This window comes from Micromonospora zingiberis (assembly GCF_004331455.1).
Taxonomy (GTDB): domain Bacteria; phylum Actinomycetota; class Actinomycetes; order Mycobacteriales; family Micromonosporaceae; genus Micromonospora; species Micromonospora zingiberis.
Genome location: NZ_SJJR01000010.1, coordinates 115343 through 172763, shown reverse-complemented (window position 1 = coordinate 172763; position 57421 = coordinate 115343). Strand labels below are relative to the sequence as shown.

General features: G+C 72.8%; 50 protein-coding genes and 1 riboswitch (2 of these 51 cut by a window edge). Of the genes, 13 read left to right on the top strand and 37 right to left on the bottom strand.

Features of this window, described 5'->3' with window-relative positions; genetic code table 11:
• The 4 genes from E0H26_RS16775 to E0H26_RS16760 all read right to left on the bottom strand — a co-directional run.
• Window positions 1–723 carry the 5' portion of an MFS transporter gene (locus tag E0H26_RS16775; RefSeq protein ID WP_131304577.1) on the bottom strand. It extends 690 nt beyond the left edge of the window, so the window shows 723 of its 1413 coding nt (coding positions 1–723); it begins with the start codon at window positions 721–723; the stop codon falls past the left edge of the window.
• Between the two features lie 69 nt (window positions 724–792).
• On the bottom strand, window positions 793–1047 hold the full coding sequence (locus E0H26_RS16770; RefSeq protein ID WP_240742217.1) for a hypothetical protein: 255 nt from the start codon (window positions 1045–1047) through the stop codon (window positions 793–795).
• Window positions 1048–1087: 40 nt separating this feature from the next.
• Window positions 1088–1780: a UdgX family uracil-DNA binding protein gene (locus tag E0H26_RS16765; RefSeq protein ID WP_131304576.1), complete on the bottom strand. Its 693-nt coding sequence runs from the start codon at window positions 1778–1780 to the stop codon at window positions 1088–1090.
• A gap of 183 nt (window positions 1781–1963) precedes the next feature.
• Complete coding sequence (locus E0H26_RS16760) at window positions 1964–3298, bottom strand: aminotransferase class I/II-fold pyridoxal phosphate-dependent enzyme (RefSeq protein WP_131304575.1); 1335 nt, start codon at window positions 3296–3298, stop codon at window positions 1964–1966.
• Window positions 3299–3332: 34 nt separating this feature from the next.
• Here E0H26_RS16760 and E0H26_RS16755 point away from each other — a divergent pair, with 34 nt between their 5' ends.
• Window positions 3333–4577, top strand: a complete 1245-nt coding sequence (locus tag E0H26_RS16755; RefSeq protein WP_131304574.1) for a bifunctional pyridoxamine 5'-phosphate oxidase family protein/GNAT family N-acetyltransferase — start codon at window positions 3333–3335, stop codon at window positions 4575–4577.
• Entirely contained in the window at window positions 4574–5236 is a 663-nt protein-coding gene (leuE, locus tag E0H26_RS16750) for a leucine efflux protein LeuE (protein WP_131304573.1), read from the top strand. The genes E0H26_RS16755 and leuE overlap by 4 nt, the downstream gene beginning before the upstream one ends.
• A gap of 70 nt (window positions 5237–5306) precedes the next feature.
• On the opposite strand, the gene E0H26_RS16745 is transcribed toward leuE, so the two are convergent.
• The 11 genes from E0H26_RS16745 to E0H26_RS16695 form a co-directional block, all read right to left on the bottom strand.
• Entirely contained in the window at window positions 5307–6227 is a 921-nt protein-coding gene (locus E0H26_RS16745; protein ID WP_131304572.1) for a sporulation protein, read from the bottom strand.
• An 11-nt stretch (window positions 6228–6238) separates the two neighbouring features.
• Complete coding sequence (locus tag E0H26_RS16740) at window positions 6239–7306, bottom strand: hemolysin family protein (RefSeq protein ID WP_131304571.1); 1068 nt, start codon at window positions 7304–7306, stop codon at window positions 6239–6241.
• On the bottom strand, window positions 7303–8655 hold the full coding sequence (locus tag E0H26_RS16735; RefSeq protein ID WP_131304570.1) for a hemolysin family protein: 1353 nt from the start codon (window positions 8653–8655) through the stop codon (window positions 7303–7305). Before E0H26_RS16735 ends, E0H26_RS16740 begins: the two co-directional genes overlap by 4 nt.
• A gap of 256 nt (window positions 8656–8911) precedes the next feature.
• Window positions 8912–10483 (bottom strand): M20/M25/M40 family metallo-hydrolase, encoded by a 1572-nt coding sequence (locus E0H26_RS16730; protein WP_420812855.1) that lies wholly within the window; start codon window positions 10481–10483, stop codon window positions 8912–8914.
• A 186-nt stretch (window positions 10484–10669) separates the two neighbouring features.
• Complete coding sequence (mnhG, locus tag E0H26_RS16725) at window positions 10670–11083, bottom strand: monovalent cation/H(+) antiporter subunit G (protein WP_240742216.1); 414 nt, start codon at window positions 11081–11083, stop codon at window positions 10670–10672.
• Window positions 11080–11343, bottom strand: coding sequence for an MrpF/PhaF family protein (locus E0H26_RS16720; RefSeq protein ID WP_131304569.1), 264 nt, complete (start codon window positions 11341–11343; stop codon window positions 11080–11082). Before E0H26_RS16720 ends, mnhG begins: the two co-directional genes overlap by 4 nt.
• Complete coding sequence (locus tag E0H26_RS16715; RefSeq protein WP_131304568.1) at window positions 11340–11936, bottom strand: Na+/H+ antiporter subunit E; 597 nt, start codon at window positions 11934–11936, stop codon at window positions 11340–11342. Before E0H26_RS16715 ends, E0H26_RS16720 begins: the two co-directional genes overlap by 4 nt.
• On the bottom strand, window positions 11933–13435 hold the full coding sequence (locus E0H26_RS16710) for a Na+/H+ antiporter subunit D (RefSeq protein WP_131304567.1): 1503 nt from the start codon (window positions 13433–13435) through the stop codon (window positions 11933–11935). The genes E0H26_RS16715 and E0H26_RS16710 overlap by 4 nt, the downstream gene beginning before the upstream one ends.
• 31 nt (window positions 13436–13466) lie before the next feature.
• The gene (locus E0H26_RS16705) at window positions 13467–13910 is read right to left on the bottom strand and encodes a Na(+)/H(+) antiporter subunit C (protein WP_131304683.1); all 444 of its coding nucleotides are present in this window, start codon (window positions 13908–13910) and stop codon (window positions 13467–13469) included.
• A gap of 20 nt (window positions 13911–13930) precedes the next feature.
• On the bottom strand, window positions 13931–16768 hold the full coding sequence (locus E0H26_RS16700; protein ID WP_131304566.1) for a Na+/H+ antiporter subunit A: 2838 nt from the start codon (window positions 16766–16768) through the stop codon (window positions 13931–13933).
• A 229-nt stretch (window positions 16769–16997) separates the two neighbouring features.
• Window positions 16998–17372, bottom strand: a complete 375-nt coding sequence (locus E0H26_RS16695; protein WP_131304565.1) for a hypothetical protein — start codon at window positions 17370–17372, stop codon at window positions 16998–17000.
• Window positions 17373–17562: 190 nt separating this feature from the next.
• Here E0H26_RS16695 and E0H26_RS16690 point away from each other — a divergent pair, with 190 nt between their 5' ends.
• Entirely contained in the window at window positions 17563–22119 is a 4557-nt protein-coding gene (locus tag E0H26_RS16690; protein WP_131304564.1) for an ATP-dependent helicase, read from the top strand.
• Window positions 22120–22132: 13 nt separating this feature from the next.
• Here the strand turns inward: E0H26_RS16690 and E0H26_RS16685 are convergent, their stop codons facing one another.
• Window positions 22133–22726 (bottom strand): hypothetical protein, encoded by a 594-nt coding sequence (locus E0H26_RS16685; RefSeq protein ID WP_131304563.1) that lies wholly within the window; start codon window positions 22724–22726, stop codon window positions 22133–22135.
• Window positions 22727–22883: 157 nt separating this feature from the next.
• Between E0H26_RS16685 and E0H26_RS16680 the strand changes: the two genes are divergently transcribed.
• Together E0H26_RS16680 and E0H26_RS30445 are read left to right on the top strand one after the other, a co-directional pair.
• Window positions 22884–23705: an SAM hydrolase/SAM-dependent halogenase family protein gene (locus E0H26_RS16680; RefSeq protein WP_240742231.1), complete on the top strand. Its 822-nt coding sequence runs from the start codon at window positions 22884–22886 to the stop codon at window positions 23703–23705.
• Window positions 23632–23997 carry a CPCC family cysteine-rich protein gene (locus E0H26_RS30445; RefSeq protein WP_338106218.1) on the top strand — a complete coding sequence of 122 codons (366 nt, stop codon included), beginning with the start codon at window positions 23632–23634 and terminating at the stop codon, window positions 23995–23997. The genes E0H26_RS16680 and E0H26_RS30445 overlap by 74 nt, the downstream gene beginning before the upstream one ends.
• Here E0H26_RS30445 and E0H26_RS29590 read toward each other — a convergent pair.
• Complete coding sequence (locus tag E0H26_RS29590) at window positions 23931–24398, bottom strand: hypothetical protein (RefSeq protein WP_206025178.1); 468 nt, start codon at window positions 24396–24398, stop codon at window positions 23931–23933. The genes E0H26_RS30445 and E0H26_RS29590 overlap by 67 nt on opposite strands.
• Window positions 24399–24509: 111 nt before the next feature.
• On the opposite strand from E0H26_RS29590, the gene E0H26_RS16665 reads away from it, so the two are divergent.
• Entirely contained in the window at window positions 24510–25304 is a 795-nt protein-coding gene (locus E0H26_RS16665) for a DNA-formamidopyrimidine glycosylase family protein (RefSeq protein ID WP_131304560.1), read from the top strand.
• Window positions 25305–25505: 201 nt separating this feature from the next.
• Entirely contained in the window at window positions 25506–29165 is a 3660-nt protein-coding gene (locus E0H26_RS16660; RefSeq protein ID WP_131304559.1) for a hypothetical protein, read from the top strand.
• 107 nt (window positions 29166–29272) lie between these two features.
• Here E0H26_RS16660 and pspM read toward each other — a convergent pair whose 3' ends face one another.
• The 7 genes from pspM to E0H26_RS16625 form a co-directional block, all read right to left on the bottom strand.
• A complete protein-coding gene (gene pspM, locus E0H26_RS16655) occupies window positions 29273–30046 on the bottom strand; it encodes a phage shock envelope stress response protein PspM (RefSeq protein ID WP_131304558.1) in 774 nt (257 codons plus the stop codon).
• A gap of 22 nt (window positions 30047–30068) precedes the next feature.
• The gene (locus tag E0H26_RS16650) at window positions 30069–30932 is read right to left on the bottom strand and encodes a PspA/IM30 family protein (protein WP_131304557.1); all 864 of its coding nucleotides are present in this window, start codon (window positions 30930–30932) and stop codon (window positions 30069–30071) included.
• Between the two features lie 196 nt (window positions 30933–31128).
• Window positions 31129–31587, bottom strand: a complete 459-nt coding sequence (locus tag E0H26_RS16645; protein WP_131304556.1) for a helix-turn-helix domain-containing protein — start codon at window positions 31585–31587, stop codon at window positions 31129–31131.
• 125 nt (window positions 31588–31712) lie between these two features.
• Window positions 31713–32240, bottom strand: a complete 528-nt coding sequence (locus tag E0H26_RS16640; protein WP_131304681.1) for a CinA family protein — start codon at window positions 32238–32240, stop codon at window positions 31713–31715.
• Between the two features lie 75 nt (window positions 32241–32315).
• Window positions 32316–32909, bottom strand: coding sequence for a CDP-diacylglycerol--glycerol-3-phosphate 3-phosphatidyltransferase (gene pgsA, locus E0H26_RS16635; RefSeq protein ID WP_131304555.1), 594 nt, complete (start codon window positions 32907–32909; stop codon window positions 32316–32318).
• Window positions 32910–32965: 56 nt separating this feature from the next.
• Window positions 32966–34504, bottom strand: coding sequence for a 30S ribosomal protein S12 methylthiotransferase RimO (gene rimO / locus E0H26_RS16630; RefSeq protein WP_240742215.1), 1539 nt, complete (start codon window positions 34502–34504; stop codon window positions 32966–32968).
• 69 nt (window positions 34505–34573) lie between these two features.
• On the bottom strand, window positions 34574–35503 hold the full coding sequence (locus E0H26_RS16625) for an ornithine cyclodeaminase family protein (protein WP_131304554.1): 930 nt from the start codon (window positions 35501–35503) through the stop codon (window positions 34574–34576).
• A 93-nt stretch (window positions 35504–35596) separates the two neighbouring features.
• A riboswitch (guanidine-III (ykkC-III) riboswitch) is annotated at window positions 35597–35661 on the top strand.
• Between the two features lie 58 nt (window positions 35662–35719).
• Here E0H26_RS16625 and E0H26_RS16620 point away from each other — a divergent pair.
• Both E0H26_RS16620 and E0H26_RS16615 read left to right on the top strand, forming a co-directional pair.
• Window positions 35720–36034 (top strand): DMT family transporter, encoded by a 315-nt coding sequence (locus E0H26_RS16620; protein WP_131304553.1) that lies wholly within the window; start codon window positions 35720–35722, stop codon window positions 36032–36034.
• Between the two features lie 84 nt (window positions 36035–36118).
• Window positions 36119–36346, top strand: a complete 228-nt coding sequence (locus tag E0H26_RS16615) for a hypothetical protein (RefSeq protein ID WP_102659646.1) — start codon at window positions 36119–36121, stop codon at window positions 36344–36346.
• Window positions 36347–36409: 63 nt separating this feature from the next.
• Here the strand turns inward: E0H26_RS16615 and E0H26_RS16610 are convergent, their stop codons facing one another.
• Entirely contained in the window at window positions 36410–38854 is a 2445-nt protein-coding gene (locus tag E0H26_RS16610; RefSeq protein ID WP_131304552.1) for an FtsK/SpoIIIE family DNA translocase, read from the bottom strand.
• A gap of 112 nt (window positions 38855–38966) precedes the next feature.
• Between E0H26_RS16610 and E0H26_RS16605 the strand changes: the two genes are divergently transcribed.
• A complete protein-coding gene (locus E0H26_RS16605; RefSeq protein WP_131304551.1) occupies window positions 38967–39443 on the top strand; it encodes a YbjN domain-containing protein in 477 nt (158 codons plus the stop codon).
• Window positions 39444–39478: 35 nt separating this feature from the next.
• Complete coding sequence (locus E0H26_RS16600) at window positions 39479–41191, top strand: type III secretion system chaperone family protein (protein WP_240742214.1); 1713 nt, start codon at window positions 39479–39481, stop codon at window positions 41189–41191.
• 108 nt (window positions 41192–41299) lie between these two features.
• Here E0H26_RS16600 and E0H26_RS16595 read toward each other — a convergent pair whose 3' ends face one another.
• From E0H26_RS16595 to E0H26_RS16570, 6 genes are all read right to left on the bottom strand, one after another.
• Window positions 41300–42484 (bottom strand): S1 family peptidase, encoded by a 1185-nt coding sequence (locus E0H26_RS16595; protein ID WP_131304549.1) that lies wholly within the window; start codon window positions 42482–42484, stop codon window positions 41300–41302.
• Between the two features lie 70 nt (window positions 42485–42554).
• The gene (locus E0H26_RS16590) at window positions 42555–44246 is read right to left on the bottom strand and encodes a ribonuclease J (RefSeq protein WP_131304548.1); all 1692 of its coding nucleotides are present in this window, start codon (window positions 44244–44246) and stop codon (window positions 42555–42557) included.
• 52 nt (window positions 44247–44298) lie between these two features.
• Complete coding sequence (gene dapA, locus E0H26_RS16585) at window positions 44299–45225, bottom strand: 4-hydroxy-tetrahydrodipicolinate synthase (protein WP_131304547.1); 927 nt, start codon at window positions 45223–45225, stop codon at window positions 44299–44301.
• A gap of 80 nt (window positions 45226–45305) precedes the next feature.
• The gene (gene thyX, locus E0H26_RS16580; protein WP_131304677.1) at window positions 45306–46049 is read right to left on the bottom strand and encodes an FAD-dependent thymidylate synthase; all 744 of its coding nucleotides are present in this window, start codon (window positions 46047–46049) and stop codon (window positions 45306–45308) included.
• 943 nt (window positions 46050–46992) lie between these two features.
• A complete protein-coding gene (locus tag E0H26_RS16575; RefSeq protein WP_240742229.1) occupies window positions 46993–47541 on the bottom strand; it encodes a DUF2752 domain-containing protein in 549 nt (182 codons plus the stop codon).
• A gap of 457 nt (window positions 47542–47998) precedes the next feature.
• Window positions 47999–49228 carry a winged helix-turn-helix domain-containing protein gene (locus tag E0H26_RS16570; RefSeq protein WP_131304546.1) on the bottom strand — a complete coding sequence of 410 codons (1230 nt, stop codon included), beginning with the start codon at window positions 49226–49228 and terminating at the stop codon, window positions 47999–48001.
• 79 nt (window positions 49229–49307) lie between these two features.
• Between E0H26_RS16570 and E0H26_RS16565 the strand changes: the two genes are divergently transcribed.
• The gene (locus tag E0H26_RS16565; RefSeq protein WP_131304545.1) at window positions 49308–49859 is read left to right on the top strand and encodes a GNAT family N-acetyltransferase; all 552 of its coding nucleotides are present in this window, start codon (window positions 49308–49310) and stop codon (window positions 49857–49859) included.
• On the opposite strand, the gene E0H26_RS16560 is transcribed toward E0H26_RS16565, so the two are convergent.
• Window positions 49758–51044 (bottom strand): glycosyltransferase family 87 protein, encoded by a 1287-nt coding sequence (locus E0H26_RS16560; RefSeq protein ID WP_131304544.1) that lies wholly within the window; start codon window positions 51042–51044, stop codon window positions 49758–49760. The genes E0H26_RS16565 and E0H26_RS16560 overlap by 102 nt on opposite strands.
• A 35-nt stretch (window positions 51045–51079) precedes the next feature.
• On the opposite strand from E0H26_RS16560, the gene E0H26_RS16555 reads away from it, so the two are divergent.
• On the top strand, window positions 51080–51661 hold the full coding sequence (locus E0H26_RS16555; RefSeq protein WP_131304543.1) for a GNAT family N-acetyltransferase: 582 nt from the start codon (window positions 51080–51082) through the stop codon (window positions 51659–51661).
• A gap of 141 nt (window positions 51662–51802) precedes the next feature.
• Here the strand turns inward: E0H26_RS16555 and dapB are convergent, their stop codons facing one another.
• The 5 genes from dapB to E0H26_RS16530 form a co-directional block, all read right to left on the bottom strand.
• Window positions 51803–52576, bottom strand: a complete 774-nt coding sequence (gene dapB / locus E0H26_RS16550; protein ID WP_131304542.1) for a 4-hydroxy-tetrahydrodipicolinate reductase — start codon at window positions 52574–52576, stop codon at window positions 51803–51805.
• Window positions 52577–52698: 122 nt separating this feature from the next.
• Window positions 52699–54033, bottom strand: a complete 1335-nt coding sequence (locus tag E0H26_RS16545) for a M16 family metallopeptidase (RefSeq protein ID WP_131304673.1) — start codon at window positions 54031–54033, stop codon at window positions 52699–52701.
• Window positions 54034–54211: 178 nt separating this feature from the next.
• Window positions 54212–56578, bottom strand: a complete 2367-nt coding sequence (locus E0H26_RS16540; RefSeq protein ID WP_131304541.1) for a polyribonucleotide nucleotidyltransferase — start codon at window positions 56576–56578, stop codon at window positions 54212–54214.
• Between the two features lie 224 nt (window positions 56579–56802).
• The gene (gene rpsO / locus E0H26_RS16535; RefSeq protein ID WP_111243763.1) at window positions 56803–57072 is read right to left on the bottom strand and encodes a 30S ribosomal protein S15; all 270 of its coding nucleotides are present in this window, start codon (window positions 57070–57072) and stop codon (window positions 56803–56805) included.
• 174 nt (window positions 57073–57246) lie between these two features.
• Window positions 57247–57421, bottom strand: the final stretch of a protein-coding gene (locus E0H26_RS16530; RefSeq protein ID WP_131304540.1) for a bifunctional riboflavin kinase/FAD synthetase. The gene runs 755 nt beyond the window's last position; 175 of the gene's 930 nt are visible here — the last part of the coding sequence; its start codon lies beyond the right edge, outside the window — the gene reads right to left on this strand; the stop codon is at window positions 57247–57249.

Genomic DNA, 57421 nt, shown 5'->3' with positions numbered 1-57421 from the left:
CGGGCTGGCAGCGGGTGCCGCCGGGTCGGCGGCGGCGATCGAGGGGGCCGGGTGCGCGGCGCCGCTGGCGCGGGTTGCCGCGAGGCGGCGGGCGGTGAGCAGCGGGTCGGGCCGCAACCGCAGCAGGAGTACGCCGGCGGCGAGCAGGAACGCGGCGGTGCTGAAGACGAACGGGCCGGACAGCGGCGGCAGTCCCCAGCCGCCGCCGGCACGGCCGGCGAGTGCGGCGAAGTTCGGTGCGGCGACCGCGCCGACGGTGGTGGCCCAGACGATCAGTGACAGCTGCCGGGCGCGACGGTCCGGTGCGGCGAGGTCGACCGCCGCGTAGCGGGCCTGGAGGTTGGCTGCCGAGCCACCGCCGAAGAGCAGCATGCCGGCGAAGAGCAGCGGGACCGACCGGGTCGCGGCGGCGAGCACGACCAGGGCGCCGCCCACGGCGCCGACGCCGTACGCGAAGGCCAGGCCGGAGCGGCGGCCGTGCCCGGTGACGATCCGGGTGACCGGTACGGCGAGCAGCGCGGCGCCGACCACGGCGGCGCTCAGCACCAGGCCGGACACTGCGGTGCCGGCGATCTCGGCGGCGAGCAGTCCGCCGACGGCGATGCCGATGGTCACCCCGATGCCGCCGATGATCTGGGTGCTGAAGAGCAGGCGCAGGGTTCGCCGCTGGATCGGCGCGACGCCCGCAGGCGCCGACGCCGGGGTGGTCAGGTCGGTGGCCAAGGGTTGCTCCTCGGTACGGGATGACCATCCTGTCGCACCCGGGCACGGGCCTGCAGCCCGGTTACCGGCTCACAGTCCCAGGCCGCGCCCGATGATCTCCTTCATGATCTCCGTGCGGATGCCGGCCAGGTCGGACCCGGCGCCCGGCTCGCTCATCGCGATGGCGGTGACCAGGTCGCCGGAGCAGAATCCGGGCAGCCAGCGCTGGCGTTGCGCGTCGGTGGTCAGTTCGGTGAGGTACTGCGGCACCGCCTCGCGGGCGAGGAACTGTCGACACAGGTCACGAAAGTCGTCGTGGTCCGACTCGTACAGATGCTGCTGCATGGCGGCATGTGTGGCACCGCCCCGGTGGGGTCCGCCGCAGTCAGGTGAGGACGCGTGCGACGACGGTCAGGTCGGTGACCAGTCCTTCGTACGCCTTGTCCTGGTCGTCGGCGCGGAGCACGGCGGACGGGTGGATGGTGGCCAGTAGTCGGGCCGGCGGCGCGTCGGCGGTGCCGCCGGCGTTGTCCACCGGCACCCGGTGGAAGTCCTCCGGGTGCTGGGCGGCGGCCGGCCAGGGCAGCAGTTCGCCACGCTGGCGGGTGACCCGGAAGGTGGGCCCGAGCAGCGCCTTGGCGGCGGTCGCCCCGAGTACCACGACGACCTCCGGCTTCAGTTGGGCGAACTCGGCGACCAGCCAGGGTCGGCAGGCGGTGATGTGCACCCGGTCCGGGGTCTGGTGGATGCGCCGCTTGCCGCGCAGTTCGAAGCGAAAGTGTTTTACGGCATTTGTGAGGTAAATGTGGCTCGGGTCGAGTCCGGCGTCGTCGACCGCCCGGCGCAGCAGTCGGCCTGCGGGGCCGACGAACGGGAGGCCCTTCTGGTCTTCCATGTCGCCGGGTTGTTCACCGACGAAGACCAACCGGGCGGTGGCGTCGCCGCGACCGAAGACGGTCTGCGAGGCGTCCCGGTACAGCTCGCAGCCCCGGCAACCGGCAGCCGCGGCGCGCAGGTCGTCGAGCGTGTCGGCCTGCGGCGGAATGAACTGCTGCGCCCCTGGCGCGCTCTCGACCATGCCCTCCGTTCTACCCCCTCTCCCCCACCCCAACCGACCCCCCTCCCCACCCCCCTCCCTGTCGATCTTGCACTTCTGGTCGCCCTTCCGTACCTAATGACCCGGTATGTCCAGGCAAGAAGTGCAAGATCGCGGGGGCGAGGGGGGTGGGGGTGAGGGGGGTGGGGTTAGGGGGTTAGGGGGTTATGAGGGTGGGGGTGGGGGGGGGTGGGTGGCGTGGGTGAGGGTTTGGGTGAGGGGTGGGAGGTCGGCTTCGGTCAGGGGGCTGATGGTGAGTCTCAGGGCGGGTGGGGCGGCGATGCGGAAGAGGGCGCCGGGGGCGGCCAGCCAGCCGGCGTCGCGGAGCACGGTGGAGGCGAACGTCTCGTCGGTCACCGGCAGCCACACGTTGAGCCCACTGCGGCCGTGTGCGGACAGGCCCTGGTCGGCGAGGGCCGCGACGAGGCCACGTCGGCGTCGTTCGTAGCTGTCGGCCGCCCGTTCGACCAGGGCGGTCACCGCCGGGTCGTGCCAGAGCGACAACACCAGGCGTTGCAGCAGGGTGGAGACCCAGCCGGCGCCGACCCGGGTCCGCCCGGCCACCCGGGCCACCGTCGTCTCGTCGCCGGCCAGCACGGCCAGGCGCAGGTCGGGGCCGAAGGGCTTGCTCACCGAGCGGAGGAAGGCCCAGTGGGCGGTCGCCCCGGCGAGCGGGTGCAGCGGTACGCGGGCGAGTTCGGCGGCGTGGTCGTCCTCGATCAGCAACAGGTCGGTACGGCCGGCGAGCAGGTCACGCAGCGCGGCGGCACGGTCGGCGGAGACGGCGGCGCCGGTGGGATTCTGGGCCCGACTGGTCACGATCAGCGCTCGGGCCCCGGCGGCGATCGCGGCGGCGACGCCCGCCACCAGTGGTCCGTCGTCGTCGACCGGTACGCCGATCGGTCGTAGGCCGAGCGCGGCGATGAGATCGAGTTGGTTGGCCCAGCCGGGGTCCTCCACCGCGACCACGTCGCCGGGGCGTAGCTGGGCGGTCAGGAGTCGTTCGATGCCGTCGAGCGCGCCGCTGCTGAGGGTCAGGTCGGTGGCGGGCACGCCGTCGGCGGCGAGCCGTTGGCGCGCCGCCTCGGCGAACTCGGGGAGCATTCCGGCGTCGGAGTAGCTGATCGGCGGCCCGATGTGCTCGGCGAGCGCGGCCAGGTGGGGACCGAGTGGCGGGAGTAGCCGCGCGTCGGGTTCGCCTCGGGACAGGTCGCGCAGCCCGGCGGCGGGTGGCGGACGCAGCGCGGCCCGACGGGCGGCGACCGGCGGGCGGGGGCGTACCCGGGTGCCGTGCCGGCCGGCGGTGACGATGAGTCCGCGTCGGCGCAGTTCGGCGTAGGCGCGGGAGACGGTGGCCGGACTGACGGCCAGTTCGGCGGCGAGCACCCGCACCGGCGGCAGGGAGTCGCCGGGGGCGAGGGCGGCGTGCCGGATGCCGGACTCGATGCTGGCCGAAATCTCGGCGGCCGCCGCGCCGGTGACCTGATAACGTGCTGACACAAACAAGAGATTGTACTAGAACAAAGGTGGGAGCATGTACGCGCAGACCGCCCGCACCACCCCCAGCCGCTCCTCGGACCGGATGAGCTACGACCGGGCCACCGCCCACGCCGTGCTCGACGAGGCGTACCACTGCGCGCTCGGGTTCACCGTGGACGGCGAACCGCGCGTCCTGCCCACCCTGCACGTACGCGTCGGCGACACGCTCTACCTGCACGGCTCCACCGGCAGCCGACCACTGTTGGCCGCCCGGGGCGACGGGTTGCCGGTCTGCGTGGCGGTCACCCTGCTCGACGCGCTGGTCTACGCCCGCTCGCAGTTCCACCACAGCGCCAACTACCGGTCGGTGATCGCGCACGGCACCGCCCGGCTGGTCACCGACCCCGGCGAGCGGGCCGGGGGGCTGACCGCCCTGGTGGAGAAGGTCGGCGCCGGCCGCTCGGCGGACAGCCGCCCACCGGACCGACGGGAACTGGCCCAGACCGCCGTGCTGGCGCTGCCGCTGACCGAGGTCTCCGTACGCGCCCGCACCGGAGGCGTCGCCGACGAGCCGGCCGACCACGCGCTGCCGTACTGGGCCGGGGTGGTGCCGCTGCGGTTGACCGCCGGCCTGCCGGAGCCGGACCTCGGCGTCGCCGCTCCCGTGCCGGCGTACCTGCGGCCGGCCCGTACGGCCTGGCACGAGCCCGTGCCGCTGCGCGGCGAGCACGTGCTGCTGGAGCCGCTGGACCTGACCCACGCCGACGAACTCTTCGCCGCGACCGCCGACCCGCAGGTGTGGCAGCACCTCGGCGCCGCCCAGCCGGTCACCGCCGACGGGCTGGCGGTCACCATCCGCGCCCATCTGACCGCCTGGCACCGGGGTGAGCAGGTGCCGTGGGTGCAGCGCTGCGCGGTGACCGGTGCGGTGGTCGGCACCACCTCGTACTACGAGATCGACCCCGACCGGCGGTCGGTGGCCATCGGGTACACCTTCCTCGGCCGGCCGTGGTGGCGTACCGGGATCAACACCGAGGCCAAGCTGCTGCTGCTCGACCGGGCCTTCGGCGAGTTGGGGGCGGTGCGGGTGGTCTGGCACACCGACATCCGCAACGAGCGTTCGCAGCGCGCCATCGAGCGGCTCGGCGCGACCCGGGAGGGAGTGCTGCGGATGCACCGACTCCGCCCGGACGGCTCGTGGCGGGATACCGTGCAGTATTCGATGACCGTCGACGAGTGGCCGAACGCACAGGTCAGGCTGCGGGAAAGGCTTCGCGCGCAGGCGTCGGCGGCCGCATGATGTCCAGCGTGCTGGGGATCACCGACATCTGGACGTACGTGCTGGGCACGGTGGCCATCGTGCTGCTGCCCGGACCCAACTCGCTGTTCGTACTCTCCACCGCCGCGCGACGCGGGGTGGGCACCGGTTACCGGGCCGCTGGCGGGGTGTTCGTCGGCGACGGGGTGCTGATGTTCCTCTCCGCCGCCGGGGTGGCGTCACTGCTCAAGGCGTACCCGCCGATCTTCCTCGTGATCAAGTACGCCGGTGCGGCGTACCTGGGGTATGTGGGGTTGACCATGCTGCGCGCCGCCTGGCGGCGCTGGCGGGACCGCAACGACCCGACCACGCCGCGGCTGATCGACGCCGCGCAGCCGGCGGAGATGCGCAGCCCGTTCCGGAAGGCGCTGGTGATCAGCCTGCTCAACCCGAAGGCGATCCTGTTCTTCGTCTCGTTCTTCATCCAGTTCGTCGACCCGACCTACCCCTGGCCGGCGTTGTCCTTCCTGCTGCTCGGCCTGATCGCCCAGGTGACCAGCGCGCTCTACCTGACCGCGTTGATCTTCGCGGGCACCTTTCTGGCCGCCCAGTTCCGCCAGCGCCGCCGGCTGGCCGCCGGCGCGACCACCGCCGTCGGCGCACTCTTCCTCGGCTTCGGCCTCAAGCTCGCCCAGGGCTGAGAGGTGCAAGGAAGGTGCCCTTGTTAACGCCTCGTGCAGAGCAAGGGCCCCTTGTTAACGGCTGGAGCTGTCAGGTGCCGTCGCCGCCACCGCCGATGCCGGCGCCACCACCCGTGCCGCCCAGGCCGAAGCCGGGCGGGACCGGCTCGTCGGGCGGGCGGCTGACGTGGGCGGACTCGGTGATGTTCGCCGACCAGTCGGCGTGGGCCGCGGCGGCGGCATGCCGGTTGATCGTCTCGCGCAACCAGCCGTCCACCGTGGAGATCCAGTCCCGTTGGTCCGCACCGGCGTGCCAGATCCGGAACCGGCTGATGCTGGTGTGGGTGATGCCGGCCAGCGCCAACCGGCGGTCGCACCAGAGGATCACCTCCAGGCCGGCGGAGTTGGCCACGAAGATCACCTCCAGCTCGGTGATCGGCCCGGCGTAGAGCGGGCCGACCCAGAAACCCCACCGCTGGTGCAGGGACAGGGTCTGCGCCACCCCGGGCAGCCGGCCGTCGACCAGCCCGGACTGACGCACGCTGAAGCCGAGGGTGTCCAGGGCCGCCAGGATGTGCTGCTGGGTGGGCAACGGGTGGACGAAGACCGGAACCATCGCGCCCTGGTCCACCGCCGGTTCGATCGCCACCTCGGTACGCAGCCCCATCCGCAGACTGAGCAGCGGTACGCCGCCGAGCGTGGTCACCGGGGTCTCCCACGGCAGCGGGAACTCGAAGGGGATCGACCGGGCCCGACCCGCCCGAAGGACCAGGGCATCGGACACCTGTGCCTGGTGGAACTGCACCAACCGGCGCGGCGCCTCCGGGTCGTCCGGCTCGACCGTGCTGACCAGGCCGAGCCGGACGTGGTAGACCGGCACGTCGACGGAGCCGGCGATCAGGTTCACCCGCCCCGGCAACCGTAGGCCGGGGCGGGTGCTCGGGTTGGCCAACGCGGTCTGCACCGTCAGGCCCGTACCGCCCGATTCCGGTGACACCCCCGTCAGCCGCACCCGCGTCGCTCCTACCTCAGTCGGCGCACCGCGCGCGGAATCGGATCGGTCTCGTCGTCGAACTCCCCGATGACCTCTTCCAGCAGGTCCTCCAGGGCGACGAAACCGACCGGCCGGGTAGGACCGCCGCCGTTGCGGACCATCGCCAGCTGGGACTGACGGGCCCGCATCGCGGCCACCGCCTCGGTCACCGTCGCCGTGTCGGGCAGCGTGATCGCGTCGTTCATCAGATCCGCCGCGGTGGCATCGGGCCGGCTGGCGGTGGCCCGCACCGCCTCCCGTACGTGCACCAGGCCGCAGACGTCACCGGCGGCGTCCAACACCGCCAGCCGCGACCGGCCGCTGTCCCGGCTGACCTGCTCGATCCGGTCTGCCGGGTCGTCCCGACGGATCGTCACCATCCGGTCGAACGGCTCCATCACCTGGGCGACCGTGGTCGCCTGCAACTGGAGCATGCTGGTCAGCATCTCGTGCTGCGCGGCACCGAGCAGGCCATGTTCGCGGGATTGCTCCAGCAACATGCGCAGTTCGTCCGGACCGTGCACCTGGGCGAGCTGGTCCTGCGGGTTGACCTTGGCCAGCCGCAGCATCGCGTTGGCCACCGCGTTGAGCGCCGACAGCATCGGCCGGGCCACCCGGGCGAAGGCCCGGAACGGCAGGGCCAGCAGCAGCGCCGACCGCTCCGGGTGGGTGATCGCCCAGGACTTCGGCGCCATCTCGCCGACCACCAGGTGCAGGAAGGTGACCAGGCTCAGCGCGAAGATCAGCGCGATCACGTGGCTGGCGCCGTACGGCAGGCCGACGGCGTGCAGCAGCGGGCTGAGCAGGCGTTCGATCGCCGGCTCGGCGAGCGCACCGAGACCGAGGGTGCACAGCGTGATGCCCAGTTGCGCGCCGGCCAGCATCAGCGACAGCTCGCGTACGCCGTCGAGTGCGGCCTTGGCCGCCCGCCCACCGCCGACCGCCGCCTGCTCCAGGCGGTACCGCTTGCTCGCCACCAGCGCGAACTCGGCGGCGACGAAGAATCCGTTGAGGGCGAGCAGGACCACCGAGGTGATCAACGCGAATCCGGTGCTCATGCGGTCACCCCCTCACGCCCGCCGGTGAGTTGCAGGCGCACCGAGTCGGCCACGTGCCGGTCGACCGCGAGCACCTCGACCAGGGCACGCGGGGTGACCTGCCCGTTGTCGCCGTCGGCCGGCAGGCTGATCTCCAGCCGGTCGCCGACCTCGGGCACCCGGCCCAGTTCCCGCATGACCAGCCCGGAGAGGGTGTCGTACTCGGGGTGTTCGGGTAGCGCGATGCCGGTGCTGTCGGCCACCTCGTCGATCCGCCAGCGCGCCGGCACCACCCAGGAGCCGTCCTCCTGCCGGGCCGGGGCCCGCTCCGGTGGATCGTCCTCGTCGCGGATCGGGCCGACGAGTTCCTCGGCGATGTCCTCCAGCGTGATCACACCGGCGAAGCCGCCGTACTCGTCGACCACGCAGGCGAGCTGCCGGTGCCCGGAGCGCAGCCGGTCCAGCACCGTGGGCAGCGGCAACGTCTCGGGCACCAGCAGCGGCGGTACGGCCACCGTGCCGACCGGGGTGGTGGCGCGCTGCGCCGGAGGCACCCGGAGTACGTCGGAGATGCCGATCACGCCGACCAGGTCGTCGACGCCCTCGGCACCGCGCACCGGGAAGCGGGAACGGCCGGTGTCGAGCAGTTCGACCACCCGGCTGATCATCTCGTCGGCGCGTACGGTGTGCACGTCGACCCGGGGCACCATGGCCTCGCCGGCGGTCAGCTGACGGAAGTCGAGCCCCCGGTCGAGCAGCTCGGACATCTCCGGGTCGAGGTGCCCTTCCAGCCGGGATTCGGCGATGATCTGCTCCAGGTCCTCCGGGGTGGCGCCGCTGGGCAGTTCCTCGATCGGCTCGATGCCGACCCGGCGCAGCAGCCGCACCGCGGCCCGGTCGAACAACTTGATCAGAGGGCCGGCGATCGCCAGGTAGATCAGGGTCGAGCGGGCCAGTGCCCGGGCGACCGGCTCGGGGCGGGCGATGGCCAGGTTCTTCGGGGCCAGCTCGCCCACCACCATCTGCACCACGGTGGCGATGACCAGGGCGAGCACCACCGACAGCGGCAGGCTGACGCTGGTGGAGACGCCCGCCACGCCGAACAGCTCGGCCAGGCCGGCACCGAGGTACGGTTCGGCGGCGTAGCCGACCAGCAGCGCGGTGACGGTGATGCCGAGTTGGGCACCGGAGAGCATGAACGACAGCCGCGCGGTGACCTCCAGGGCCCGTGCGGAGGCCTGGTCGCCCTCGGCGGCGCGCTGCTTGAGTTTGCCTCGGTCTACGGCGACGTAGCCGAACTCCTGCGCGACGAAGTACCCCGTCGCGACGGTCAGAACGATGATCAGAAGAAGACCGACGAGGATCAACACGGGAGGCTCAGGGCTCCCGGGGTCGTCGGATGGTGTGGATGCCGGGGCTTACCCGGCTGGCTACTGCTGCCCTCCTGGGCAGAAGAGTCGATCATGCGGTCATTCTACCGGCCCAGCCGCCTTCATCGCGGGCCTGCACGGCGAGCGCCCCGGCGGTGTGCGGGTGCACCGCCGGGGCGCCTGAGGCTCCGTGTTAGTAGGGGGCCCTTCCTATGCACCAGGCGTTAACAGGGTGCCCTTCCTTTCACACCTGCACCTAGCTTTGGAGGATCCGGACGTCGTCGATGGCGGCCTCGACCAGGCTGGCGGTGCTCGCGTCGGCGGCGTCGACCACGATCCGTACGGTCTGTCCCCGCAGCGCCGAGATGTCGGCACTGGCGGTCTGCCAGGCCGCCGCCCGGTTGCTGGCCGCGCCGGTCACGTTGAGCGCGGTGACCGTACTGCTGCCCACCACCCGCACCCGCAGGTAGTCCGCGCTGCTGGAGTTGTTCAGGTGGGCCAGGTACCAGGAGAAGGACACGCTCAGCGTGCCGGTCGACGGCAGGGTGATCGTCGGGGACTGGATGGTGCTCACCCCGCCGTCGAGGTCGTGGTCACCCGCGCTGGCACCGGCCAGCCGCCCGGTGACCAGGTCGAAGCTGCCGCTGACCGTGGTGCCGAGTTGGGTGGCGACGCCCGAGCTGCTGGTGGCCTCGGGGTCGCCGCGCTCCCACTGGCCGGCCGTCGCGGTGTCCGTACCGGCGGGGTTGGTGGTCCAGCCGGTCGCGGTCTCGAAGGTGTCGCTGTACACCGTCGTGGCGGGCGGTGGGGTCGCCACCTGGGCCAGCGTCCAGACCGTGTACGCGATGGCGTCGGCGTTGCGGTCCAGGGCGGTGTCGTTGATGTTGCTCGTGGTGTCGCAGGACCGGTGGTAGCAGGGATCGAAGGCCTGTCCGGCGGTGCCGCCCCAGAGTGTCGCCTGGGCGCTGGACTTGACGCCTTCGGCACCGGTGAAGGTGCCGCCGGCCGGGATGCCCACGTTGATGAACGGACCGTAGTCGCTGCGCCCGTCGAAGTCGGTGCCCCGGGTCGGTACGCCGATGGAGGTGAAGTACGCCTGGATGGTCTGTTCGATCTGCGCCGAGCCGGCCGGGCCGGGGCCGGCGCCCACACCGTCGGAGTTGTCCCCGTCGTAGACGAAGTAGCCGGCGTTGGGCGAGCCGACCATGTCGAAGTTGAGGTACTGCTTGATCCGGCTGCGTTCGGCGGCGGGCAGGTTGTTGACGTAGTACTGCGAGCCGCGCAGCCCCAGTTCCTCCGCGCCCCACCAGCCGAAGCGCAGGTGCCGGTCCGGGGTGAAGCCGGTCCGGGCGACGGCGAGCGCCACCTCCAGGATCGCGGCCGAACCCGAGCCGTTGTCGTTGATCCCCGGTCCTGCGGTCACGCCGTCCAGGTGCGCCCCGGTCATCACCACCGCGTTGGGATCGCCACCGGGCCAGTCGGCGATCAGGTTGTAGCCGGTGGCGCCGTTGTAGGTGAAGGACTGCACGGTGGTGGTGTAACCGACCGCGTCGAGTTGCGCCTTCACGTAGTTCACCGAGGCGAGGTAGCCGGGCCGGCCGTGGGCCCGGTTACCGCCGTTGGCGGTGGCGATCGACTGGAACTGGCTCAGGTGCGCCTTGACGTTGGCCAGCGCGATGTTCGGCGCGGCGACGGCGGCGGCGACCGGTGCGTCGGCCGCGGGCCGCGCCGCGCCGGCCATCGGTGCGACGGCCAGGGCCGACGCCGCGGCGGTCGCGGTGGCGACGGCCGCGGCGAGCCCGACGGTACGCAGGGGGCGGAATCTCATGGGTCCTCCCGGTTCGCAGGTGAGCACCGGCCAGCCGGAGGTGCGCGCGGCCGGAGGACGGCCACTTGATCGATGTCCGTCACTGCGGAAGGTTCCTGTGATCCGGCCGGGCGGGGCAAGACGCAAGGTGCCGGAATAGTCGGCCTGCCCGAAAACCGGCCCTCTTGCCCGCCGGGTGCAACGGTTTCAGCGGTCGGCCAGTTCGTCGGCGTCGAGCAGATCCCGGTTCAGCCGGCCGCCGCGGTAGGCGGCTCGACCGATCATCTGGGCGGCGACCGGGGCGGTGGCCAACTGGAAGACGCCGACCAGGGCGACCATGCCCAGGTCGGAGAGGGTGCGCAGGCGCAGCGCCACGCCGAGCAGCAGGAGCAGCACGCCGAGCACCTGGGGCTTGGTGGCGGCGTGCATCCGGGTCACGGTGTCGGGAAACCGCAGCACCCCGATCGCGGCGGCCAGGCTCAACAACGCGCCGGCGACCAGACTGGCGGCACCGAGCCAGTCGGCGACATGGGCCGGGGTGAACGCCCAGTCCATCGTCGTCACCGGTCCGCCGACCGGCGGCCCGGCCCCGCCCGGCCCGACTCCGGCGGGCGGTGTCACGGCTGGTCCCGGACGGCGAAACGGGCCAGGGACACCGAACCGACGAAGCCGAGCAGGGCGAGCACCACCAGCACGGGCAGGGTGGTGGCGTGCCGGTTCAGTGCCGCCTCGGCGCCGACGGCACCGACCATCGTGGCGAGCAGCATGTCGGCGGCGACCACCCGGTCCAGCAACGACGGACCCCGGTAGAGCCGGACGAGGGCGAGCAGGGCGGTCAGCGACAGCAGGCCGGCGATCGCCAGCACGAGGACGATGTTCACGAGGACTCCTTGTCGACGGGCACGGAGAGCACCTGGCGCAACTCGGCCGCCGATCCGACCGCCGCGACGACCCGCCGCTCCACGATGCGAACCTGCTTGCGGGCGTTGGCGAGGTCCGCCGGGCCGCGCACGTCGAGCACGTGCACGTAGAGGACGGCCGCATCCCGGTCCGTCTCCACGATCAACGTGCCCGGTACCAGCGACAGCGCCTCGGCGGTGAGCGCCAGGTTGAGATCGGTGGGCACCCGGAGCCGAACCGCCACGATGGCCGATCGCGGTACGTAGCCGGGCTGCACCGCGATCCGGGCGACGTGCAGACTGGCCCGGACCAGTTCGACGACGAAACGCGCCCCGAACACCAGCAGCCCGCGCGGTCGCAGCCGCCCACCGAAAGTCACCGACGGCAGCGGGAAGAACACCAGCACCCCGGCGGCCACCAGCAGGCCGCCCAGCAAATTTCCCCAACTGAAATCGCCCCAGAGCAGGTTCCAGACCAGCACCAGCCAACCGACCGCGATCAGTTGGTCCCGTCGCCGTCCCAGCTGGGCCCGCACCCCCCGTGGTGGCGGGGCACCCGGACCCGACCCGGTCACGGCGGCCCACCCGGCAGGACGGCGTGGATGTACGGGGTCCGCTCCCGCAGGTCGACCGCCGCTCCCGTGGTCACGTCGAACAGCGGCCCCGCCACCACGGTCAGGGCCACCCCGAGGACCACCAGGACCGTGGTGGCACCGACGGTCAACCCGGGCAGCGGTGCGCTGGGCCGGACGGTCTGACAGGGCACCCGCCAGAAGGCCATGCTCCACACCCGGCTGGCCACGTAGAGGGTGAGCAGGCTGGTCAGTGTGCCCACCGCCACCAGCGTCCAGGGCAGCACGCCCCCGACCGCCACACCGGCCTGGAGTAGCCCGAGCTTGCCGAGAAATCCGGAGAACGGCGGGATGCCGGCGAGGTTCATGGCCGAGACGAAGAAGAGCACCCCGAGCACCGGCGTCACCCGGGCCAGCCCGCCGAGCCGACGCAGGTCGGTGCTGCCGGTGCGTTGTTCGATCAGGCCGGCGACCAGGAACAGGGTGGTCTGGATGGTGATGTGGTGGACCACGTAGAAGATCGCCCCGACCAGCCCGGCGACGGTGCTGAGCCCGACCCCGAAGATCATGTAACCGATGTGGCTGACCAGCGTGAACGAGAACAGCCGTTTGAGGTCCGACTGGGCCACCGCGCCGAGGATGCCGACCAGCATGGTCAGCCCGGCCACCACCAGCAGCAGCTTGCCGGCCCGCTCGTCGGGGAAGAGGAGGGTCTGGGTTCGGATGATCGCGTACACGCCGACCTTGGTGAGCAGGCCGGCGAAGACGGCGGTGACCGGCGCCGGTGCGGTCGGGTAGCTGTCCGGCAGCCAGGCCGACAGCGGGAAGACCGCCGCCTTGATGCCGAAGGCCAGCAGCAACATCAGTTGCAGGCTCAGCCGTACGCCGTCGGGCAGTTCGTCCAGCCGGGCGGCGAGGTGCGCGAGGTTGAGCGTGCCGGTCGCCGCGTAGACCAGGCCCACCGAGATCAGGAAGATCATCGAGGCCAGTACGTTGACCACCACGTACGTCGAGCCGGTGCGGATGCGTAGCCGCGTGCCGTTCAGGGTGAGCAGGACGAAACTCGCCGCGAGCAGCATCTCGAAGCCGACGAAGAGGTTGAACAGGTCACCGGCGAGGAACGCGTTCGTCACGCCGGCGGTCAGCACCAGATAGGTGGGGTGGAAGATGGCCAGCGGTGCGCTCTCGCCGGTCTCCCCCTGCCCCTGACCGATCGAGTAGAGCAGCACGCAGAGGGTCACCGCCGAGGAGACCACCAGCATCAGCGCGGCCAGTTGGTCGGCGACCAACACGATGCCGACCGGTGCGGGCCAGGCGCCGATCTGCATCACCAGCGGTCCGTGCCGGTACGCCCGCACCAGCAGCAGCACCGCCACCAGCAGGGTGGCACTCAGACAGCTGACACTGACCAGCCGCTGCGGCAACGGCCGGTTCACCAGCAGCAGCGTCAGTGCCGCACCCAGCAGCGGCAGCAGTACCGGCAGCGGGACGAGCGCGGTCATCGGTCGTCCCGGCGGTCCGGCGGACAGCGGTTCATCCCGGCCCCTCCCCGCGTTGCCCGGGTGCCGGCGCGTCGAGCTGCTCGGGGTCGAGCTCCGGCGGTTCGCCGCCCAGGTCGACGGCGGAGACCTCCTTGCGGGCGGCGCGACGCACGATCCGCTGGTCCTCGATGTCGTCCGGCACCTCGTCGTCGCCGGTCAGGTACCAGCTGCGGTAGCTGATGGCCAGCAGGAAGGCGGTGAACCCGAAGGTGATCACGATGGCGGTGAGCACCATCGCCTGCGGCAGCGGGTCGCTCATCGCCCCCCGTTCGGTGACCCCGGCCACCGGCGCCCCGCCGGGCCGGGCGCCGAAGATGATCAGCAGGTTGACCCCGTTGCCGATCAGGATGACGCCGAGCAGGACCCGGCTCAGGCTGCGCTCCAGCAGCAGGCTCACCCCGCAGCCCACGAGCACCCCGATCGCGATGAAGGACATCAGGTTGGCGCCGGTACCGCTCACCGGGGCCCTCCCTGGCGTTCGACGGCGAGCCCGCCCTCGGGCCCACCGGCCGCCTCGATGTGCCGATCCACCTCGGCGCCGAGGCTGCGCAGCACGTCCAGCGCCAACCCGATCACCACCAGGTAGACACCGACGTCGAAGAAGAGCGAGGTGACCAGGTAGAAGTCGCCGACCAGGGGCAGCCGGAAGTTGAGTTTGGCGCTCTCCAGCGCGGCGCCACTGACCAACAGGGAGACCACCGCGCCGCCGACCGCCAGGGCCAGCCCGGCACCGAGCACCGTGCCGGCGCTGACCGGTGCGGCCTCGGCCAGCTCGTACCGACCACCGGCCAGGTACCGCATGATCAGCGCCAGGCTCGCCACCAGCCCGCCGGCGAAGCCGCCGCCGGGCGCGTTGTGACCGGAGAACACCAGATAGAACGAGAACAGCACAGCGGTGTGGAAGATCAGCCGGGTGACCACTTCCAGCACCAGGGAGCGGTTGCGCTCGTGCAGGGTGGCGCCGCCGCGCAGCCAGACCGGCCGACCGGCGACCGCCTCGCCCCGGTCGGCCTCCAGGCGGCGGGGCCGGGGACCGGTGCGGGACCGTTGGAAGACCAGGCTGGCCACCCCGGTGGCGGCGACCACCAGCACCGCCAACTCCCCCAGGGTGTCCCAGGCGCGAATGTCGACAAGCGTCACGTTGACGACGTTGCGGCCGAACCCACGCTCGACCGCGAACTGGGGAAAGTCCTCCGAGATGCTGCGCGCCCGCCGGGCGGAGGCGGCAGCGACGGCGAGGCCGGCGACGGTCAGCCCCACCGTCACGCCGATCGCCCGCCGGATCCAGCGGCTGCTCCACAACGGTCGCACCGAGAACCGCTCCGGCAGGCGGCGCAACACCAGCACGAAGACCGCGATGGTGACGGTCTCCACCAGGAACTGCGTCAACGCGAGGTCGGGTGCGCCGTGCAGCACGAAGAGCATCGCGGTGCCGTAGCCGGTCATGCCGACCAGCAGCATCGCGGTCAGTCGGCGGCGGGCGCCCACCGCGAGCACCGCGGCCAGGGTGATCACCAGCAGGACCACGGGTTGTACGGGCGTCACCCACAGCGGGATCGAATGCTGCCATGGCCGGATCACCAGCAGCACACCGCCGGGCACGGCGGCCAACACGATCAGGATCAGACCGAGGTACTGCGGCAGCGAACCGCGCTGGGTGATGCTGGTGACGTCCACGGCGAGCCGGTCGAAGCGGTGGGTGATCCACTCGTACCCCTGTAGCCCGGTCACCGGTGCGCGCAGCCGGACCAGCAGCGGGGCCAGCGGGCCGCGCAGCGCGAACAGCACCGCCCCGCCGGCCAGGGCCAGCGCGGAGAGGCCGAGCGCCGGGGTGAGGCCGGACCACAGCGCCAGGTGCGCGTGGACGGATCCGAGGATTTCCGCGTACGGGCGCAGCAGGTGATCGACCGTGCCCGCCGCCGACCCGGCGACCAGCCCGACGACGGCCAGCCCGGCCGGCGGCAGCAGCATCGCCGGCGGGATCCGCCGCAACCGGGTCGGTGCCGCTCCCGGGCGATTGCCGAACGCGCCCCAGAGGAACCGCAGGCTGTAGGCGACGGTGAGTACGGTGCCGACGACCAGCACCGCCAGGACCAGTGGTCGATCGGTGAAGGCGGCGAACACCGCCTCCTTGCCGACGAAGCCGAGCAGCGGTGGCACGCCGGCCATCGACGCGGCGGCGAGCACGGCGACGCCGGCCAGCACCGGCGCGTCGCGGCCCAGCCCGGACAGCTTGCGCAGGTCCCGGGTACCGGCGCCGTGGTCGATCACGCCGACCACGAGGAACAACGCCGACTTGAACAGCGCGTGCGCGGCCAGCATCGCCAGGCCGGCCAGCGCGGCGTCCGCGGTGCCCACCCCGACGGCCACCGCGAGCAGGCCGAGTTGACTGACCGTGCCGTAGGCGAGCAGCAGTTTCAGGTCGGTCTGGCGCAGCGCCGACCAGCCGCCCAGCACCATGGTGGCCAGGCCGGCGACCAGCACCACCGGACGCCATGGGCCGACCACGGCGAGCACCGGGGCGAGCAGGCCGAGCAGGTAGATGCCGGCCTTCACCATCGCGGCGGCGTGCAGGTACGCGCTCACCGGCGTCGGCGCCGCCATCGCCACCGGCAGCCACGAGGTGAACGGCAGCAGCGCCGACTTGGACAGCGCCCCGAGCAGGATCAACAGCACCGCGACCACCAGGTACGTGCCACCGGGCAACGGGCGCTCGGCCAGCTCGGACCACCGGTAGGTGCCGGCGTGGTGGCCGAGCATGATGAACCCGACCAGCATGGCCAGGCCGCCGAGCGTGGTCACGATCAACGCCTGGGCCGCCGCCCAGCGGGCGGAACGCCGTTCGGTGCTGTGCCCGATCAGCAGGTACGACAGGACCGTGGTCAGTTCCCAGCAGACGTAGAGCAGCAGCAGGTCGTCGGCGAGGACGAGGCCGAGCATCGCCCCGGCGAAGCCGACCATGACGCCGGCGTACTGGGCCGTGCCGACGGCACCGGACGGCAGATAGCGGGCGCTGTAGATCAGCACCAGCGTGCCGACACCACCGACCAGCAGCGTCATCAGCCACGACAGGGTGGTCATCCGGAACGCCAGGTCCAGCCCCAGTTTCGGGATCCACGGGTACGTCTCGGCCAGCGCGCCGCCGTGGGCCACGTCGGGCGTACGCGCCAGGGCCCAGCCGAACGCGGCGGCGGGCGCGAGGGCCAGCGGGTAGCAGGCGCGCGGACCCCACCAACGCACCAGTAGCGGCGCCGCGATGGCCGCCACGAGGTGCAGGGTCAGCAGTACGAGCACGCGCGCTCCCGGTCGAGGTGGGGCAGCGGCGCCCCTTTCGGGTGCCTGGCGCCTAACAGCGATCAGACGACACCGCAGCGACCGATGGGTGACTTTGCCGAAAAAAGCCCATATTCACCCTGTGTCGGTGTGTTTGGTCACCGACGTCCTCGCCCACCGGGAACCCGAGCGACCTGGGCGCAGCGCGCGGCGGGGTAGCGAGGTGGCGAGGTGGCGAGGTGACGCCCGGTCAGTGCTGCGCGGGACGGTGGGCCGGCGGGAACACGTCGCGCCCGCGGACCTCGACCATCAGATCGGGCCGGCCGATCCGCCGGGCCGCCTTGTTGACCAGCCGCTGGGTGGCCGTGAGCGAGCGTACGGACAGCAGCCGACCCCGGCTCTCCCGGCGCAGCACGAAGTAGTGCACGGCGACGCGCACCTGGGCCCGATCGGCCGCGCTGGCCTGTGCGGTGACGACGACCAGTTCCCGCAGGCAGGTGGCGAGCCGCTCGGCCAGTTCGAGGTCGGACCCGTGCAGACCGGCGCGGAGCGCGGCGACGTGACTGTCGACCTTGCGGATCAGGACGTCGGTGCCGGATCCTGGGCCCCGCTGCTCGACGGCCATCCGATCTCCTCACCGCTCACCACACCGCGGGTGAAGTTACTTTATGTTGCCTGTCACAAGCAAGCAGTTAAGTAAGACTTAACGGATTGAACGCTCAAACAGCGTGTAACGCCTTAATCAGGTTATAACCCTCCCACCCGGACGTCGACCGGGCTCGGCGGATGTCGGTGCTCCGGGGCAGGATGGGCTCGTGGCGGAATCCAACGCAGCGCCGACCGGCGACGCGACGCTCTCCCGGTTCGGTGCGCCGACCCGGGAGTGGTTCGACGCCGCCTTCGCCGCGCCGACGGCGGCACAGGCCGGCGCCTGGGCGGCGGTCGCCGCCGGACACCATGCCCTCGTCGTCGCGCCGACCGGCTCCGGCAAGACCCTCGCCGCGTTCCTCTGGTCGCTCGACCGGCTGGCCCGTGAGCCCGCCCCGGCCGACCCTCGGCACCGGTGCCGGGTGCTCTACGTCAGCCCGCTCAAGGCCCTCGCGGTGGACGTCGAGCGGAATCTGCGCGCCCCGCTGGCCGGCATCCGACAGGCCGCCAGCCGCCTCGGGCTGCCGCCACCGGAGATCACCGTGGGAATGCGCACCGGCGACACCCCCGCCGACGAACGCCGGGCTTTCGCCCGTACCCCACCCGACATCCTCATCACCACTCCCGAGTCGCTCTTTCTGCTGCTGACCTCCGCCGCCCGCGACTCGCTGCGCGGCATCGAAACGGTGATCGTGGACGAGGTGCACGCGGTGGCCGGCACCAAGCGCGGCGCCCACCTGGCACTCTCCCTGGAGCGGCTCGACGAGTTGCTGCCCGCCCCGGCACAGCGGATCGGGCTCTCCGCGACGGTCCGACCGGTCGACGAGTGCGCCCGGTTCCTCGGCGGCGCCCGCCGGGTCGACGTGGTCGCCCCGCTCAGCGCCAAGACGATCGAGGTCAGCGTCCAGGTGCCGGTGGAGGACATGACCCGCCTCGACGAGCAGGAGGCGCCACAGGACCCGCTCGCCGGTCCGCGCACCGCGTCGATCTGGCCCGCGCTGGAGGAACGGGTCCACGCCCTGATCCGGGCGCACCGCTCGACCATCGTGTTCACCAACTCCCGACGCAGCGCCGAGCGACTCTGCGCCCGGCTCAACGAACTCGCCGCCGAGCAGACCACCGCGTCGGGCCACGCCACCCGGACACCGGCGGAGATGATGGCCCAGGCCGGGGCGGTGGCCGGCGCCCCACCGGTGATCGCCCGCGCCCATCACGGCAGCGTCTCCCGCGAGGAACGCCGGCACATCGAGGAGTCACTCAAGGCGGGCCAGCTACCCGCCGTGGTCGCCACCTCCAGCCTGGAACTCGGCATCGACATGGGCTCGGTCGACCTGGTGGTGCAGATCGAGGCACCGCCGAGCGTGGCCGCCGGGCTGCAACGCGTCGGCCGGGCCGGGCACCAGGTCGGCGCGGTGTCCCGTGGGGTGGTGCTGCCCAAGCACCGGGGCGACCTGCTCTCCTGTGCGGTGGTCGCCGAGCGGATGGGCGAGGCCGCGATCGAGGAGCTGCACCATCCCCGCAACCCACTGGACGTGCTGGCCCAGCAGATCGTCGCGATGGTCGCCCTGGACCAGTGGCGGGTCGGTGACCTGGCGGCGGTGGTCCGCCGGGCCGCACCCTTCGCCGAGCTGCCCGACTCGGCCCTGCACGCGGTGCTGGACATGCTCTCCGGGCGCTACCCGTCGACCGCCTTCGCGGAGCTGCGTCCCCGGCTGGTGTGGGATCGCGCCACCGACGTACTGACCGGCCGTCCGGGCGCGCAACGGCTCGCGGTGACCAGCGGCGGCACCATTCCGGACCGGGGACTCTTCGGCGTCTTCCTGGCCGGCGCGCAACGCGCCGCCCGGGTCGGCGAACTGGACGAGGAGATGGTCTACGAGTCCCGGGTCGGTGACGTCTTCCTGCTCGGTTCCTCCTCCTGGCGGATCGAGGAGATCACGCCGGACCGGGTGCTGGTCTCCCCCGCACCCGGGCAGGCTGCCAAGATGCCGTTCTGGAAGGGCGACCAGCCGGGCCGCCCGGTGGAGCTGGGCCGGGCGATCGGGGCCCGGATCCGGGCGCTGCTGCGGCCCGGCGACGAGGAGGCCAGGGCCGCGTTGCGCGCCGCCGGGCTGGACGACTGGGCCGCCGGCAACCTGCTGGCGTACCTGCGCGAGCAGCAGGCCGTGACCCGGGCGCTGCCGGACGACCGGACGGTGGTGGTCGAACGGTTCCGCGACGAGCTGGGCGACTGGCGACTGGCCGTACACAGCGTCCTCGGCGCCCGGGTGAACGCCCCCTGGGCACTGGCCATCGGCCGCCGACTCGCCGAACGCTACGGGGTGGACGCGCAGGTGCTGCCCGCCGACGACGGGATCGTCGTACGCCTGCCGGACACCGCCGACAGCCCACCCGGCGCCGACGTGGTGGCCTTCGACCCCGACGAGATCGCCCAGCTGGTGGAGGAGTCGGTCGGCACCTCGGCGCTGTTCGCCGCCCGGTTCCGGGAGTGCGCCGCGCGGTCGCTGTTGTTGCCCCGCCGGGACCCCCGCCGCCGCCAGCCACTGTGGCAACAGCGGCAGCGCGCCGCCCAACTACTCGACGTGGCCCGCGAGTACGCCGACTTCCCGGTCACCCTGGAGGCGGCCCGGGAGTGCCTCCAGGACGTCTTCGACGTGCCCGCGCTGACCCAGGTGATGCGCGACCTCGCCGGCCGTCGGGTCCGGCTGGTCGAGGTGGAGACGCCCCGCCCGTCGCCGTTCGCCCGCTCGCTGCTCTTCAACTACGTCGGCGCCTTCCTCTACGAAGGGGACGCCCCGCTCGCCGAGCGCCGGGCCGCGGCGCTCACCCTGGACTCGGCCCTGCTCGGTGAGCTGCTCGGCCGGGTCGACCTGCGCGAGTTGCTCGACCCGGCGGTGCTGGCCGAGACCGAGCAGCAGCTGCGCTGGTCGACCCCACAACGCCGGCCCCGCGACGCGGAGGACGTGGTCGAGCTGCTGCGTCAGCTAGGCGACCTGAGCACCGACGAGTTGGCCGAGCGCGGCGTGCCCACCGACTGGCTGACCGACCTGGCCGCCAGCCGTCGGGTGCTGCGGGTCCGCATCGCCGGTCAGGACCGCTGGGTCGGCGTGGAGGACGCCGGCCGGTTGCGGGACGCGCTCGGCGTGGCGTTGCCGGTGGGGGTCGCCGAGGCGTACCTCGAACCGGTGGCCGATCCGCTCGGCGACCTGGTCGCCCGGTACGCGCGTACCCATGCCCCGTTCGCGGCGGCCAGCTGCGCGGCACGGTTCGGGCTGGGGATCTTCGTGGTGGAACAGGCACTGCGCCGGCTGGCCGCCACCGGCCGGGTGGTCTCCGGCGAGTTCACTCCGGACACGGTCGGCACCCAGTGGTGCGACGCGGAGGTGCTGCGGCTGCTGCGTCGCCGGTCCCTCGCGGCGCTGCGCCGGGAGATCGAACCGGTGCCGCCCCGGGCGCTGGCCACCTTCCTGCCCCGCTGGCAGCAGGTCGGCTCGTCGGCCCGGGGCGTGGCGGCGGTGGCCTCAGTCGTGGAGCAGTTGCAGGGTGTGTCGGTGCCGGCGTCGGCGCTGGAACGGCTGGTGCTGCCGGTCCGGGTGGCCGACTACTCCCCCGCGCTGCTCGACGAGTTGTGTGCCAGCGGCGAGGTGCTCTGGGCCGGCGCCGGGGCGATCTCCGGTGGGGACGGCTGGGTCAGCCTGGCGTACGCCGACGTGGCGCCGTTGCTGCTCCCGCCGCCGGACGAGTCGCTGGCCCGTACCCCCCGGCACGACGCGGTGCTCGACGCCCTCGGTGACGGTCAGGCGCTGTTCTTCCGGGCGTTGGCCGACCGGATCGGCGCCACCGACGACGCCGAGCTGACCACGGTCATCTGGGACCTGGTCTGGGCCGGTCACCTCACCAACGACACCCTGGCACCGCTGCGCACGGTACTCGCCGGTGGCGGCGCGCACCGGGCCCGACCGGCGGCGGCGCACGGCCGCTACCGACGCCCGGGGCGGGTGGCCCTACCCAGCCGGGGTGGACCACCGACGGTGGCCGGCCGGTGGTCCCGGCTGCCGGAACGGGACAGCGACCCGACCCGCCGCGCCGCCGCCCTGGCCGACGTGCTGCTGGAGCGACACGGTGTGCTGACCCGGGGCGCGGTCGTGGCGGAGCAGGTGTCCGGCGGCTTCGCGGCGGTCTATCCGGTGCTGGCCGCGCTGGAGGAGCGCGGCGCTGCCCGGCGCGGCTACTTCGTCGACGGACTCGGCGCGGCCCAGTTCGCCGTGCCCGGCGCGGTGGATCGGATCCGTGCCCTGGCCGAACCGCTCGACGCCGCACCGCTGCGCGGCGGCCCGGCCGTGGTGCTGGCCGCCACCGACCCGGCCAACCCGTACGGTGCGGCGTTGCCCTGGCCCGAGCGGGTGGTCGACTCCGGCGACGCGGCACCACCGGCCACCGGTCACCGGGCCGGCCGCAAGGCCGGCGCCCTGGTCGTGCTGGTCGCCGGTGACCTGGTGCTCTACGTGGAGCGGGGTGGGCGCACGCTGCTCTCCTTCACCGACGACGCCGACGCGTTGGCCGCCGCCGGGAAGGCGCTGGCCGACGCGGTCGGGTCCGGCGCGTTGGGGCCGATCTCGGTGGAGCGCGCCGACGGGGAGGCGGTGCGTTCGTCCCCACTGCGCGACGCGCTCACCGCCGCCGGGTTCCGCACCACCCCGCGCGGTCTGCGCCTGCGAGCCTGACGGGTGGGTGGGTTCAGCGCAGCCCGGCGAGGACCTTCTCGTATCGGGGACGGTCGGCCTTCGGCGTCGGGGCTTCCAGGTAGTTGAGCACCACCGTGCCGCTGCGGTAGGCGGCCCCGGTCCACCGCTCGGCCAGGTCACCGGCGCTGCTCTCGTCCGGGAACACGTACACCGCCACGCCGTCGGTGACGACCAGTTCGGAGCAGCCCAGCCCGAGCCCGTCCGGCCCGCAGTCGACCGAGCGGTCCCGCGAGTTGGTCGCCTTCAGCCCGGCCGCCCGGAACGCCGCGACGACCTCCCGGGCGCTGGGCGCACCGGCCTGGCGGGGCGGCAACTCCACCGGCGGTGGGCTCGGCGGTAGCCGTTGCGGGCTGCCCTCGGCGCTCGGCCTGGCCGGCGCCGCGCCGCTCGGCTCGACCGGGGCGGCGGTGCTCGGCTCGACGGGGGTCGGAGCGGCGGGACCCTCCGGGCCGTGCGGTGGTTGCGGGACGACGCTGGCGGCCGAGGGTGCCGTCGGGTCGGCCACGGGCGACCGCTCCGGGTCACCACCGCAGGCGGCGAGCGCGGCCGTGAGCAGGAGGACGGCGGGCAGGATCCGGTGGTTCACCCGTGACAGTTTGCCCAACCAGCCGGATTTCGGGCAGTGGCCGGTCGGCCAGTGCGGTTGTCACCTATCCGCCATGTTGGACGCTCATCGGCGACCGCCGCCACCGACGCGGCGTTCGCACGTACCATCCGGTGCCGTGACCAGCAGTACGCGCAACATCCCGCCGGTACGACCCCAGGTCGTCTCGCTGACCACCGACTACGGTCTGGTCGACGGCTTCGTGGCGGCCAGCCACGGGATGATCGCCCGGCTCGCACCGGCGGTCCGGGTGATCGACGTGACTCATCTGGTGCCGGCCGGAGACATCCGCCGGGGTGCGGCGGTGCTCGCGCAGACCGTGCCGTACCTGCCGGTGGGGGTGCACGTGGCGGTGGTCGACCCGGGGGTGGGCACGGCCCGGCGGGGCATCGCGCTGGCCACGCCCGACGGCTATCTGGTCGGGCCGGACAACGGCCTGCTGCTCGACGCCGCCGCCGCGCTCGGCGGGGTGACCGACGCGGTGGAGCTGACCAACCCGCGCTGGCTGGCGGCCCGGGTCTCGGCCACCTTCCACGGGCGGGACGTCTTCGCCCCGGTCGCGGCCCGGCTGGCGTCGGGCGCCCCGCTGGCCGAGGCCGGCCCGACGATCGACCTGTCGACGCTGGTCCGGCTACCGACCCCGGTGGTCGAGGTACGGCCGGACGGCTTCACCGCCGAGGTGCTGACGGTGGACCACTTCGGCAACGTCCAACTGGCCGCCCCGGCCGAACTGCTGGCCGCGTTGCCGGCGCGGGTCCGGATCAGTCCGGTGGGCGGGGCGGGCTGGGAGCGGACGGCCGTGCACGGGCGTACGTTCGGCGACGCCCCGGTCGGTGCCCTGATCGCGCACGCCGACTCGGCCGGCCGGGTCGCCCTGTCGGTCAACGGTGGACGGGCCGCCGAGGTGCTCGCCAGCACTGCCGGTACGCTGCTGCGGGTCGACGGACTCGCCGGCTGCTGACCGGCCCGGCGCCACACGTACGAAACGTCCACTGTGGAAGGCTGTCGGGGTGGAAAATCGCTGGGTGCCTGCCGCCTGTCCCTGCTGCGCGTCGCGGACCGGCGGCGGCACCTGTCCAGTGTGTTTCTGGACCGACGACGGCCAGGGTGACACCGACGCCGACGTGATCCGGGGCGGGCCGAACGGCGATCTGAGCCTCACCATGGCCCGGCTCAACTTCGCCGTCTACGGCGCCTGCCACCCTCGATACCAGGAGCTGGTACGCGCCCCCCGGCCCGAGGAACTGCCCTGACCCTCAGCGACCGGGCCGGTGCCGACTGACCCCGACCCGGCTCGATCGGCAGCGCGACACCGTACCGCCCCAGACCAGCGAGATGCGTGGCTGAGGTACTCCCCGCTGGCCAGCGCGTACGAGTGCCGGGGCCGCACCACGGTGGGCCCGTTCGCGGTCGGGTTGCCGACCAGGCCGATCCGGGTGGCGTACGCCCGGTAGGTGAGGGCGGCGGGTGGGCGGGCGTCGGCCAGCCGCAGGCCGGTCGGGGTGTGCCGGACGTCGACGTCGTCGGTGTCGAGGGCGGAGAGGTCGGCGTGCCACCGGTCGGTACGCGCGGACAAGGCGGGGGCGGGATGCAGGGCCGCGGTGAGCACGGCGGCCGCGGTAAGCGCGAGAATGGGAATGCGGAGATAATTCATGGGCAATCCTCCAAATATTTCCCCAATACTCGCTGTGCCCGTAGATCGACGAGAAGTGCGCTACAAATAGCGATACACATGAATTGTGCTCGACTGCGGGATAATGGTGGGATGCCCGAAGGTGACACCGTCTGGAACACCGCCCGCGTGCTGGCCCGCGCGCTGACCGGAACCCGGCTGACCGGCACCGACTTCCGGGTGCCCCGACTGGCCACCAGCGACCTCACCGGCTGGCTGGTGCACGACTGCGCCAGCCGGGGAAAACACCTGCTGATCCGGTTGGCCGAGCCGACCGGCTCGGCGCACTGGACACTGCATTCGCATCTGCGCATGGACGGCACGTGGCGGACGTACGCCCCCGGGGAACGCTGGAGTGCCCGCCCGGCCCACCTGATCCGGGTGGTGCTGTACGCCGCGACCGCGACCGCCGTCGGCTACCACCTGCACGAGGTGGACCTGGTGCCGACCGCCGACGAACACCGGCTCGTCGGCCACCTCGGCCCCGACCTGCTCGGGGCGGACTGGGACCCGGCCGAGGCGGCACGTCGCCTGGCCAGTGATCCGACCCAGACCATCGCGGTGGCCCTGCTGGACCAGCGCAACCTGGCCGGGGTCGGCAACCTCTACAAGTGCGAGGTGCTGTTTCTGCGCGGGATCCACCCCCGGACCAAGGTCGGCGACGTGCCCGACCTCGCCGGCCTGGCCACCCTGGCACACGACCTGTTGTCCGCGAACCGGGGCCGGTGGACGCAGAGCACCACCGGGTCGCTGCGCCGCGGCCAGACCAGCTACGTGTACGGGCGGCGAGCCCAGCCGTGCCGCCGCTGCGGCACCGCGATCCGCACGGAGGAACTGGGCGATCGGGTCACCTACTGGTGCCCCACCTGTCAGCCGGAGCTCGCGTGATCGACGGCAGTCGACCGGCCCGGCCAGCGGGGTGGCGCGGACGACACGCCGGATGAGCTGCAAATTGGCACGATTGGGTACTTCCTTAACCGGCCTGTCACGTCGCATGCTGCGGTTGAGCGCTCACGGATAGTCAACATCGCGCGAACCGGGCCGCCACGTCGGGGTGGTGGCGCCCGCGCCCCGATCACCGGGAGAGCCATGGCCGTGTTCCGCAGACTCCGGTCGACCTGGCTCGACCGCGCCGGCCGCAGTGACCAGCGGACCCCGTCCGCCGTGCCCAGTGCTCGTGCCGACCCGGACCCGGACGCCGCCACCGCCGAGGCCACCACCAGATCCGAGGCAGCCGGCACACCGACACCGGCCAGCCTGGACCCGGCGGTGGCGCCACGCTGCTTCGGCCCGATACCGAACCACGCCTACAGTCCGCTGCCGGTCGTCGACGCCACCGGCACCGTGCTGACCGGCAGCGGGATCCGCAAGTTCGTCGACCCGCTCCCCGGCCTCGGCGCCCTGGGGCGTACCCCGCTCGGTGCCGAACTTCCCGTCGCGGTACCGGACACCATCAGCCATCCCGGCTGCGACTACTACGAGATCGGGTTGACGGAGTACTCCCAGCGGCTGCACCGGGACCTGCCGGCCACCCGGCTGCGCGGCTACCGGCAACTCAACCTGGGCACCGACGGCGACGGGCACAACACCGTCGCCCCACCGCCGGTCCCGTGGTACCTCGGCCCGGTCGTGGTGGCCCGCCGGGGCCGGCCGGTACGGATCAAGTTCATCAACCAACTGCCCGCCGGACCGGCCGGCGAACTCTTCCTGCCGGTGGATCCGACCCTGTCCGCCGCCGGGGTGGGTCCGCTCGGCGGGCCGGCACCGTACCCGCAGAACCGGGCGGTGCTGCACCTCAGCGGGGCGCACACCGGCTGGATCAGCGCCGGCAACCCGCAGCAGTGGATCACCCCGGCAGGTGAGATCACCCCCTACCCGACCGGCGTCGGCCTGACCCACGTACCCGACATGCCCCATCCCGGGCAGGGTGCCACCACGCTCTACTACCCGAACGAGCAGAGCGGGCGGCTGCTCTGGTTCCACGACAACACGGCCGGGCTGTCCCGACTGACCGTCTACTCCGGACAGATCGCGCTCTGTCTGCTCACCGACGAGGCGCAGGATCGGCTGATCGCCGACGGGGTGTTGCCCGGCGACCAACTGCCCCTGGTCTTCGAGGACAAGACCTTCGTACCGGACGACGCCCAACTCGCCGCACAGGACCCGACCTGGGACCGGCACCGCTGGGGGGCGCGGGGCAGCCTCTGGCACCCGCACATCTACCAGCCCCGACAGAACCCGTACCGGCCGGAGGGCACCAACCCCACCGGCCGGTGGGACTACGGTCCCTGGTCGCGTACCGTGCCGGGCGGCGGACCGGAGGCGACGCCGGCAGCGGCGGTACCCAACCCGCGCCACGACCCGGACGCCGACCCGGACGAGCCGCCGGAGGTGCCCGGCGTACCGCATCCCAGCGCGGTGCCCGCCGCGTACGGCGACACCGTGCTGGTCAACGGCGCCGCCTACCCGTACCTGGAGGTGGAGCCCCGGGTGTACCGGTGGCGAATCCTCAACGCCTGCACCGACCGGTGGCTCAACCTCCAGCTCTACCGGGCCAGCTCCGACGCGCCGATGTGGACCGCCGAGGGCCAGCTCGCCGACGCCGACGCCGGCGAGGTGCCGATGGTCGACGCGGTACGGGCACCCGGACGCCCGGCGGGCTGGCCCACCGACGGGCGTCCCGGCGGGGTGCCCGACCCGGACGCCAGCGGACCCGACCTGATCCGGATCGGCAACGAGTGTGGCCTGCTGCCGGCCCCCGTGGTGATCCCGAACCGGCCGGTCGGCTTCCGGTACGACCGGCGCGACCCGACCGTGCTCAACGTCGATGGGCACGCCCTGCTGCTGGCCCCCGGGGAACGCGCCGACGTGCTGGTGGACTTCGCCACGGTCACCCCGGGCACGACGTTGATCCTCTACAACGACTGCCCCGCGCCGTTCCCCTCCTTCGATCCCCGCTACGACCAGCACACCGACGCGCCGGACCGCACCGCCGAGGGTGGCGCACCCCCGACCATGCCCGGCTACGGCCCGAACACCCGGACCCTGCTACAGGTACGGGTGGCCGGCACCCCGGCCGAGCCGTACGACCTCGACCGGCTGCGCGAGCGGCTGCCCACCGCGTACGCGGCCAGCCAACGCCCGCCGATCGTGCCCGACCCGGCGTACGACCCGTGCTTCGGCACCGTCACCCCCGGCCCGACCCGGATCCCGGTGCACGCCACCTCGGTCGAGTTCGTCCCTGCCGGCGCCGCCGCGCCGGTGACCCTGCCGCTGGCGGTCAAGGCGGTGCGGCAGGTCTTCGAGCCCGAGCACGGCCGCCTCACCGGGCGGCTCGGGGTGGCGCACCCACACGCCGGACCGCGCGCCGAGGCCGTCCTGCCGCTCGGTCCGAACGACCCCGCCACCGAGGTGCTGCACGTCAGCGACCCGGCCATGCCGATCGGCGCACCCGGCGACGGCACCCAGCTGTGGCGGGTACGCGGCACCGGACGGCAGAGCCACCCGGTGCGCTTCGACGGGCTGGACGTGCAGGTGGTCGGCCGGGTCGGTCGGGACGGGGCGATCCGCTCCCCGTATCCGGGCGAGCTGGGCTGGAAGCAGGTCGTCCGGGTCGACCCGGGTGAGGACGTGATCCTGGCAATGCGGCCGGAGGCACCACCGCTACCGTTCAAGATCGGCGACAGCGTACGGCTGCTCGACCCGGCCCGGCCCGTCGGCGTACCGGTCGGCTCCACCCCGGTCAGCCCGCTCGACGGGCGGCCGGCCTCGGTGGTCAACCAACTGGTCAACCTGGGCTGGGAGTACCGCTGGTGCGGCGGCGCGGGTGGGCACCGCGACCAGGGCATGAGCCGGCCGCTGGTGGTACGCGTGTCACCCCGGGCGCCCAGCGGGCTGACCGCCACCCCCGCGCCCGGCTCGGCGACCGCCCTGCCGGCGATCAACCTGACCTGGACCGGCAACGGCAGCCGCCCGGCGGCCACCAGCCATCTGCTGCAACGCGCCACCGACGCGACGTTCACCCGTGGGTTGACCGAGCTGACCGTGGCGGCCACGGCGACCCGCTACACCGACGCCACCGTCACCCCCGGCGTCACCTACCACTACCGCATCCGGGCGGAGAACACGGTCAGCTGCTCCGCCTGGTCGAACAGCATCCCGGCGTCGGTGCAGCTCACCGCGCCGACGAAGCTGACCGCCGCGATCCCGCCGGCCGCTCCACTGCGGATCGCGTTGCGCTGGGCCAACCGTTCCTTCGCCACCGGCATCGACGTGCAGCGGGCCACCAACCCGACCTTCACCAGCGGGCCCGGCACCACCGCCATCGGCGTCGGCGACCACCACCTCGATCCGGCGGTCGCCCCCGACACCACCTACTACTACCGGGTACGCACCACCTACCTGGGCGCCGCCTCACCGTGGTCGACGGTGGCCACGGTGACCACCCCGCCGGCACCCGGCGTACCGACCTCGGTGAGCGTGGCGACCAGCGCGCCCAGTCCGGACACCGCGACGGTGGTGCTGGGCTGGGCGGCCAGCACCCCGGCCAGCCAGGGCACCGGCTTCACCGTGGAACGCGCCCTCGACGCCGCCTTCACCCGCGAGCTGGCCACCTTCACCGTCACCGGCCGGGGCTTCACCAACACCGGCCTGACCCAGGGCGTCACCTACTACTACCGGATCCGCTCCTTCAACGTGGTCGGCGCCTCCCCCTTCACCGGCCCCATCCCCGTCACCACCCCGACCTGAGCCGAGTTGATCAAGAGCTTTTGGTCTGGATCCGGCGTTGTGGCGACCAAAACCTCTTGATCAACGCCGGCCGACGGAGGCCCGGAGGGCCGGGAGGGGGGTGGGGGTTAGAGGGTGGGGGTGGGGCGGGGGCGTAGTTCGGAGAGGGCGGAGGCGAAGCCGTGGAGGAGGTCGGTGGCCTCCGTCAGGCGGGCGGCGGCGGGGTGTTCGATCTCCGGGCGGTACTCCTCGGCGAGATAGCCGGCGGCGGCCACCACCAGCCGCTCGTACGCGGCCACGCCGGCCTCCAGCTGTGCGGTCAGCGCCTGATGTGCCTCGGCCAGCGGCGCTCGCGCGTCGGCCGGGGCGAGCCGGACCGCGCGTTCCACGCTGGCCACCCGGGTGGCCAGCTCGCGCAACGACTGTTCGGCCGCCGACGCCTCGGCGACGGCCGGCTCGGCAAGGCCGGTCAGCCGGCCGGACATCCCGACCATGGTCGACGCCGCCCGCTCCAGCCGCTCCCACGGCTCGGCGGCGCTGGTGCCCCGCAGGGCGGTGCGGGAACGCACCCGGCGTACCTCGGCCACCACGCCGGCCCCGACCGGCAGGCGTTCCACGGCGGCGACGAGGCGGGCCCGGTTGCGGGCGGCGGCCTGGGCCGGGTCGAGGGCGGGCGGGGCCGGCTGGGCGGCCAGCGCCCGCAGGTCCACCCAACGCCAGGCGGCCAGGGCCGTGGAGGCGCCCGCAGCGGCGGCCCAGAAGGCGTCGGCCAACCCGATCCCGGCGTACGGCGTCAGGATGATCGTCGCGCCACCGAGCCCGCCGGCCAGTACGCTCCACCGCCGGGCGGAACGCCGCAGCTTGCCCAGCCGCCGGAAGTAGCGGGTGCGCTCGTCTGCCACCGTCGCCTCCTCGACCCTCCGCTCAGCCGGCGGCGCTGGCGTCGCCGGTGCCCCGGTCCCGGTTCATGGTCGCCCTGATCTCGTCCAGCCGGGCCACGGCCGGGTCGGCGGTGGCCGGCTGCGGACCGCCCACCGCGCCGCGCTCGGCGCCGCCGCCGAGCTGATCGCCGGCCATGCTGGCCCGGATCTGGTCCAGCCGGGCCGAGCCGGCGGTGTCCAGGGTCGCCTTCTGGATCTCCAGCATCCGACCCTCGGCCGAGTTGCTGGCCAGTTCCGCGCGGCCCATGGCGTTGGCGTAACGCCGCTCGATGCGGTCGCGGACCTCGTCCAGGCTGGGCGTCGTGCCGGGCGCGGTGAGCGCGGACATCGACTCCAGCGAGGCGGCCACGCTCTCCTGCATCTTGGCCTGCTCCAGCTGGCTGAGCAGCTTGGCGCGCTCGGCGAGCTTCTGCTGGAGGATCATGGAGTTGTTCTCCACCGCCCGGCGGGCCTGCCCGGCGGCGGCGAGGGCCTGGTCGTGCAGCGTCTTCAGGTCCTCCGCGGCCTGCTCGGCGGAGACCAGCTGGGTGGCCAGGGTCTGCGCGGACTGCTCGTAGCGCGTGGCCTCGGCCTCGTCGCCCTTGGCCCGGGCCTGGTCGGCGAGGACCAGCGCCTGGCGGGCGTTGGACTGCAACCGCTCGACGTCGGACATCTGCCGGGACAGCTTCATCTCCAGCTGACGCTGGTTACCGATCACGGCGGCGGCCTGCTGGACCAGGGCCTGGTGTTGCCGGTGTGCCTCGTCGATGGCCTGCTGGAGCTGCACCTTGGGATCGGCGTGCTCGTCGATTCGGGCGCCGAAGAGCGCCATCAGGTACTTCCAACCCTTGACGAACGGGTTCGCCATCTGCGCGGTATCCCCTCAGTAACGTCGCTGCGCCAGCCCCCATGTCGGGTGGCCCAGCGCGGCCACCGGAGATGGTGGTTCCATCGTCCCAGCCACGCGCCGGCACGGCATCCGTACCGGCGACGAGGGGACGTCTGCGATCAACCCTACGCGGCGGCCGCCACCACGACCATCTGCCAACGGGCCCAGCCGGCACTCAGGCGGCGCAGACCACATCCCGGTCGGTACGGTCGGCGGGCCGGACCCGGGTGCTGCGCAGGGTCGCCTTGAGCGGCGAGTCCTGGCGCACCGAGACGGCGACGCCGTCCACGCTGACCTGGCGTACGGCGCGACCGGTGGCCTTGGCCACCGACGCTGCGGCGGCGACCGGGGTCGACTCGGCGGGCTCGTCCTGCACCGGCACGAGCACACCCGGCAGTTGTTCGGCGAGCGCGACGGTGTCACTGACCTCGCGCAGCAACTCGGAGAGGCGGGCGCCCAGCGCGTCGCAGATCGCGGCGAGCAGCTCGCTGGAGGGTTCCTTCTGGCCGCGTTCGATCTCGGACAGGTAACCCAGGCTGACGTTGGCGGCGGACGAGACCTCGCGCAGCGTGCGGTGCTGCCCCTGCCGGCGCGCCCGTAGTGCGTCACCGATCACCCGGCGTAGCAGGACCATCGCACCTCCCCTGGGGGACAGAGTACGCCCGGCCGTGCGGCCCGGCGGCGGCACCGGCTCCGGTCACCGGAGCCTTCCCGCAACCGTACCCGGTACGGGCCGCCACGACATCCCACCCCGCCCGGCTACTCCACCGCGTGGCTGCCCCGCCCGCCGCTGCCGACCGCCGCCTCGGCGGCGTCGGAACGCTGCGCGTGCTCGGTGAGCAGGCGTAACGCCTCGGTCACCGCGGCACCCCGGATCTGGTCGCGTCCGCCGTCGAGGTGGAGCTCGCGTACCTCGGTGCCGTCCGGGCCGGCGACCGCGACGTAGACCAGCCCGACCGGCTTGCCGTCCTGCGGCTCCGGCCCGGCCACCCCGGTGGTGGCCAGCCCCCAGTCGGCCCCGCAGCGACCCCGCCCACCCTCGGCGAGCGCCACCGCCACGTCGGCATCGACCGGGCCGCGCTCGGCCAGCAGCCGCGCCGGTACGCCGGCCAACCGCTCCTTCAACTCGGTCGCGTACACCACCAGACCGCCCCGGTAGACGGCGCTCGCCCCGGCGATCTGCACGATCGTGGCGGCCAGCAGTCCACCGGTCAGCGACTCGACCGTGGCGATGCTCTCCCGCCGCTCGGTGAGGCGGTGCACCACTCCGGCCGCCGCTCGACCCATCGATCCTTCGGCTTCTCGCACACCCACGTCTGGCATCCTTCCCGACCAGGCCGGGTTCTACTCGCCGCCGCGCGGTCAGCTTCGGGTACGGCGCAACCGCAGGGCCTGGGCGATGTAGTCGAAGCCGGTGACCACGGTCACCACGACCGCCGCAGCCATGATCCACGGACCGACCACGGCCAGCGCGGCCGGCATCGGCCACAGGTACCAGGTGATGGCCAGGATCTGCAGGGCCGTCTTGACCTTGCCGCCCCGGCTGGCGGCGATCACCCCGCGCCGGATCACCCAGAACCGTAGGGCCGTGATGCCCAGCTCCCGAGCGAGGATGAGCGCGGTCACCCACCAGGGCAGCCGGTCGTACCAGGACAACAGCAGCAGGGCGGCCCCGGTGAGCGCCTTGTCGGCGATCGGGTCGGCCACCTTGCCGACGGCGGTGACCAGCCCGAACCGCCGGGCGATCCAGCCGTCCACCAGATCGGTCACCGAGGCCACGGCGAAGATCACACAGGCGGTCACCTGCCAGCCGGGGTGCGTCATGCCGGAGACGGCCACCGAGGCCGCGAAGACCGGTACGAGCAGCAGCCGCAGGGCGGTCAGCGCGTTCGCGGCGTTCACCACCGGCACCCGAGCCACCACCGCGGCCGGCGTCGCTTCCGTCGCGCCGGTCATCGGCCCACGCTCGGGCACCACACCGTGTTGCTCCCCCGCCTCGCCCCGGTCCGTCGTCACCGCGCCGCGCCGGGCGCCGCCGAGATCATCTCATCCGGCACCGCCACCAGGTCCACGCCCTCGGTGCCGGTCACCGTGGCCCGGACCAGGTCACCTGGGCGCAGCGCGGCCAGGTCGACGCCGCCGTCGTCGGGCGCGACCAGGGTGGTGGAACCGTCCACCTCGGGCGCCTGGTGCGCGGCCCGCCCCTCGACCACACCGTCCTCGACCGAGTCGACCAGCACCTCGACCGTCGAGCCGAGCCGGTCCTCGGCCCGCTGCGAGCACAACTCGTCGGCGAGCGCGCTGAGCTTGTCGTACCGGCGTTTGATGGTGGCGGCGGAGACCTTGCCGGTCAGCCCGGCGGCCTCGGTGCCGTCCTCGTCGCTGTAGTCGAAGACGCCGATCGCGTCGAGCCGGGCCTCGGTGAGGAAGCGGACCAACTCCTCGACATCGGCCCGGGTCTCGCCGGGGAAGCCGACGATGAAGTTGCTCCGCGCCCCGGCCTGTGGCGCCAACGCCCGCGCCGAGGCGAGCAGTTCCAGGAACCGGTCGGTGGAGCCGAAACGTCGCATCCGGCGCAGCACCGCCTCGCTGGAGTGCTGGAACGACAGGTCGAAGTAGGGGGCCACACCCGGTGTGCTGGCGATCGCCTCGACCAGGCCCGGCCGGGTCTCCGCCGGCTGGAGGTAACTGACCCGGACCCGGACGATGCCGTCGATCACGGCGAGCTGCGGCAGCAGCTTCTCCAACGCGCGCGGGTCACCCAGGTCCTTGCCGTACGAGGTGGAGTTCTCGCTGACCAGGACCAGCTCGCGTACGCCGCTCTTGGCCAGCCACTCCGCCTCGGCGAGCAACTCGTCCGGCGTACGGGAGACGAAGGCGCCCCGGAACGCGGGGATGGCGCAGAACGCGCAACGCCGGTCACAGCCACTGGCCAGCTTGAGCGAGGCGACCGGGCCGCTGTCGAGCCGACGGCGCAGCACCGGCCGCAGGTGCGCCGGGGTGTGCTCGTCCACGTCGGCGCCCCGGCCGTGCCCGGGCAGCGACACCGCGCTGTCCCGGCGGGCGACCGGGGTCAGCGGCAGCAGCTCACGCCGGTCGCGGGGGGTGTGCGCGGTGAACTCGCGGCCTTCGACCACCGCGTCCAGCCGGGCCGCGATCTGTGGGTAGTCGTCGAAGCTGAGCACCGCCTGGGCCTCGGGCAGGCTGTCGGCCAGCTCCCGGCCGTACCGCTCGGCCATGCAGCCCGCAGCGACCACCTTGGCGCCGGTGTCGGCGGCGGCGAGCAACGTCTGGATCGAATCCTGCTTGGCCTTTTCCACGAAGCCGCAGGTGTTGACCACCACCACGTCGGCGCCCTCGCCGTCGGTGGTCACCTGCCAGCCGTCGGCGTGCAGGCGCGCGGCCAGCTCCTCCGAGTCGACCTCGTTACGGGCACAGCCCAGGGTCAGCAGGGCGACCCGGCGGCCGTCGGCAGCGGGCGGCTGCGCCAGGTCGCGGCGCGACGCCAGACCCGCCGAGCTGGAGTGGTCAGAAGAGGTGGCAGACACCATCCGAGGGTACCGGGCCGGTGCGCCCGCCCCGGCGGGGCGGGCGCCAGCGCGGTCGGTCGGACCAGCGGATCAGCCGGAGACGGCCGGGGCGAGGGTCCGGACCAGGTGGTCGAGCAGGAACACCTCGGTGCCGGCCAGCCCGACCGAGCAGAACACCGAGAGCTGGTCCGCGTCGGTGCGGCCGGGTGCGGCCCCGGCCAGCACCGCGCCCAGGTCGCGCAGCCGCGAGGCGTACGGCGCTTCGGCGGCCAGCATCGGCGGGTCGTACGATCCGGCCTGCGCCGGTGAGTCGGTGACCAGCACAGCGGCGGCGTCGAGCAGGTCGGGGCCGAACTCCGCGCGATCCCGCTGTTTGAAACCGACCGCGTTGACGTGGGTGCCCGGGGCCAGGTCGGCGACGGCCAGTACCGGGGTCGTACTGGTGGTGGCGAGTACCACCACGTCCCGGTCGCGGACCGCCGCCCGGGCGGTGTCCACGGCGCGGGCCGGGATGCCCAGTTCGGCGTGCACCCGGGCGGCGAACGCCGTCCGACGGGCTGCCGAACGGCTGTACACGGTCACCTCGCGCAGCGCGCGTACGGCGGCAGTCGCCCAGACCTGGGTCCACGCCTGCCCGCCGGAGCCGATCACGCCGAGCGTGGCGGCGTCCGGGCGGGCCAGCGCGTCCACCGCCACCCCGCCCAGGCCGCCGGTGCGGCGGGACCCCAACTCCTCGCCGACCGCCACCGCCCGCACCGCCCCGGTACCCCCGTCGTGCAGCACCACCACCTGCTCGGTCCCCGGATGGCCGAAGGTGTCGTAGGACCGGTAGCCGTACCACTGGCCGACCAGGTGCCCGGCGGTGAGGACCATCCGGCCACCGCCGAGCGGCGCGGCGGCCCGGGGCGGGGCCACCAATCGCCCGTCGTACGCGGCCAGCAGCGCCCGGCGCATCGCGTCCACCGTGGTCGGTGCGTCCAGGGTGGCGACGACCTCCGGATCGGAGATGAGCACGGTCATGCCTCCATCGTGCAAGGTAAAGCGAGGTTCAGGTCCACCGGAGGTGATCCGTCTCACCCGCGCCCGGTGTCCCCGCCGGTGCTACGGTCGGTCCCGGTGGCCCGCGTGGCCCCCCGGACGAGTCGAGGGCGTACCCGGTCAGGCCAAGACGCCCCGTACCTGGACCCGACTCGTCCCGGCGCCCGGTGCCCCGGGCGACCATGAAGAGGTGACCCGATGGCCTGGATCGTGCTGGTGCTCTCCGGACTGCTGGAGACGGCATGGGCGATCGCCCTGGACCGCAGCGCCGGCTTCACCCGCCCCCTTCCCTCCGCGATCTTCGCGGTCACGCTGGTGCTGAGCATGGCCGGTCTGGCGTACGCGCTACGGGAGATCCCGCTCGGCACCGGCTACGCGGTCTGGGTCGGCATCGGCGCGACCGGCACCGCGCTGGTGGGCATGCTCGCCCTGGGCGAGTCGGCCAGCCTGCCCCGGCTGCTCTGTCTGCTGCTGGTCGTCGCCGGAGTGGTCGGGTTGAAGATCTACCACTGACCTGCGCTGCGGAGGGAGCGTGGCGGGCGTCCGCATTGGGTAGAGACCGGACGGCAGACAACGACTCACCATCCGGAGGCAGACATGGCCACCAGCACCGTTCGCTCGACCAGCGCCGCCCGCATCTGCACCATCGTGGGCTTCGTGTGCGCGGTACTCGCGCTGCTGCTCAATCCGATCCTCTTCGGAGTCATCGGCCTGGTCCTCGGCGTCGTCGGCGCGGTGCTCGGCGACAAGCCCCTGGGCTGGTACGCCGCCGGGGCCAACGTGGTCGCCATGCTGCTCAGCATGCTGATCCTCAACGCACTCTGATCCACCGAACACCACGGGCCCGCCGCAGCACGCGGCGGGCCCGTGGTGCGTTGAGCGCACCGCTCAGTCGTCGGCGCCCCGCAGCCCGTCCAGGACCTCTTCCAGCTCGTCCGGTTTGACCAACACGTCGCGGGCCTTGGAGCCCTCGGAGGGGCCGACCACGCCGCGGGTCTCCATCAGGTCCATCAGCCGGCCGGCCTTGGCGAAGCCGACCCGCAGCTTGCGCTGGAGCATCGAGGTCGAGCCGAACTGCGAGGTGACCACCAGCTCGACCGCCTGCACCAGCAGATCCAGGTCGTCGCCGATGTCCTCGTCGATCTTCTTCTTGCTGTCCTGCGCGGGCGCCAGCACGTCCGAACGGAACTCCGGCTCACGCTGCTCCTTGCAGAACTTGACCACGTCGGTGATCTCGCGCTCGGTGACCCAGGCGCCCTGGATGCGGACCGGCTTCGAGGCGCCCATCGGCAGGAACAGCCCGTCGCCCCGGCCGAGCAGCTTCTCCGCGCCGGGCTGGTCGAGGATGACCCGGGAGTCAGCCAGCGAGGAGGTGGCGAACGCCAGCCGGGACGGCACGTTGGCCTTGATCAGGCCGGTGACCACGTCGACCGAGGGCCGTTGGGTGGCCAGCACCAGGTGGATGCCGGCGGCCCGGGCGAGCTGCGTGATCCGGACGATGGAGTCCTCCACGTCACGCGGCGCGACCATCATCAGGTCGGCCAACTCGTCCACGATCACCAGCAGGTACGGGTACGGCCGCATCTCCCGCTCGCTGCCCGGCGGCGCCTTGATCTCACCGTTGCGGACCTTGCGGTTGAAGTCGTCGATGTGCCGGACCCCGTTGGCCGCCAGGTCGTCGTAGCGCATGTCCATCTCGCGGACCACCCACTCCAGCGAGTCGGCGGCCTTCTTCGCGTTCGTCACGATCGGGGTGACCAGGTGCGGGATCCCCTCGTAGCCGGTCATCTCGACCCGCTTCGGGTCGATCAGCAGCAGCCGCACCTCGTCCGGCGTCGCCCGGGTCAGGATGGACATCAGCAGACTGTTGAGGCAGCTCGACTTGCCGGCGCCGGTGGCCCCGGCGATCAGGATGTGCGGCATCTTGGCGAGGTTGGCGACCACGTAGCCGCCCTCGATGTCCTTACCGAGCGCCACCACCATCGGATGGTGGTCGCTGGTGGCCGCGCGGGAGCGGAGCACGTCGCCAAGCGCCACGTTCTCCGGGTCGGTGTTCGGAATCTCCACACCCACCGCGCTCTTGCCCGGAATCGGGCTGAGGATCCGTACGTCCGGCGACTTCACCGCGTACGCGATGTTGCGGGAGAGCTGGGTGATCCGCTCGACCTTGACCCCGTGCCCCAGCTCGACCTCGTAGCGGGTCACCGTCGGGCCGCGGGTGAATCCGGTCACCGCGGCATCCACGTCGAACTGCTCGAACACGCCGGTCAGCGCGGCGATCACCTCGTCGTTGGCCTTGCTACGGGTCTTCGGCGCCGCCCCGCTGCCCAGCATGTTCGCCGGCGGCAGGGTGTAGTCACCGGCCAGCCCGGTCAGCGCGAGCTGCTCGGCCCGGGTCGGCGCGGGCGAGTGTTCCGGCGGCTCGGCCGGTTTGCGGCTCGCCGGCACCCGGGACGGCGCCTTGCGCGGCAGGACCATGGTCTGCTGGAGGTCCACGTCGTCCAGGTCGTCGAAGTCGTCCGGGTCGACCCGAGGCGGGGTCCGTTTCGCGGGGCGGCGCCGGGCCGGCGTGGCGGGCGCCTCGTCGGTGTCCGGTTCCGTCTGGCCGACCATGCTGCCGGCGAGCAGGCCGAGCCGCTCGGGAATCTTGTTGATCGGCGTCGCGGTGACCACCAGCAGACCGAACACCAGCAGCAGGATCAGCAGCGGCACCGCGACCCAGGCGGTGACGGCCCGCTCCAGCACGCTGCCCACGCCCGCACCGACCAGACCACCGGCGAAGTCCCGCTCGCCCGGGTCACCCGGCTGCTGGCCGATCTGCAGCAGCGCGGCGGTGGCGATCAGCATGGAACCCCAGCCGATCAGCCCGCGGCCCCGGTGCTCGGGGTCGCCGGGCTGACGCATCAGCCGCCAGGCGCCGATGCCGAGCAGCACCGGCACCACGACGGAGATGGCGCCGAGGAAGAGTCGGACCGTGTCGGCCAGGCGAGCCCCCACCGGCCCGGCGGCGGAGAACCAGATGGCTCCCGCGCTGAGCAGGGCGAGGCCGATCATCAGCAGCCCGGCACCGTCACGACGGTGCTCCGGATCCAGGTCACGGGCCGACGCGGCCTGCCGGCCGACGGCGCGTACCGCCCAACCGACACCGTGGGCCAGGCCCATCCACAGTGCCCCGATCGCGCGACCGACGTAAGCGGCCGGGCCCGGGCCCCGCGTCGCGGTGCGTCGCCGGGCCGGCGTGGTCTTCTTGGCCGGTTGACGGGCACGACTGTTCGTGCCAGCACGCGGCGACGCGCCGCGTCGCCGGCTCGCCTGAGAGGTACGGCCCGCCATAGCATCACCGTAACGGCGGGCCCCGCGTTACGCCGGTCTTCCTGGTCGCGTCCGCGTGTCGCAACGTGGTCCCCGCCACCTGCCGTGATATTTGCCTGGCGAAGGGATGCCGATGGCGTCGCCGGAGTTCGACAACGGTCTGGACGACCCGCTGGCCGGGCATCCGTCCACGCTGCGACCGTTGACCACCGACCTGGTCGCCGTGGTGCTCGGAAACCGGGGACACGCGGTGACCACCGACGCCGGTGGCAACCTGGTCGGCCGATGGGCCGAGGCGGACATCTGGTTCCTCCGGGCCGGCGCGGGCGAGTTGCTCCAGGTCCGCACGGTCGCCACGCACGCCTTTTCGGTCGACGTCGTGCCGAGGCTGCACGAATTCTGCAACACCTGGAATCGGGACCGGTTCTGGCCCAAGGCGTTCGTCCACGTCGACGACGGCGGGCAGGCGCGGGTCTGCGGCGAGGTCATCACCGACCTGGAGCGGGGCGTGACGCCGCACCAGTTGGACCAACTGCTGGACCGGGGCATCTCCACCGGCTGCCGGCTGGCCGCCGAGGTGGGCCGGATCCCGGGGACGGCGCCGCGGTGACCGGGTGGGCCGCCGGCGGCCGGAACCGGCCGCGCATGTCCGCACCAGGTGGGCGGGCCGTCGAACTGCTGGCCGACGCGCGGGACATGCCGGACGGCGAGGCGCGCGTCGCCGAGCTGGAACGGGTCGCCGCCCTCGCCGAGGCCACCGGAGACCTTCGGTCCGCAGTGGACGCCTGGTCCGAGCTGGTGGAAACCCACCTGCGCGGCGGCCAGCGGTGGCGGCTCTTCGAGCCCGTCCGGCGCTGCCTCGACGCCGCCCGGCCACCACAGCGTTCCGGCGACGCGTCACACCCCGACGGCCCGGACGAGGAGACGCTGCGCCGCTACCAGCGGTACGCCGTCGAGTCCCTGCTCGGTACCTCCCGCATCGGCCTCGACCAGGCCCGGACCATGCTGAACGGACTCACCGACCCGGCGGGCACCGGCGACGACGGCTCGGCACTCGTCGCCCAACTGCACTGCCGGATCGCCGATCACGTCGGCGACGAACCCTCGGCCCGACACTGGCTGCGGCGCTGGCAGGCCGCCACCCCGGACCCGGCCGCCGGGTGTCCCGAATGCCTGCCGGTACGCCAGGCCGAACTGCTCGCCGGCTGGGGTGACTGGGCCGAGGCGCTCGCCGCCGTCGAGCCGCTGCTCGACGGCCCGGGCGGGTGTACCGCCCAGCCCGAGGCAGCGCTGACGGGCGCGCTGCTGCCCTGGTTGCGGGCGGGCGCGGCGCAGCGGGCCGCCCACGCGCACGTCCGGGCGTACCGCCGACACCGGGTGACGCCGGACGGCTTCGACCACCTCGCCACCCACCTGCGGTACTGCGCGCTCGGCGGGCACCTCGACCGTGGGCTGGAGATCCTCGTCGAGCACCTGCCCCGCCTGGACCAACCGCACGAGGACCTGTCCGTGATGGAGTTCACCGCGGCGGGCGCGCTGGTCTGCACCCGCGCGGCGGAGGAACAGCGCGAGCGGACGGTACGGCGGCCGGCTTACCACGGGCGGCCCGCCGCCACGGTTGCGGTGGCCGCCCTCGGCGCCGAACTGCTCGCCATCTCCACCAGCCTGGCCGGCAGCTTCGACGCCCGCAACGGCACCGGGCACCAGTCCGGCCGGATGGCCGCCTGGCTGACCGAACGCCCGCTGGCCCCGCCGGTACCGCTGCCCGACGAGGACCCGGTCGGGCCGACCGCCGGGTCGAGCCACGACGACAGCTCCGGGGCCAACGACGGGGCCTGGGCCAACGACAGGGCCGGGGACGACGACAGGTCCGGGGCCGACGACGGGGCCTGGGGCGGCGAGCGGACGGGCGGGGGAGATCGGGGCGGCGGCGCGACGTCGGCGGAGGAGGAACTGGGGGCGCTGACCGTGGCGATGATCACTGCCGCGCTGGACCGGCGCGGTGACGGGTACGCCCTCGACAGCGCCGGCACGGTGCTCGGGCGCTGGGGCGCGGCGGTGATCCAGTTCCGGCGGGCCGGGGAACGTGGCGACGTGCTGCACGCGCGGGTGGTCGCCGACCGCCGGCTGCCGGCGGACCGCCGCACCGAGGCGTACGCCTTCTGCAACGGCTGGAACCGTGACCGGCTGTTGCCCAAGGCGTACGTGCACGATCCCGGTGACGGCGAGCTGGTGTTGGCCGGCGAGGTGGCCACCGACCTGGCGTACGGGGTCGCCCCGGCACAGGTCACGGTCCTGGTCGACGCGGCGGTACGGACCGGCGTCGCGTACGCCGAGGCGGTCGCCGCCCTACCCTGACCGCTTCGCGAGCGCACTCGGCCGCCGAGCGATGGCCGGGATGCTGGGCGGTGGCCGGGATGCTGGGCGGTGGGCCCGGCGGGCGCGAAGCCTGCCGGGCCCGGCCGATCAGCGCTGGCCGCTCAGGGCGCGGAAGTTCTGCGTGGTGATCAGGGTCAGGTTGTTGCGTTGCAGGATCTCGTTGACCGGCTGGTAGAACGTGGTGCCACCACGTACGCAGTCACCGGAGCCACCGGAGGTGACGCCCTGGGCCTGGTTGCCGGAGATCCACGAGCCGCCGGAGTCACCCGGCTCGGCGCACACGTTGGTCCGGACCAGCCCGCTGACCAGCCCTTCCGGGTAGCGCACGGTGGCGTTGCGCGCCTGCACGGTGCCGCAGCGGACCCCGGTGGTGGAGCCGGACCGGCAGATCGACGAGCCGGCGGGCACCTCCTGGGAGCCGGCGACCCGGGCGATGCCGCCCCGGAAGTCGGTCACCTCCGGCAGCACCCTGGTGTTGCTGTTCACCTGCACGAAGGCCCAGTCGTCGCCGGGGAAGGACGAGGCCCGGAAGACGCCCTGCAACTCACCGTCCGGGCCGGAGGTACGGTCACCGACCCGGCCACAGTGTCCGGCGGTGACGTAGCCGCCGACCACCGCGAAGCCCACCGAACAGCGTCCACTGCCGACGAAGAAGGGCTCACCGCCACGTACGTCGGCGAAGAGTCGCGGCTGCTCCTCGGTGGCCATCCGGACCGCCTGGCGCGGCACCCCGGCACGGGCGACGAAGCGCCAACCGGCCGCCTCGGCGCCCGGCGCGGCGAGCACCACGACGCTGTTCGAGGCCACGTCGACGTACCAGCCGGAGACGTTCTCGGCCCGTGCGGCAGTCCGGTCCATCCTGGTCTTGAGCGTGTCGAGCTGCCCGACCCCACGCTCGACCACCTTCGGTACCGCCCCGGTGGCCCGGACCCGGGCCGCCTCGGCCGCGTCCGCGACCGCCACGTTGAGCTGGCTGCCGTCGGCGCTGAGCCAACTGCCGCCGTAGTCCGCGCCGAGCTCGGACCGGAGCTGGTCGACCACGCCGGTCGCCCAGCGTTCGGTCTTCAGCCGAGCGGCCACCTGGGACTGGTCCAGCCCCAGGTCCCGGCGCATCGCCTCGACCACCTCCGGGTCGGCGCCCTCCACCGCCTGACCGGTCGGCGCGCTGCGCGGCGCCCCACCGTCACCGGCGAACGACGGCAGGGTGATTGCCGCCGCCGCACCCACCGCCGCCACCACGACACCAATGGCTGTCAATTTCCTGCGGTCCATCCGCCACGCTCCTCCCGGCCGGCGCGGGCACGCCTGCCGGGTCGGAGTACGGGCAAAACGTCCGAACGGTTCAGACCTCGACGACGGTGGGCACGATCATCGGCCGGCGCCGGTAGGCATCGTTGACCCAGCGGCCCACGGTCCGGCGGACGATCTGCTGGAGTTGGTGCGGATCGGTGATCCCGTCCGCCGCGGCCCGGTTGAGCGCCTCGGTCACCAACGGGATGACCGCGTTGAAGGCCGCCTGGTCCTCGGAGAAACCCTTGGCCGACACGGTGGGACCGGCGACCACCTTGCCGGTGACCGAGTCGACCACGACGGTGGCGGCGATGAACCCGCCGTCACCGAGGATCCGCCGCTCGGTGAGTAGCGACTCGCTGACGTCGCCGACGGCCAGCCCGTCCACGTAGACGTACCGGCTCTTGACGTGCCCGACCAGACTGGCCCGCCCTTCGACCAGGTCGACCACGTCGCCGTCCTCGCAGAGCACCACCCGGTCGGCCGCCACCCCGGATTCGATACCGAGCCGAGCGTGCGCCCGCAGGTGCCGCCACTCGCCGTGCACCGGCATCAGGTTGCTCGGCCGTACGACGTTGAGCAGGTAGAGCAGCTCACCGGCGGGGGCGTGCCCGGAGACGTGCACCTTGGCCACGTCCTTGTGCACCACCACCGCACCGGCGCGCGCCAGCCGGTTGATCACCCGGTAGACCGAGGTCTCGTTGCCGGGCACCAGCGAGGAGGCCAGCACCACCGTGTCGCCGGGGGCGATGGTGATGTGCCGGTGGTCGCCGCTGGCCATCCGGCCCAGGGCGCTCATCGGCTCCCCCTGCGAGCCGGTGGACATCAGCACGATCTGCTCCGGCGGCATCGAGGTCGCCTCGTCCAGGCCGACGACCAGGCCCGCCGGGATGTTGAGCAGGCCCAGGTCGCGGGCGATGCCCATGTTGCGCACCATGGACCGGCCGATGAGGGCGACCTTGCGGCCGTGCTCCAGCGCCGAGTCGAAGACCTGCTGGACCCGGTGCACATGCGAGGCGAACGAGGCGACGATGATCCGCCCCCGCGCCTTCGCGAAGATCGAGTCGAGGACCGGACCGATCTCCCGCTCCGGGGTGACGAAGCCGGGGATCTCCGCGTTGGTGGAGTCCGACAGCAGCAGGTCCACACCCTCGGCGCCGAGACGCGCGAAGCCGGCCAGGTCGGTGATCCGGCCGTCCAGTGGAAGCTGGTCCATCTTGAAGTCACCGGTGTGCAGCACCAGCCCGGCCGGGGTGCGGATGGCCACCGCGAGCGCGTCCGGAATGGAGTGGTTGACGGCGAAGAACTCACACTCGAACGGGCCGAGCCGTTCCCGACCCCCCTCGCGCACGGTCAGCGTGTACGGCTGGATCCGTCGCTCCGCCAGCTTCGCCTCGACCAGCGCGAGGGTGAACTGCGAGCCGACCAGCGGGATGTCGGGCTTGTGGGCGAGCAGGTAGGGCACCGCGCCGATGTGGTCCTCGTGGCCGTGAGTCAGCACGATCGCCTGGATGTCGTCGAGCCGGTCAAGGATGGGCCCGAAGTCGGGCAGGATCAGGTCGACACCGGGCTGCTCCACGTCCGGGAAGAGCACCCCGCAGTCGACGACCAGCAGCTTCCCGTCGTACTCGAAGACGGTCATGTTCCGACCGATGGCGCCGAGCCCACCGAGCGGGATGATCCGCAGTCCGCCCTCCGGCAGCGGCGGGGGAAGTTGGGCCTCCTCGTTGTGCGCCTCGGTCACGCGTTCACCTCATTCTGCGACGCCGTCACCCGGCGTCCGTCCGTTCGTTTGATCATTCGGGAAGTGGTAGGCCCGCTGCCGCGCAGTCGGCGCGCAGCTGAGCCACCTGGTCCTCGGTGGCGTCCACCAGCGGCGACCGGACCGGCCCGGCCGGTAGGCCGCGCGCGGTCAGGCCCGCCTTGACCAGGATCGTGCCCTGAGTACGGAAGATCCCCGTGAACAGCGGGAGCAGCCGACGGTGCAGGGCCAACGCGGTGGACATGTCCCCCGCGTCGTATGCCTCGATCATCTGCTTGGTCTCCGCACCGGTGAAGTGCGTCGAGGTGCCGACCACACCGACCGAGCCGACGGACAGCGCGGGCAGCGTGAGGGAGTCCTCACCACTGTAGTACGCCAGTTCCGTACGGCTGGTCACCCAGCTGGTGGCGGTCAGGTCGCCCTTGGCGTCCTTCACCGCGACGATGCGCCCGTGCTCGGCGAGCCGGACCAGCGTCTCGGTGTCGATCGGCACACCGGAGCGGTGCGGGATGTCGTAGAGCATCACCGGCAGCCCGGTCGCGTCGGCCACCGCGGTGAAGTGACGCAACAGCCCGGCCTGCGGCGGCTTGTTGTAGTACGGGGTGACCACCAGCAGCCCGTGCGCGCCGGCCTTCTCCGCCGCGGCGGACAGCTCGATGGTGTGCCGGGTGTCGTTGGTGCCGACCCCCGCCACCACCCGCGCCCGGTCCCCCACGGCCTCCACCACGGCCCGGATCAGGTGTTCCTTCTCCGCGTCGGTGGTGGTCGGCGACTCGCCGGTGGTGCCGTTGACCACCAGCGCGTCGTTGCCCTGCTCCGCGACGAGATGGTCCGCCAGCCGCGCGGCGCCGTCCAGGTCGAGCGCGCCCTCGGCGGTGAACGGGGTCACCATGGCCGTGATCACCCGGCCGAAGGGGCGGGATGCCGCCCGAGCCGGGGCGTCAACGTGGTCGTGCGTCATGGTGACAACCTAGCGGACAGCGGGTGGAGGGCTGCCGGGGAAGGGTCGCATGCCCCCTGGGCGGGCAGCCTCGCGCCTGCTCAGGACAGCTCGGCGAGCGGACTCGCCGCGACCTCGGTGCCGTCGGGCAGGGCGGAGATGACAAAGTCGGCGAAAACGTTCGGCGCGACGCGCTGCAACTGCCGCAGGCACTCCACTGCCAGCTCGCGGATCTCCACGTCGGCGTGCTCGGTGGCGCGCATCCCGATGAAGTGCCGCCACGCCCGGTAGTTGCCGGTCACCACGATCCGGGTCTCGGTGGCGTTCGGCAGCACCGCGCGGGCCGCCTGCCGGGCCTGCTTGCGCCGTAGCGTCGGGTTGGGCTCGTCGGCGAAGTGCTTCTCCAGGCCCTCCAGCAACTCGTTGTACGCCCGCACACTCGCCTCGGCCGCCTCCACGAACCGCTTGTGCAGCTCCGGGTCCTCGGCGATCGCCCTCGGCTCGACCATCGCCGCGTCCCGCTCCGGCACGTACCGCTGGGACAGCTGGGAGTACGAGAAGTGCCGGTGCCGGATCAGCTCGTGGGTGAACGAGCGGGACACCCCGGTGAAGTAGAAACTCACCGAACCGTGCTCCAGCACGGAGAGGTGACCGACCTCCAGGATGTGCGCCAGGTAACCGGCGTTCGTCGCGGTGGCCGGATTCGGCTTCTGCCAACTCTGGTAGCAGGCCCGTCCGGCGAACTCCGCGAGCGCCTGCCCCCCGTCGGCGTCAGTCGACCACGGCACGTCCTGCGGCGGGTCGAAGTGGGTCCACGCGATCAACTTGACCTGGGGCTGCACCATCTCCGGCATGCCGCGACTGTAGTGGGGATCCCCTGCCGACCCAAACCCGGCTCGCCCCCCTGCCAACCCCATCACGCCTAGGTCCTGTCTCGCGGATCTTGAGGGTCGAGGACGGCGGGTAGCCCGATCGAAGCTCGACGAGTCAAGCAAGGCGGGAAGTAGGATGCCGCCGACGACAGAGGGAAGCCGCTGATGGACGACGACGGCGGGAAGCCGCTGACGGACGACGACGGCGGGAAGCCGCTGGTGGACGTGGTCCACTGGCGCCGCAGAGCCGGTCCACCTCCGTCGGTCCCTGCTGCACCGAGCATGTCGTACCTGGCCGCCTGGTCGCGCCGGTGCTTGCGCCGTTGAAGCCGCGTTCGACCTGGCTGCGTTGCTCGTCCGCAGCGCGGTCCACCATCGCTGGTCGGCCCCCTGATCGACACCGCCGATCCTAGCCGCGGATCTTGGTGCGAAACGGCCCCCATGGGGGCCGTTTCGCACCAAGATCCGCGAGACAGAACCTAGCCCCCGGCCACCCCCACAACCAACCCCGGAGACCGCGAGCAACGCCGGAGACCGCGAGCAACGCCGGAGACCGCGAGCAACCCCGGAGACCGCGAGCAACGCCGGAGACCGCGAGCAACCCCGGAGACCGCGAGCAACGCCGGAGACCGCGAGCAACGCCGGAGACCGCGAGCAACGCCGGAGACCGCGAGCAACGCCGGAGACCGCGAGCAACTTCAGGGATGTTGCTGTTTCAGTGCACGCGGAGGCAGCAAAATCCCTGAAGTTGCTCGCGAGCGTTGATCTGCCCTGGACGGAACGCCGGTGGTTGAGGCAGCGGCGGGTTGAGGGCGGCGCTGGGGTGAGCCGGTCGCGCTATCAGGTCGGTAGGGCGGGGCGCGCCCGGGGACCTGACTGCGGGGGGGTATGGGCGGGATCAGGCGTGGCGGCGGGGTCAGACGTAGAGGGCGGTGAAGGGGGGCCAGGGGAGGTTGCGGATTACGGAGAAGGCCAGCCAGGCGGCCAGGAAGCCGCCGATCAGTTTCGGGCCGACGCGTAGCTCCGGCAGCCGCCAGCCGAACGCCTGCTTGCCGGCCCAGGCGACGAAGAAGTACGCCAGGAACGGCAGGGCGAAGACGAACAGGAAGTGATGCCGGGCGGCCGCCGGCAGGTCGGCGTGCAGCACGTACCAGAGAGCACGGGTGCCGCCGCAGCCCGGGCAGTCCAGCCCGGTGGTCAACTTGAGCAGGCAGGACGGCAGGGCGTCCGGCGCGGACCGGGTGGGGTCACTGAGCAGGGTGTAGCCGATGCCGGCGGCGACGCAGCCGACCGCAGCCAGCGGCACCATCCAGCGCGGCGTACGGGCGTAGAGCCGCGTCACGAACCGGGTGAGCCGATCGGACTCGGCCACCGGATAACCGCCCGGGTAGCCCGCCGGATAAGCCCCCTGGTAACCCGCCGGCCATCCGTCCGGCCCGACACCACCCGGCACAACCCCCGCCAGCCCGACAGCGCCTGGGCCGACAGCCCCCGGCACGGTCCCCGCCGACCCGCCAGCGTGCACCTCGACACCGCCGGGCGCGACACCCGCCGGCCCACCCGGCAAGGCACCCGCCGGCCCGACACCGCCTTGCCCGACACCGCCCGGCGCGACCTCCACCGGCCCACCACCCAGCACCTCGACACCGCCCAGCAAGGCCCCCGCCGGCCCGACAACGCCTGACCCGACACTGCCCGGCGCGACCTCCACCGGCCCACCACCGAGCACCTCGACACCACCCAGCAAGGCCCCCGCCGGCCCGACAACGCCTGGGCCGGCAGCCCTCGGCACGGTCCCCGCCGGGGCGGCACCTACCGGTTCGGCGGCGGGCGGGGCGGCCTCGTTCGACGCGGAGGCGGAGGTTGGCTCCCCGGACGGGGGGTGTGGCTGGGCAGCCGGCCGGTCGACGCTCGTCACGAGGTCACCGTACACCGGCCACGCCCACCAGGGCGGCGGCCAGCGGGGCGGCGAGGTCGCCGGCGGCCGGTGGCGCCACGGCGTCCAGACCGAGCCAGCCGGCCAACCGGTACAGCTCGGCGGCGAGCGCCACGGCGGTCTCACCCGGGTCGGCGCCGGGCTCGACCCAGGCGGCCGGCACCAGCAGCACCCCGGCCTTGCGATCGGCCTTGAGGTCGACCCGGGCGGTGAAGCGTTCACCCTGCCGGAACGGCAGCACGTAGTAGCCGTAGACCCGTTGTGGCGCCGGGACGTAGATCTCGATGCGGTAGCTGAAGTCGAAGAGCCGCTCGGTGCGGGCGCGTTCCCAGACGAGCGGGTCGAACGGGCTGACCAGCGTGTTTCCGCGTACCCAACGGGGCAGCCGGGCCTGGGCGTGCAACCAGGCCGGCTGCCGCCAACCCTGCACCGCGACCGGTCGCAGCTCCCCCGCCTCGACCAGCTCCGCGATGGCCTGCCGGGCGCCGGCCACCGGCAGCCGGAAGTAGTCGCGCAGCTCCGGCTCCGCAGCCACCCCGAGCGACCGCGCGGCGATGCCGACCAGGGTGCGGTACGCCTCGGCTTCGGTCGGCGTCGGCGCGGCGAGCACCTCGGCCGGCAGCACCCGTTCGGGCAGGTCGTAGCGGCGGGCGAACGAGGTGGTGCGCTGGGCCGCGCAGACCTCACCGGCCCAGAACAGGTATTCCAGCGCCCGCTTCACGTCCGACCAGTTCCACCCCCAGTTGCCGGTCTCTCGGGGCGCGTCGTGCTCGATCTCGGCCACGGTCAGCGGCCCCCGGGCGGCCACCTCGTCGCGGACCCAGGACACCAGCTGCGGCTGCTCCAGGGCGATCCGACGCATGCCGCCCCAGGCGTCGGAGTGCGCCCGGGCCATCCGCCAGCGCAGCGCCGGATGCAGCCCGACCGGCACCAGCGACGCCTCGTGGCCCCAGTATTCGAACAGGTCACGGGGGTGGCGGTAGGCGGCCGAGTCGAGCAGCGTGCTCGGGTAGGGCCCGATCCGGCTGTAGAGCGGCAGGTAGTGCGCCCGTTGCAGCACGTTCACCGAATCCATCTGGATCAGGCCGACCCGGTCGAGCACCCGGCGCAGGTGCCGGCGGGTGGGCGCGCCGGTGGGCGCGGGGTCGGCGAAGCCCTGGGCGGCCAGCGCGATCCGCCGGGCCTGGGCGAGCGAGAGCGATTCCGGTGCGACCATCGCAGGCAGGCTACGTCAGCCGTACGACACCGATGCGCGAAGCTGGACCTGTCGCCCCCGGCCGCGTAGAACGGCAACCATGCCGACCATCCGCCGGGAGGAGCCCGCCGACGCCGAGGCGATCGCCCGCGTGCACGTGAGCGGGTGGCGGGCCGGGTACGCCGGGATCATGCCCGATGAGGTGCTGGCCCTGCTCAACCCGATCGCCTGGGCGCAGCGCCGCCGCGATCTCGGCACCGCCGACCCGGAACACCCCTTCACCACCCTGCTCGCCGAGACCGACGGCGTGCCCGCCGGGTTCACCACCTTCGGCCCGTACCGCAACAACCAGGACCGGGGCGACCTCGACCCGGCGTACGGCGAGGTGGTGGCGATGTACGTGGCGCCGGAGCACTGGGGTGACGGCACCGCGCGGGCCCTGTTCGGGGCGGCCCGCGCCGGGCTGCTCGACCGGGGCTGGACGGAGTACCGGGTCTGGGTGCTGGCGGACAACCACCGGGCCCGCCGGTTCTACCAGCGGGCCGGGCTGTCACCGGACGGTGAGCGGTCGACCTATCAGGTGCCGCTGTCCGGCGGGCGTACGCCGCTCGGTCTGGTCGAGCTGCGCTACACCGGCCGGCTCGACGACTGAGCCGGGCGGCATCTCGGCCACGGCGGGCCGGCGCACCGGCAGGAACGCCAGCAGCGCCAGGCTGATCCACACGTAGGTGTTGCTGAACAGGAAGCCGTCCAACCCGGTGAAGTCCCGCTCCCAGGCCCAGACGATCCGGCTGATCAGCAAGCCGTACCCGACGGTTGCGGCGCCCAGCAGCACACCGCGCCGGCGGCTGCGCGACGGCGCCGCCATGCCGTGGTCGACCAGCAACAGCAGGCCCGGCAGCAGCCAGACCAGATGGTGCACCCAGGTGACCGGGCTGACCAGGCACATCACCGCGCCGGTCAGGGCCAGGCCGGCGGCGGAGTCCCCGGCGGACGCGGCGACGCGGGAACGCCACACCCACAGCGCCACCGTCGCGGCCGCCAACGCCAGCCAGGCCAGCGTGCTGGGGCTGGTCGGGTCGAGTCGGGCCACCACGCCACGCAGCGACTGGTTGGAGACGAAGGCCAGCTCACCGACCCGGCCGGTGTTCCACAGCGCGGTGGTCCAGAACTCGCGGGAGGCGTCCGGGAACAGCGCGGCGGCGAGCACCGTCGCCCCGGTCGCGGCGCCGACCGCGGTCACGGCCGCCCGCACCCGGCCGGTGACCAGCAGGTAGACGAGGAAGATGCCCGGGGTGAGTTTGATCGCGGTGGCCAGCCCGATGCCGACTCCGGCCCACCGGCTGCCACGCGGCAGCAGCCGCAGCAGGTCCACCGCGACCAGGAACAGCAGCAGGGTGTTGACCTGGCCGAAGTTGATGGTCTCGCGCATCGGCTCGAACGCGGCGGCGAGGCAGAGCGCCACCGCGAAGGCGAACCAGCGGGTCCAGCCGGCCCGCCGGGCCACCGGGTCGAGCAGCCACCAGATCAACACCGCGCCGGTCACCACACCGGCGGCCACGCTCACCACGATCGCCGCGTGCCAGGGCAGGTACGCCATCGGCAGCATCACCAGCGCGGCAAACGGCGGGTAGGTGAAACCGTACTGCGTGTTCGGGCGCAGGTAGTCGTAGAGTTCCCCGCCGTCGCGCGCCCACCAGACCAGCGCGCCCCGGTAGACCTGTAGGTCGAAGAAGCCGTGCCGGGCCGCCGCCACGGACAGGAAGGCGGCCACCGCGACGGCGAGCACGACCACGACGACGATCTGCCCGACCGTCCGCCTGGCACCCTGCGCCACCGTCGCCTCCCTCGCCCTGCGTAGGCTGTCGTCCCATGGCTCTCGGGTTTGTCCGCCCGGCGCGTCCGGAGGACGCCGGCGAGATCGCACGCATCCAGCTCGCCACCTGGCGGGTCGCCTACCGGCGGCTGCTGCCCCGGCAGGTGCTGGCCGACCTCGACGAGGCGTGGCTCGCCCAACGCTGGGACGCTGCGGTGCGCCAGCCGCCCGGCGACACCCATCGGGTGCTGGTCGCCGTCGAGCAGGCCGAGCAATCGTATCTGGTGGGTTTCGCCGCCTCCGGTCCGGTCGATGCCGAGGCGTTGGCCCCGAACGAGCCGGCCGGGGCCCTCGGCCCGGACGTGGTCGCGGTGACCGACCTGCTGGTGGAGCCACGGTGGGGTCGGCGGGGCCACGGCAGCCGGCTGCTCGCCGCCAGCGTCGACCTGTGGCGGGAGTCCGGCTTCACCCGCGCCCTGGCCTGGGTCTTCGAGGGCGACGAGGCGTCCCGCAAGTTCCTCACCGCCGCCGGTTGGGAACCCGACGGCGCCGGCCGCGCACTGGACGTGGACGACATGCTGGTCCCCCAGCTCCGCCTGCATGTCGCGCTCCCCACCGAGCCGCCCGAGGCGACCTGACCGAGGCGTGCGGGCCGGTTCCGACCGGGCCAGGGCCGAACAGGTCAGGGCCGAACAGGTCAGGGCCGAACAGGTCAGGGCCGAACAGGTCAGGGCCGGGCTCGGCTGGAGGTCCGGCCTGTCGGCGCGTCGGGGGCCCGCTCAGTCGAGGAGCGGGTCCAGGCCGAGGGTGAGGCCGGGGCGGTCGCGGACCGCGCGGACGGCGACCAGCACGCCGGGCATGAACGACACCCGGTCGTACGAGTCGTGCCGGATGGTCAGCGTCTCACCGGTGGTGCCGAAGAGCACCTCCTGGTGAGCGACCAGCCCGGTGGCCCGCACCGCGTGCACCCGTACGCCGTCGATGTCGGCGCCCCGGGCACCCGCCACCTCGTCCGTGGTGGCGTCCGGCACCGGGCCGAGTCCGGCCTCGGCGCGGGCCGCCGCGATCAGGCGGGCGGTGTGGCTGGCGGTGCCGCTGGGCGCGTCGAGCTTGCGCGGGTGGTGCTGCTCGATGATCTCCACCGACTCGAAGTGCCGGGCGGCGCGGGCGGCGAACTGCATCATCAGCACCGCGCCGATGCCGAAGTTCGGGGCGATCACCGCACCGAGGCCCGGCTTGCCGGCCAGCCAGTCGCGCACCTGGTCGAGCCGCTGCTCGGTGAAGCCGGTGGTGCCGACCACCGCGTGGATGCCCTGCTCGACGCACCAGCGCAGGTTGTCCATGACGACATCCGGGGTGGTGAAGTCGACGACCACCTCGGCACCGGCGTCCGCGACGGCGGCCAGCGCGTCGCCCTGGTCCACCGCCGCCACCAGCTTCATGTCGGTGGCGCCGTCGACGGCCCTGCACACCTCGGCGCCCATCCGGCCACGGGCACCCAGTACGGCGACCCGGATCGGCCCGCCCGCGCCCTTCTCCTGCTCGTCAGTCACGCGGCACAACCTATCCCAATCGGCTACCCGACGATGGGAGAGGCGGGTGATCGACTCCGTTCCGGCGCAGTGGCGGTATCCGATGGGGATGGACCACCCCATTCCGCCGGAACGGTGTCGGTCTAGCCGCGCGCGGTGAAGTCGGAGGCGGCGAACGGCCCGACCACGGCCAGGGACATCGGGCGGGCGAGCAGGTCGGCGGCGAGGGTGTTCACGTCGTCCAGGGTGACCGCGTCGACCCGGTCGAGCAGTTCGTTGACCGGCATCAGGTCGCCGTAGAGGAGTTCACCCTTGGCCAGCCGGCTCATCCGTGAGCCGGTGTCCTCCAGCCCGAGCACGAACGCGCCCTTGCTCATCCCCTTGCCCCGGGCGAGTTCGGCCTCGGTGATGCCGTGTTCGGCGGTACGCGCCAACTCGGCGCGGGTCAACTCCAGGACCTCGTCGACCCGCCCCGGGGCACAGCCGGCGTAGACGCCGAACAGGCCACTGTCGGCGTACTGGCTGGCGTAGGAGTAGACCGAGTAGGCCAGCCCTCGCTGCTCGCGGATCTCCTGGAACAGCCGGCTGGACATGCCACCGCCGAGCACGTTGTTCAGTACGCCGAGCGCGAAGCGACGCTCGTCGAGCCGGTCGATGCCCGGGCAGCCGAGCACGACGTGCGCCTGCTCGGTCTCCTTCGCCTCCACCACGGTGTCGGCGGCCCGGGTGCGTACCGCCGGGGTGGCCGGCCGGAACGGCGCGGACGGCGCCGGGTCGGTGTCCAGCGGCGTGCCCCGCAACGCCTGCCGGACCAGCCGGACCACGGCGGTGTGGTCGAGGTTGCCGGCGGCGGCGATGACGATCTGCGGCGCGACGTACCGGCGCCGGTAGAAGGTCTGGATCTGGCGGCGGGTCATCGGCGTGACGGTGTCCGCGGTGCCGGAGATCAGCCGGCCCAGCGGGTGGTCACCGTAGACGGCCCGGGCGAAGAGGTCGTGCACCTCGTCACCGGGCTCGTCGTCGTGCATGGCGATCTCTTCGAGGATCACGTTCCGTTCGGTCTCCACGTCGGCCGGTTCCAGCACCGAGTCGGCGACCAGGTCACACATCACGTCGATGGCCAGCGGCAGGTCCTCGTCCAGCACCCGCGCGTAGTAGCAGGTGTACTCCTTCGTGGTGAAGGCGTTGGTCTCCCCGCCGACCGCCTCGATGGACGAGGAGATCTCCAGCGCGCCCCGCTTCCGGGTGCCCTTGAACAGCAGGTGTTCCAGGAAGTGCGCGGCACCGGCCTGCGGTCCGGTCTCGTCGCGGGAGCCGACCGCCACCCAGATGCCGAACGAGACGCTGCGCATCGCCGGGATCGCCTCGGTCAGTACGCGCAGCCCGCTGGGCAGCACGGTGCGGCGCACCGTACCGCCCAACGGGTCCTCGCTCAACGTCCGGGTCACCGCCCGGACCGACCCGCCGGCCGCCCGGATGGTGCCGGCGGCGTGCCGGCCGGTGCCCGGCGGCGTCGCTCCCGGGCGAGTTGCGGAGAAGGACGAGCGCCGGGTGCGACTCACGGCAACCTGCTTCCAGTACGACGAGGGTGGTTGGTGACGAACCGGCCGGGCGACGTCGTCGCCCGGCCGGTCAGTGGATCAGTGCTGTCGGAGATCAGCTGTGCCGGGTGCGCCGACGCGGCCGGGAGTCCCCGCCACCGTCGCCGCCCTCGCCCCGCTCCGGGCCACGGCCGCCCCGGTCACCGCCACGCTCCCGGTCACCCCGGTCACGCGGGGCACGGTCACCCCGGTCACGGCCGGCCGGCCGGTCCCCGCCCTCCTCGGCGGCAGCCGGTGCCTCGGCGCCCTCCGGGCGGACCTTGTCCAGGTAGATCTTGCCGCGCTGGTCGATGTCGGCGATCTCGACCTCGACCTTGTCGCCGACGTTGAGGAAGTCCTCGACCTTCTCGACCCGCTTGCCGTCGCCCACCTTGGAGATGTGCAGCAGACCGTCGCGGCCGGGCAGCAGCGAGACGAACGCGCCGAACGGCGCGGTCTTGACCACCGTGCCGAGGAAGCGGTCGCCCATCTTGGGCAGGGTCGGGTTGGCGATCGCGTTGATCCGCTCGACCGCCGCCTGCGCCGACGGGCCGTTGGTGGCGCCGACGTAGATGGTGCCGTCGTCCTCGATGGAGATCTCGGCGCCGGTCTCGTCCTGGATGGCGTTGATGGTCTGGCCCTTCGGGCCGATCACCATGCCGATCTTGTCGACCGGGATCTTCACCGTGGTGACCCGCGGCGCGTAGTCGGACATCTCGGCCGGGGCCTCGATCGCCCGCTGCATCACGTCGAGGATGGTCTGCCGGGCCTCGTGGGCCTGCTGGAGCGCGGCGGCCAGCACGTCGGACGGGATGCCGTCGAGCTTGGTGTCGAGCTGCAACGCGGTGACGAAGTCCCGGGTGCCGGCGACCTTGAAGTCCATGTCACCGAAGGCGTCCTCGGCACCGAGGATGTCGGTCAGCGTGACGTACTGCGTCTTGCCGTCGACCTCGTCGGAGATGAGGCCCATGGCGATGCCGGCCACCGGCGCCTTCAGCGGCACACCGGCGGAGAGCAGGCCCAGCGTCGAGGCGCAGACCGAGCCCATCGAGGTGGAGCCGTTGGAGCCGAGCGCCTCGGAGACCTGCCGGATGGCGTACGGGAACTCCTCCCGCGAGGGCAGCACCGGGATCAGTGCCCGCTCCGCGAGGGCACCGTGGCCGATCTCGCGGCGCTTCGGCGAGCCGACCCGGCCGGTCTCACCGGTCGAGTACGGCGGGAAGTTGTAGTTGTGCATGTAGCGCTTGGACTTCTCCGGGGAGAGGGTGTCCAGCGCCTGCTCCATGCGCAGCATGTTGAGCGTGGTGACGCCGAGGATCTGGGTCTCGCCGCGCTCGAACAGCGCCGAGCCGTGCACCCGGGGCAGGACGCCGACCTCGGCGCTCAGCGGGCGGATGTCGCGCGGGCCACGGCCGTCGATGCGGACCTGCTCGCGCAGCACCCGGCTGCGCACCTCGGACTTGGTCAGCGAGCGGAAGGCGGCGGAGAGTTCCTTCTCCCGGCCCTCGAAGCGCGGGGCGACCTCCGCCAGCAGGCGGGCCTTGATCGCGTCCAGGGCCTCCTCGCGGTCCGCCTTGCCGGCGATCTGCAGGGCCTCGGCGACGTCGGCGCGGGCGAACTCGGCGACCGCGTCGTACGCGTCGTCCTGGTAGTCCAGGAAGACCGGGAACTCGGCGACCGGCTTCGCGGCCACGTCGGCCAGCTCGCTCTGCGCCCGGCACAGCTCGCGGATGGCCGGCTTGGCGGCCTCCAGGCCGCTGGCCACGACCTCCTCGGTCGGCGCCGCCGCACCGGCGGCCACCAGGCCCACGGTGTGGTCGGTGGCTTCCGCCTCGACCATCATGATCGCGACGTCGCCGTCCGGCAGGGCGCGGCCGGCCACGACCATGTCGAAGGTGGCCCGGCTCAGCTCCTCGTAGGTCGGGAAGGCAACCCACTGGCCGTCGACGTGGGCCATCCGGGTGGCCCCGATCGGGCCGGAGAACGGCAGGCCGGACAGCTTGGTCGACATCGAGGCGGCGTTGATCGCCACCACGTCGTACGGGTGCTGCGGGTCGAGCGCGAGGATGGTCTCGACGACCTGGACCTCGTTGCGCAGGCCCTTGACGAACGACGGGCGCAGCGGCCGGTCGATCAGGCGGCAGGTGAGGATGGCGTCCTCGCTGGGGCGACCCTCACGGCGGAAGAACGAGCCGGGGATGCGGCCCGCGGCGTACATCCGCTCCTCCACGTCCACGGTCAGCGGGAAGAAGTCGAACTGCTCCTTCGGCTGCTTGCCGGCGGTGGTGGCGGAGAGGACGACCGTCTCGCCCAGCTGGGCGATGACGGAGCCGGCGGCCTGGCGGGCCAGCCGGCCGGTGGAGAAGGTGATCTCACGGGTGCCGAAGGACCCGTTGTCGATCACGGCGGTACGGGATTCGGTGCCGAGTTTGGTCTCGGTCATGGTGCGGCAATGCTCCTTCGCATCGGGGGCCACGAGCGGGAGCTGTACCGACGGCCGGTCTTCGATCGAAGCGCCCGGGACCACCGGCGAGATGCCGGAGGTGCCCGGAGGCCACTACCGGAGACCGGTACGCCGACGGCTCCCCTGTCTGGGTGCTCGCGGCCCGTGTCTCGAGGTGGGACGGCGACGGGGGAGCAGCCAGGTGGCCACTCCCCCGTCTCACGTCACCGGCGCAGGCCGAGCCGCTCGATGAGCGACCGGTAGCGGTTGATGTCCTTCTTCTGCACGTAGTTGAGCAGCCGACGGCGGCGGCCGACCAGCAGCAGCAGCCCACGGCGGCTGTGGTGGTCGTGCTTGTGCACCTTCAGGTGCTCGGTGAGGTCGGCGATCCGCTTGGTGAGGACCGCGACCTGCACCTCGGGCGAACCGGTGTCGCCCTCGACGGTCGCGTACTCCTCGCGGATCTTGGCCTTGGACTGCTGGTCGAGCGCCATGTTCTCCCTGTTCCAGTGGGTTGTCGATGCTGTCCGTGGGGGCCAGGATGGGCACCGCTGCCGGAGTCGTCCTCGCATCCGCGGCGTCGAGCAGACATGCGAGGACACACGTCGGTCAGCCGACGTCCCCGCCAGCCTACCAGCACCTCGTCCCGATCGCCCGGATGAGGCCCCTCAGGCCAGCGCCCGGCGGGTCCGCTCGACATCCTGGGCGATCTGGGCGACCAGCGGCTCGATCGCGTCGAACCGGACCTGCCCCCGCAGGTGCGCCACGAAGTCCAGGGCGAGCCGCTCACCGTACAGGTCGCCGTCGAAGTCCAACACGTACGCCTCGACCCGGCGCTCCCGG

What these genes read in the sequence shown, in the direction of transcription:
- E0H26_RS16770 (WP_240742217.1), bottom strand. Translation starts at nt 1,047, where the DNA reads ATGCAGCAGCATCTGTACGAGTCGGACCACGACGACTTTCGTGACCTG.
- E0H26_RS16765 (WP_131304576.1), bottom strand. Translation starts at nt 1,780, where the DNA reads ATGGTCGAGAGCGCGCCAGGGGCGCAGCAGTTCATTCCGCCGCAGGCC.
- E0H26_RS16755 (WP_131304574.1), top strand. Translation starts at nt 3,333, where the DNA reads ATGTACGCGCAGACCGCCCGCACCACCCCCAGCCGCTCCTCGGACCGG.
- leuE (WP_131304573.1), top strand. Translation starts at nt 4,574, where the DNA reads ATGATGTCCAGCGTGCTGGGGATCACCGACATCTGGACGTACGTGCTG.
- E0H26_RS16740 (WP_131304571.1), bottom strand. Translation starts at nt 7,306, where the DNA reads ATGAGCACCGGATTCGCGTTGATCACCTCGGTGGTCCTGCTCGCCCTC.
- E0H26_RS16730 (WP_420812855.1), bottom strand. Translation starts at nt 10,483, where the DNA reads ATGAGATTCCGCCCCCTGCGTACCGTCGGGCTCGCCGCGGCCGTCGCC.
- E0H26_RS16710 (WP_131304567.1), bottom strand. Translation starts at nt 13,435, where the DNA reads ATGACCGCGCTCGTCCCGCTGCCGGTACTGCTGCCGCTGCTGGGTGCG.
- E0H26_RS16705 (WP_131304683.1), bottom strand. Translation starts at nt 13,910, where the DNA reads ATGTCCTTCATCGCGATCGGGGTGCTCGTGGGCTGCGGGGTGAGCCTG.
- E0H26_RS16695 (WP_131304565.1), bottom strand. Translation starts at nt 17,372, where the DNA reads ATGGCCGTCGAGCAGCGGGGCCCAGGATCCGGCACCGACGTCCTGATC.
- E0H26_RS29590 (WP_206025178.1), bottom strand. Translation starts at nt 24,398, where the DNA reads ATGAATTATCTCCGCATTCCCATTCTCGCGCTTACCGCGGCCGCCGTG.
- E0H26_RS16665 (WP_131304560.1), top strand. Translation starts at nt 24,510, where the DNA reads ATGCCCGAAGGTGACACCGTCTGGAACACCGCCCGCGTGCTGGCCCGC.
- E0H26_RS16660 (WP_131304559.1), top strand. Translation starts at nt 25,506, where the DNA reads ATGGCCGTGTTCCGCAGACTCCGGTCGACCTGGCTCGACCGCGCCGGC.
- E0H26_RS16650 (WP_131304557.1), bottom strand. Translation starts at nt 30,932, where the DNA reads ATGGCGAACCCGTTCGTCAAGGGTTGGAAGTACCTGATGGCGCTCTTC.
- E0H26_RS16645 (WP_131304556.1), bottom strand. Translation starts at nt 31,587, where the DNA reads ATGGTCCTGCTACGCCGGGTGATCGGTGACGCACTACGGGCGCGCCGG.
- E0H26_RS16640 (WP_131304681.1), bottom strand. Translation starts at nt 32,240, where the DNA reads ATGGGTCGAGCGGCGGCCGGAGTGGTGCACCGCCTCACCGAGCGGCGG.
- pgsA (WP_131304555.1), bottom strand. Translation starts at nt 32,909, where the DNA reads ATGACCGGCGCGACGGAAGCGACGCCGGCCGCGGTGGTGGCTCGGGTG.
- rimO (WP_240742215.1), bottom strand. Translation starts at nt 34,504, where the DNA reads ATGGTGTCTGCCACCTCTTCTGACCACTCCAGCTCGGCGGGTCTGGCG.
- E0H26_RS16625 (WP_131304554.1), bottom strand. Translation starts at nt 35,503, where the DNA reads ATGACCGTGCTCATCTCCGATCCGGAGGTCGTCGCCACCCTGGACGCA.
- E0H26_RS16620 (WP_131304553.1), top strand. Translation starts at nt 35,720, where the DNA reads ATGGCCTGGATCGTGCTGGTGCTCTCCGGACTGCTGGAGACGGCATGG.
- E0H26_RS16615 (WP_102659646.1), top strand. Translation starts at nt 36,119, where the DNA reads ATGGCCACCAGCACCGTTCGCTCGACCAGCGCCGCCCGCATCTGCACC.
- E0H26_RS16610 (WP_131304552.1), bottom strand. Translation starts at nt 38,854, where the DNA reads ATGGCGGGCCGTACCTCTCAGGCGAGCCGGCGACGCGGCGCGTCGCCG.
- E0H26_RS16605 (WP_131304551.1), top strand. Translation starts at nt 38,967, where the DNA reads ATGGCGTCGCCGGAGTTCGACAACGGTCTGGACGACCCGCTGGCCGGG.
- E0H26_RS16600 (WP_240742214.1), top strand. Translation starts at nt 39,479, where the DNA reads ATGTCCGCACCAGGTGGGCGGGCCGTCGAACTGCTGGCCGACGCGCGG.
- E0H26_RS16595 (WP_131304549.1), bottom strand. Translation starts at nt 42,484, where the DNA reads ATGGACCGCAGGAAATTGACAGCCATTGGTGTCGTGGTGGCGGCGGTG.
- dapA (WP_131304547.1), bottom strand. Translation starts at nt 45,225, where the DNA reads ATGACGCACGACCACGTTGACGCCCCGGCTCGGGCGGCATCCCGCCCC.
- thyX (WP_131304677.1), bottom strand. Translation starts at nt 46,049, where the DNA reads ATGGTGCAGCCCCAGGTCAAGTTGATCGCGTGGACCCACTTCGACCCG.
- E0H26_RS16570 (WP_131304546.1), bottom strand. Translation starts at nt 49,228, where the DNA reads ATGGTCGCACCGGAATCGCTCTCGCTCGCCCAGGCCCGGCGGATCGCG.
- E0H26_RS16565 (WP_131304545.1), top strand. Translation starts at nt 49,308, where the DNA reads ATGCCGACCATCCGCCGGGAGGAGCCCGCCGACGCCGAGGCGATCGCC.
- E0H26_RS16555 (WP_131304543.1), top strand. Translation starts at nt 51,080, where the DNA reads ATGGCTCTCGGGTTTGTCCGCCCGGCGCGTCCGGAGGACGCCGGCGAG.
- E0H26_RS16540 (WP_131304541.1), bottom strand. Translation starts at nt 56,578, where the DNA reads ATGACCGAGACCAAACTCGGCACCGAATCCCGTACCGCCGTGATCGAC.
- rpsO (WP_111243763.1), bottom strand. Translation starts at nt 57,072, where the DNA reads ATGGCGCTCGACCAGCAGTCCAAGGCCAAGATCCGCGAGGAGTACGCG.